52 protein-coding genes and 1 pseudogene (1 of these 53 only partly in view) are annotated in these 57,671 nt (G+C 49.1%); 15 read left to right on the forward strand and 38 right to left on the reverse strand.

Annotated elements, in window-relative coordinates:
• From HUN05_00310 to HUN05_00325, 4 genes are all read left to right on the forward strand, one after another.
• Positions 1–677 carry the 3' portion of a helix-turn-helix transcriptional regulator gene (locus tag HUN05_00310; GenBank protein WDP83800.1) on the forward strand. 121 nt of this gene lie to the left of the window's left edge, so 677 of the gene's 798 nt are visible here — the last part of the coding sequence; its start codon lies off the left edge, out of view; its stop codon occupies positions 675–677.
• A gap of 174 nt (positions 678–851) precedes the next feature.
• Positions 852–1,253: a DUF2000 domain-containing protein gene (locus tag HUN05_00315; GenBank protein WDP83801.1), complete on the forward strand. Its 402-nt coding sequence runs from the start codon at positions 852–854 to the stop codon at positions 1,251–1,253.
• A gap of 523 nt (positions 1,254–1,776) precedes the next feature.
• Positions 1,777–2,190, forward strand: coding sequence for a proline dehydrogenase family protein (locus tag HUN05_00320; protein WDP83802.1), 414 nt, complete (start codon positions 1,777–1,779; stop codon positions 2,188–2,190).
• A 189-nt stretch (positions 2,191–2,379) separates the two neighbouring features.
• Positions 2,380–2,706 carry a hypothetical protein gene (locus HUN05_00325; GenBank protein WDP83803.1) on the forward strand — a complete coding sequence of 109 codons (327 nt, stop codon included), beginning with the start codon at positions 2,380–2,382 and terminating at the stop codon, positions 2,704–2,706.
• Between the two features lie 56 nt (positions 2,707–2,762).
• Here HUN05_00325 and HUN05_00330 read toward each other — a convergent pair whose 3' ends face one another.
• Together HUN05_00330 and HUN05_00335 are read right to left on the reverse strand one after the other, a co-directional pair.
• A complete protein-coding gene (locus tag HUN05_00330) occupies positions 2,763–3,281 on the reverse strand; it encodes a peptidylprolyl isomerase (protein WDP83804.1) in 519 nt (172 codons plus the stop codon).
• A gap of 168 nt (positions 3,282–3,449) precedes the next feature.
• Entirely contained in the window at positions 3,450–4,079 is a 630-nt protein-coding gene (locus HUN05_00335) for a GGDEF domain-containing protein (GenBank protein WDP83805.1), read from the reverse strand.
• Between the two features lie 214 nt (positions 4,080–4,293).
• Here HUN05_00335 and HUN05_00340 point away from each other — a divergent pair, with 214 nt between their 5' ends.
• The gene (locus tag HUN05_00340) at positions 4,294–5,508 is read left to right on the forward strand and encodes an ISL3 family transposase (protein ID WDP83806.1); all 1,215 of its coding nucleotides are present in this window, start codon (positions 4,294–4,296) and stop codon (positions 5,506–5,508) included.
• On the opposite strand, the gene HUN05_00345 is transcribed toward HUN05_00340, so the two are convergent.
• The 3 genes from HUN05_00345 to HUN05_00355 form a co-directional block, all read right to left on the reverse strand.
• Positions 5,478–5,933, reverse strand: coding sequence for a hypothetical protein (locus HUN05_00345; protein ID WDP83807.1), 456 nt, complete (start codon positions 5,931–5,933; stop codon positions 5,478–5,480). The genes HUN05_00340 and HUN05_00345 overlap by 31 nt on opposite strands.
• 126 nt (positions 5,934–6,059) lie before the next feature.
• Entirely contained in the window at positions 6,060–7,697 is a 1,638-nt protein-coding gene (gene pruA / locus HUN05_00350; protein WDP83808.1) for an L-glutamate gamma-semialdehyde dehydrogenase, read from the reverse strand.
• 3 nt (positions 7,698–7,700) lie between these two features.
• Positions 7,701–9,281, reverse strand: a complete 1,581-nt coding sequence (locus tag HUN05_00355) for an aldehyde dehydrogenase family protein (GenBank protein WDP83809.1) — start codon at positions 9,279–9,281, stop codon at positions 7,701–7,703.
• Between the two features lie 113 nt (positions 9,282–9,394).
• On the opposite strand from HUN05_00355, the gene HUN05_00360 reads away from it, so the two are divergent.
• From HUN05_00360 to HUN05_00375, 4 genes are all read left to right on the forward strand, one after another.
• Entirely contained in the window at positions 9,395–10,291 is an 897-nt protein-coding gene (locus HUN05_00360; protein ID WDP83810.1) for a LysR family transcriptional regulator, read from the forward strand.
• Between the two features lie 184 nt (positions 10,292–10,475).
• On the forward strand, positions 10,476–11,030 hold the full coding sequence (locus tag HUN05_00365; GenBank protein ID WDP83811.1) for a DUF4402 domain-containing protein: 555 nt from the start codon (positions 10,476–10,478) through the stop codon (positions 11,028–11,030).
• A gap of 4 nt (positions 11,031–11,034) precedes the next feature.
• Positions 11,035–11,520: a DUF4402 domain-containing protein gene (locus HUN05_00370; GenBank protein WDP83812.1), complete on the forward strand. Its 486-nt coding sequence runs from the start codon at positions 11,035–11,037 to the stop codon at positions 11,518–11,520.
• Positions 11,521–11,706: 186 nt separating this feature from the next.
• Positions 11,707–12,132: a hypothetical protein gene (locus HUN05_00375; GenBank protein ID WDP83813.1), complete on the forward strand. Its 426-nt coding sequence runs from the start codon at positions 11,707–11,709 to the stop codon at positions 12,130–12,132.
• Here the strand turns inward: HUN05_00375 and HUN05_00380 are convergent.
• The 5 genes from HUN05_00380 to HUN05_00400 all read right to left on the reverse strand — a co-directional run bounded on the left by HUN05_00380 (position 12,124) and on the right by HUN05_00400 (position 20,051).
• Entirely contained in the window at positions 12,124–12,375 is a 252-nt protein-coding gene (locus HUN05_00380; protein ID WDP83814.1) for a hypothetical protein, read from the reverse strand. The two genes, HUN05_00375 and HUN05_00380, sit on opposite strands and share 9 nt — an antisense overlap.
• Positions 12,376–12,597: 222 nt before the next feature.
• Positions 12,598–16,032: a hypothetical protein gene (locus HUN05_00385; GenBank protein WDP83815.1), complete on the reverse strand. Its 3,435-nt coding sequence runs from the start codon at positions 16,030–16,032 to the stop codon at positions 12,598–12,600.
• Positions 16,033–16,066: 34 nt separating this feature from the next.
• The gene (locus HUN05_00390; GenBank protein WDP87850.1) at positions 16,067–17,236 is read right to left on the reverse strand and encodes an IS4 family transposase; all 1,170 of its coding nucleotides are present in this window, start codon (positions 17,234–17,236) and stop codon (positions 16,067–16,069) included.
• 380 nt (positions 17,237–17,616) lie between these two features.
• The gene (locus HUN05_00395) at positions 17,617–18,201 is read right to left on the reverse strand and encodes a 2-oxoacid:acceptor oxidoreductase family protein (protein WDP83816.1); all 585 of its coding nucleotides are present in this window, start codon (positions 18,199–18,201) and stop codon (positions 17,617–17,619) included.
• On the reverse strand, positions 18,198–20,051 hold the full coding sequence (locus HUN05_00400) for a 4Fe-4S binding protein (protein ID WDP83817.1): 1,854 nt from the start codon (positions 20,049–20,051) through the stop codon (positions 18,198–18,200). Before HUN05_00400 ends, HUN05_00395 begins: the two co-directional genes overlap by 4 nt.
• Positions 20,052–20,252: 201 nt before the next feature.
• On the opposite strand from HUN05_00400, the gene HUN05_00405 reads away from it, so the two are divergent.
• The gene (locus HUN05_00405; GenBank protein WDP83818.1) at positions 20,253–20,693 is read left to right on the forward strand and encodes a hypothetical protein; all 441 of its coding nucleotides are present in this window, start codon (positions 20,253–20,255) and stop codon (positions 20,691–20,693) included.
• Between the two features lie 2 nt (positions 20,694–20,695).
• Here the strand turns inward: HUN05_00405 and HUN05_00410 are convergent, their stop codons facing one another.
• The 4 genes from HUN05_00410 to tpx form a co-directional block, all read right to left on the reverse strand.
• Positions 20,696–22,267: an MBL fold metallo-hydrolase gene (locus tag HUN05_00410; GenBank protein WDP83819.1), complete on the reverse strand. Its 1,572-nt coding sequence runs from the start codon at positions 22,265–22,267 to the stop codon at positions 20,696–20,698.
• Positions 22,268–22,297: 30 nt separating this feature from the next.
• A complete protein-coding gene (locus HUN05_00415) occupies positions 22,298–23,038 on the reverse strand; it encodes a DUF4197 domain-containing protein (protein ID WDP83820.1) in 741 nt (246 codons plus the stop codon).
• An 82-nt stretch (positions 23,039–23,120) separates the two neighbouring features.
• On the reverse strand, positions 23,121–25,121 hold the full coding sequence (locus HUN05_00420; GenBank protein ID WDP83821.1) for an AsmA family protein: 2,001 nt from the start codon (positions 25,119–25,121) through the stop codon (positions 23,121–23,123).
• Positions 25,122–25,163: 42 nt separating this feature from the next.
• Positions 25,164–25,664 carry a thiol peroxidase gene (gene tpx / locus HUN05_00425; GenBank protein WDP83822.1) on the reverse strand — a complete coding sequence of 167 codons (501 nt, stop codon included), beginning with the start codon at positions 25,662–25,664 and terminating at the stop codon, positions 25,164–25,166.
• A 278-nt stretch (positions 25,665–25,942) separates the two neighbouring features.
• Between tpx and HUN05_00430 the strand changes: the two genes are divergently transcribed.
• Positions 25,943–27,829, forward strand: a complete 1,887-nt coding sequence (locus tag HUN05_00430; GenBank protein WDP83823.1) for a Na/Pi cotransporter family protein — start codon at positions 25,943–25,945, stop codon at positions 27,827–27,829.
• 40 nt (positions 27,830–27,869) lie between these two features.
• Here HUN05_00430 and HUN05_00435 read toward each other — a convergent pair whose 3' ends face one another.
• The 4 genes and pseudogenes from HUN05_00435 to HUN05_00450 all read right to left on the reverse strand — a co-directional run bounded on the left by HUN05_00435 (position 27,870) and on the right by HUN05_00450 (position 32,707).
• Entirely contained in the window at positions 27,870–30,008 is a 2,139-nt protein-coding gene (locus HUN05_00435; protein ID WDP83824.1) for an RNA-binding transcriptional accessory protein, read from the reverse strand.
• Positions 30,009–30,026: 18 nt separating this feature from the next.
• A complete protein-coding gene (locus HUN05_00440; GenBank protein WDP83825.1) occupies positions 30,027–31,097 on the reverse strand; it encodes a site-specific DNA-methyltransferase in 1,071 nt (356 codons plus the stop codon).
• Positions 31,098–31,196: 99 nt separating this feature from the next.
• Positions 31,197–32,082 (reverse strand): annotated as a pseudogene (locus HUN05_00445) (amidohydrolase).
• A 61-nt stretch (positions 32,083–32,143) separates the two neighbouring features.
• Positions 32,144–32,707, reverse strand: a complete 564-nt coding sequence (locus HUN05_00450; GenBank protein WDP83826.1) for a manganese efflux pump — start codon at positions 32,705–32,707, stop codon at positions 32,144–32,146.
• Between the two features lie 118 nt (positions 32,708–32,825).
• On the opposite strand from HUN05_00450, the gene HUN05_00455 reads away from it, so the two are divergent.
• Entirely contained in the window at positions 32,826–33,374 is a 549-nt protein-coding gene (locus HUN05_00455) for a ferritin family protein (GenBank protein WDP83827.1), read from the forward strand.
• Here the strand turns inward: HUN05_00455 and HUN05_00460 are convergent.
• The 5 genes from HUN05_00460 to fumC all read right to left on the reverse strand — a co-directional run bounded on the left by HUN05_00460 (position 33,371) and on the right by fumC (position 37,633).
• A complete protein-coding gene (locus HUN05_00460; GenBank protein WDP83828.1) occupies positions 33,371–34,717 on the reverse strand; it encodes a cytochrome c554 family protein in 1,347 nt (448 codons plus the stop codon). The genes HUN05_00455 and HUN05_00460 overlap by 4 nt on opposite strands.
• Positions 34,718–34,763: 46 nt before the next feature.
• Positions 34,764–35,192, reverse strand: a complete 429-nt coding sequence (locus HUN05_00465; GenBank protein WDP87851.1) for a hypothetical protein — start codon at positions 35,190–35,192, stop codon at positions 34,764–34,766.
• A gap of 253 nt (positions 35,193–35,445) precedes the next feature.
• Positions 35,446–35,949: a dihydrofolate reductase gene (locus tag HUN05_00470; protein WDP83829.1), complete on the reverse strand. Its 504-nt coding sequence runs from the start codon at positions 35,947–35,949 to the stop codon at positions 35,446–35,448.
• A gap of 48 nt (positions 35,950–35,997) precedes the next feature.
• A complete protein-coding gene (locus HUN05_00475; protein ID WDP87852.1) occupies positions 35,998–36,210 on the reverse strand; it encodes a hypothetical protein in 213 nt (70 codons plus the stop codon).
• 19 nt (positions 36,211–36,229) lie between these two features.
• A complete protein-coding gene (gene fumC / locus HUN05_00480) occupies positions 36,230–37,633 on the reverse strand; it encodes a class II fumarate hydratase (protein ID WDP83830.1) in 1,404 nt (467 codons plus the stop codon).
• 200 nt (positions 37,634–37,833) lie between these two features.
• On the opposite strand from fumC, the gene HUN05_00485 reads away from it, so the two are divergent.
• Both HUN05_00485 and HUN05_00490 read left to right on the forward strand, forming a co-directional pair.
• Positions 37,834–38,949, forward strand: a complete 1,116-nt coding sequence (locus HUN05_00485) for an SPFH domain-containing protein (GenBank protein WDP83831.1) — start codon at positions 37,834–37,836, stop codon at positions 38,947–38,949.
• A complete protein-coding gene (locus tag HUN05_00490) occupies positions 38,912–40,162 on the forward strand; it encodes a hypothetical protein (GenBank protein WDP83832.1) in 1,251 nt (416 codons plus the stop codon). Before HUN05_00485 ends, HUN05_00490 begins: the two co-directional genes overlap by 38 nt.
• Positions 40,163–40,249: 87 nt before the next feature.
• On the opposite strand, the gene HUN05_00495 is transcribed toward HUN05_00490, so the two are convergent.
• The 6 genes from HUN05_00495 to HUN05_00520 all read right to left on the reverse strand — a co-directional run bounded on the left by HUN05_00495 (position 40,250) and on the right by HUN05_00520 (position 45,028).
• Entirely contained in the window at positions 40,250–40,939 is a 690-nt protein-coding gene (locus tag HUN05_00495; protein ID WDP83833.1) for a transporter substrate-binding domain-containing protein, read from the reverse strand.
• Positions 40,923–41,216: a hypothetical protein gene (locus tag HUN05_00500; protein WDP83834.1), complete on the reverse strand. Its 294-nt coding sequence runs from the start codon at positions 41,214–41,216 to the stop codon at positions 40,923–40,925. Before HUN05_00500 ends, HUN05_00495 begins: the two co-directional genes overlap by 17 nt.
• Before the next feature lie 366 nt (positions 41,217–41,582).
• On the reverse strand, positions 41,583–42,035 hold the full coding sequence (locus HUN05_00505) for a hypothetical protein (GenBank protein WDP83835.1): 453 nt from the start codon (positions 42,033–42,035) through the stop codon (positions 41,583–41,585).
• A 4-nt stretch (positions 42,036–42,039) separates the two neighbouring features.
• Complete coding sequence (locus tag HUN05_00510) at positions 42,040–42,594, reverse strand: helix-turn-helix domain-containing protein (protein ID WDP83836.1); 555 nt, start codon at positions 42,592–42,594, stop codon at positions 42,040–42,042.
• A 15-nt stretch (positions 42,595–42,609) separates the two neighbouring features.
• The gene (locus HUN05_00515; protein WDP83837.1) at positions 42,610–42,942 is read right to left on the reverse strand and encodes a type II toxin-antitoxin system MqsR family toxin; all 333 of its coding nucleotides are present in this window, start codon (positions 42,940–42,942) and stop codon (positions 42,610–42,612) included.
• Between the two features lie 916 nt (positions 42,943–43,858).
• The gene (locus HUN05_00520) at positions 43,859–45,028 is read right to left on the reverse strand and encodes an IS4 family transposase (protein ID WDP87853.1); all 1,170 of its coding nucleotides are present in this window, start codon (positions 45,026–45,028) and stop codon (positions 43,859–43,861) included.
• 170 nt (positions 45,029–45,198) lie between these two features.
• Here HUN05_00520 and HUN05_00525 point away from each other — a divergent pair, with 170 nt between their 5' ends.
• Positions 45,199–46,188, forward strand: coding sequence for an HD-GYP domain-containing protein (locus HUN05_00525; protein WDP83838.1), 990 nt, complete (start codon positions 45,199–45,201; stop codon positions 46,186–46,188).
• Positions 46,189–46,478: 290 nt separating this feature from the next.
• Here HUN05_00525 and HUN05_00530 read toward each other — a convergent pair whose 3' ends face one another.
• The 9 genes from HUN05_00530 to mce all read right to left on the reverse strand — a co-directional run bounded on the left by HUN05_00530 (position 46,479) and on the right by mce (position 57,590).
• Complete coding sequence (locus HUN05_00530; protein ID WDP83839.1) at positions 46,479–48,089, reverse strand: fumarate hydratase; 1,611 nt, start codon at positions 48,087–48,089, stop codon at positions 46,479–46,481.
• A 90-nt stretch (positions 48,090–48,179) separates the two neighbouring features.
• The gene (locus tag HUN05_00535; GenBank protein ID WDP83840.1) at positions 48,180–48,914 is read right to left on the reverse strand and encodes a fumarate reductase iron-sulfur subunit; all 735 of its coding nucleotides are present in this window, start codon (positions 48,912–48,914) and stop codon (positions 48,180–48,182) included.
• Entirely contained in the window at positions 48,914–50,884 is a 1,971-nt protein-coding gene (locus HUN05_00540) for a fumarate reductase flavoprotein subunit (protein WDP83841.1), read from the reverse strand. The genes HUN05_00535 and HUN05_00540 overlap by 1 nt, the downstream gene beginning before the upstream one ends.
• A gap of 16 nt (positions 50,885–50,900) precedes the next feature.
• Positions 50,901–51,896 (reverse strand): fumarate reductase cytochrome b subunit, encoded by a 996-nt coding sequence (locus HUN05_00545; GenBank protein WDP83842.1) that lies wholly within the window; start codon positions 51,894–51,896, stop codon positions 50,901–50,903.
• Positions 51,897–51,953: 57 nt separating this feature from the next.
• Positions 51,954–52,820, reverse strand: a complete 867-nt coding sequence (gene sucD, locus HUN05_00550) for a succinate--CoA ligase subunit alpha (GenBank protein WDP83843.1) — start codon at positions 52,818–52,820, stop codon at positions 51,954–51,956.
• A gap of 12 nt (positions 52,821–52,832) precedes the next feature.
• A complete protein-coding gene (sucC, locus tag HUN05_00555) occupies positions 52,833–53,993 on the reverse strand; it encodes an ADP-forming succinate--CoA ligase subunit beta (GenBank protein ID WDP83844.1) in 1,161 nt (386 codons plus the stop codon).
• A 20-nt stretch (positions 53,994–54,013) separates the two neighbouring features.
• Positions 54,014–54,988 (reverse strand): methylmalonyl Co-A mutase-associated GTPase MeaB, encoded by a 975-nt coding sequence (meaB, locus tag HUN05_00560; protein WDP83845.1) that lies wholly within the window; start codon positions 54,986–54,988, stop codon positions 54,014–54,016.
• Positions 54,989–54,992: 4 nt separating this feature from the next.
• On the reverse strand, positions 54,993–57,113 hold the full coding sequence (gene scpA / locus HUN05_00565; GenBank protein WDP83846.1) for a methylmalonyl-CoA mutase: 2,121 nt from the start codon (positions 57,111–57,113) through the stop codon (positions 54,993–54,995).
• Positions 57,114–57,188: 75 nt separating this feature from the next.
• Positions 57,189–57,590, reverse strand: a complete 402-nt coding sequence (gene mce / locus HUN05_00570; protein WDP83847.1) for a methylmalonyl-CoA epimerase — start codon at positions 57,588–57,590, stop codon at positions 57,189–57,191.
• Positions 57,591–57,671 lie beyond the last annotated feature (81 nt).

The following is a 57,671-nucleotide window of genomic DNA, read 5'->3' on the forward strand; positions in this document are numbered from 1 at the left end:
GGTTTGTGGAAAAAGGGTCCTCAAAAATTATCTGCCAGCCCTTGGAATTTAATATAATGGAAAACCAGGTGATTCTCATCCCGCCAGGAACCATCCACCTTTGCCAGCCTAAAAATGCGGATCAGTTTATTTTTAAAATGCTCTATATTTCTCCTGAATGGCTCCAAACAACATTTAACCTGGACATGAATTCAATCAAAGCCGGCACAGCATCTTTAACGCCTGAAATGCGCGATGAAAAAAACCTGTTTTTTGACCTGTTTGAAAAATCAAAAGATCGGATGCTTGAAGAGACCCATGCCATATTTTTTCTGGCCCAAATTTTATTCTCCGTATTCGGCCTGACACCCGGACCCGAGCCGAACAGTCCTGAACAAAAAGACTTGGACCCGGTCAAAGCCTTTTTGGACAATCACTTTACCCGGGATATCCAATTGGAAGATCTTGAAACCCTGACAGGGATGAATAAATTTTCCATCTTACGAAGGTTTAAAAAACGCTGGCACCTGCCCCCGCATGCGTATGTGATCAACAAACGAATTCTTCTGGCCAAAACAATGCTCAAACAATCCCATACCGTTGCAGATACCGCTGCTGCCTGCGGATTTTTCGACCAGAGCCATTTTGTAAAAACCTTTAAAAACGTCGTGGGCATCCGACCTTCAGCCTATAAATAAATCATCTGCAATTTTTTACAATCTTAAAAATTTTTCCTTGGATAATATGTCCTGAATAACGGCCATGGCCGACCTGGCATCTCCCCTGGTTTTGCCCACAGCAAATCATGAAAGACCTCAAGAGATTGGCCTGATTTTTTTTTCATATAACCCAATAAACATTCAGGAGGAAAAATGAAAATCGTCATTCTGGTGAACCCGTCCCTTGGACCTGGCCTGGCAGCCAATACCGCTGCCGTTCTGGGCATCAGTCTGGGACATCGGCACCCCGCCATTATCGGACCGGACCTGTTGGATCATTCAGGCACTCTCCATCCGGGCATCACCCAAAAAAACATCCCCATCCTGGGCTTGGACAGCCAAGGGTTAAAAACCATTTATGATAAAGCCCGCAAGATAAAGGGCATTGAAATCCTCGGGTTTAACACCATTGCCCAGAAAAGCCGCCATTATGAGGAATACGGCAAAAAACTGGCAGCCCTGGCCACCCGGGATATTGATTTTTCAGGGATCTGCCTGAAAGGCCCGAAACTGTCCATAGAAAAACTCACCGGGGCCTTGCCCCTGTTAAAATAAAGGAGAATGGCCGTGAATCTATGGCAAAAGGCAATGATATATCTGGCCACCCATCCTAAAATCAAACAGGCCGTGGAAAACAAATCCCTGGTCCGGAAACTGGGCCAACGGTATATCGGGGGAAAGGATGAATCTGATTTGATTGGAAAATCCCTGGACCTTAAATCCTCGGGCATGGGTACGTCCTTTTTCTGTCTTGGTGAATATATCAGGGATGCCCGGGTGATTGACCAGACAATTACATCGCTTAAAACAACTATATTGCTTGCCCGCAGGGTCGGGCTGAATCTTCACACCTCCATTGCCCCCACCCAGGCAGGACTCATGATTTCAAAAAGATGCTGTCAGAATAACCTTGAAGATCTTGCCTATTGGATCAAACAAGGGGCAAGGGCGGGATCCAGGGACCTGCTGATGATGGATATGGAAGATGCAGCGGTGACCCGGGATACCCTGAACATTTTCCACAACCTGAGATCCCAGGGTCTGCCTGATCAGAACTCCCGGGGACCTCGGCCCTGTCATGGAAAAAAGCACTGCGGTCCGGCTGGTCAAAGGAGCGTTTGCAGAGAAACCAAAGATCGCCCTTCAGCCGGGCAATGCCGTGGACCGGGCCTATCTGTCCCTGGCAGACCGGCTTTTGGATCCCCAAGCCATTGAACAAGGCGTATTTCCCGTTTTTGCCACCCATGACCCAATCCTCATAAAAAAAATCATCGCCAAGGCCCAGGCGCGAAAAATTTCTGCTGATCAATTTGAATTTGAAATGCTTTTAGGTGTCAGGCCCGAACTTCAGAAAAACCTGACAAACCGAAATTTCCAGGTCCGGATCTACCTTCCCTATGGAAAGGATATCTGGCCCTATGCCATCCGCCGGGTGGGAGAAAACCCAAAAAATTTTAAATTTTTAATTAAATCCATACTCACCGCAAAATGAGACAGATTTGATACAAAATCCGAGGAATCTGTCTCTTCTTCTTGTGCCTTGAGACAAATACATTTTTGCAAAAAATCGCAACTCTTTGAAATAAATAAGTTTTTATTTTTTGGCACTATGATTGCGGATCCAATCTTAAGACAAACGGCCAGACCCTTTTAACCCAACCATAGAAAACGGAGCGATTCAATGAAACGTTTAAGTGTTTATTTTAGCCTGGCGATCCTTGTTTTTGGATTCGGCCTGGCCCATGCCGAGTGCAAAAAAGGCCATACCGATCAAAATCCCCATAAAATGGGCAGAATTCAAAATACAAGTTTTGAGGATATGGACCTGGATAAAAGCCAGGGGGTAAGTTTTGAAGAATTCAAGGCCCTCTTTCCACAAACCAGTCAAAGGGGATTCAACACCCTGGACACGGATAAGGACGGTCAGTTGAACAAGGCGGAATGGAAGGTGTTTAAAGATGCTCACAAAGGCATGGGAAATGATAAAAAAGCCCCTGAAACCACCTGACCCAAAGAAAAAAGGTCCGGAGCCCCAAAGGGCTCCGGACCGATAAAAACAAAGGCTTAATGAGTGCAGGACCCTTCACAGCCTGAACCGCAGTCTTTGGCGTCTGTGCCGCAACCGCAGCCGCAGTCATGACTCGGCGGGGTCAGTCCTGTTGCTGCGACGGTGATGTCAAAAACCAGGGTCTCACCGGCCAAAAAATGATTGATATCCATCTTGACCATATCATCGGTAATTTCTGCCACCCGGGCCGGGACAGGGCGTCCTTCGGGATCCTGAAGCTCGAGTTCAAGCCCTTCAACCAGGGGAATTTCATCCGGGATATGTTGTTTGGGCACATCCACAAAGGCCTCCTCGTTTCTAAGGCCGTATCCCATTTCAGGGGGAATGGTTACGGTTTTTGATTCCCCTTTTTTCATGCCCACAACCGCCTGGTCAAACCCTTTGATCAGCATGCCCGCTCCCACGGTAAATGCCAGGGGGTCTTTGCCTTCGGATGTATCAAACACCTCGCCGTTTTTAAGTTTTCCCGTATAATCTACGGCAATGGTGTCCCCTGATTTAATTGCGTTGCTCATAAAACCTTTCCTTTGAGATTCCAGAATGGATTGGATGGAATCTGATGCCCGGGGGTCAACTCTTTCCCCGGTGATTTTTAAAAATACCCCGTCAAGATATGCATAACCAAACTTTGAACAAAGTAAGGGCAAACTAGGACCTTGTCCAATTTATTTTCTTATTAAATTTTATTCTTGATAGATTTCAACCCGGTTCCGGCCTTTTTCCTTGGCCTTGTAAAGCATGGTATCGGCCCGGGAAATCAGGGTCTGCATTTGCTGCCCCTTGCAGGGTAAGACCTGGGCCACCCCCATACTGACCGTTGTTTGGACGGTCTTAGATTCAAAGGTCAACTCAGAGCGTTCAATTTTCTGCCTGAAATCCTCTGCCAGCCCATGGGCTGCACCCGGGGGCAAATCCGACATCAATACCACAAACTCCTCTCCTCCAAACCGTGCAATGATATCGGTCTTGCGCCTGAACACCTGGCCAAGGATGTGAGAAATCATTTTTAAATACTCGTCCCCGCAAAGATGACCAAATCTGTCGTTAACCTGTTTGAAAGAATCAATATCCGCAATCATCAATGACAACCGTGATTTATTGCGCATGGCCTCCTGCCACTGAATCTCCAATGCCGTATCAAAATATCTGCGGTTGTAAAGCCCTGTGAGCCCGTCTGAATTGGAAATCTTTTCAAGGCCTTTTGTTTCCTGTTCAAGCAGGGCCTCGTTCTTAAGGGCCGTATGGTACTCTGTATTGCCCCGGATGGACATGAACGCCATATAGGCTGAAAACATGCAAAGCAGGACAAGCAAGGGCAGATTAACCTCCCAAAAAGCTGCAACAAAAGCACCGGGCCAGAGGGTAAACATATTAAAAAAGGTTCATCAGAAAATCGCGTACCTGGACTGAGAAACATCACTGGGAAGGCAATAACACAGTAAGGATTTTTATGCTTGAAATGATGGTGTGAACATGATCATGTTCTAATTTTTTTGTGTTATTCGCACAAAATCGGAGAATGAATTAATGTCCACAAGCTTCATATACCATGCCTTTGGCCTTCGTGACTACTTTTATAAAACAACACGTTTCATCGGTGGAATAATCACTTTTGAACTCATACCAAAACCGGAGGCGGTAAAATGCCCGGAATGTAATTCCAGGTCCGTCACCAGGAAAGGGATTGTGACAAGAGATCTCAGAACAATACCGGTAGGTTCAAAACCCGTGATTCTCAGGACGGCTATCCAGAGAATTTGGTGTTCGTTCTGTCAATTTGTCCGGCAAATCAAACTATCCTTTGCCCAGGAGGGGAAAAGCTATACCCGGGCTTTTGAACGGTATGTCTTGGAGTTGTCTCAGTTCATGACAATCAAAGATATTGCCATCCATTTAAGGATCAGCTGGGATACGATAAAGCAGATCCAGAAAGAAGACCTGCTGAGGCGTTATCGAAATATCCCCCTTGAGAAAGTCCGGCAGATTGCCATAGATGAAATTTCCATAGGGAAAGGGCATAAATACTTGACCATCGTGATGGATCTGGAATCCGGTAGAATTCTGCACGTGGGAGAAGGAAAAGGTGGTGAAGCTTTGAAATCTTTTTGGACAAAAGTGAAAATATCGAAAGCAAAAATCAAAGCCGTCAGCATCGATATGTCCCCGGCATACTTGAGTGCTGTTATTGAAAATCTTTCTGGTTCAGCAATTGTCTTTGACAGATTTCATGTTGTTAAATTGTTCAATGAGAAACTGTCGGATTTCAGGCGAAAGCTCTACAACCTTCTTGCCAATACCGGGCAACAAAAACTTCTGAAGGGAGTCCGGTGGCTTTTGTTAAAAAATCCCGAAAACCTCAGTGATGACAAGAAGGAGGCCCAACGGTTAGAAGAAGCATTGAAAATAAATCAGCCGCTATTGGTAGTCTACTACATGAAAGAGGAACTCAGGCAAATATGGAATCAAAAGAAAAAAGAAACAGCTGAAAAGATAGTCAGCAATTGGATCAATCTGGCCAATATTTCCAAAATTCCAATGTTGATGAAATTTGCCAAGACCTTGGCTGTGCACAGGCAAAGAATCCTTTCATACTATGATTACAGGATATCTACAGGTCCTTTAGAAGGGACAAATAACAAGATAAAAACCATGAAACGGAAAGCTTATGGATACAGGGATTCGGAGTTTTTCAGGTTGAAACTTTTGGACCTTCACAATAAAAGGTACGCATTAATCGGATGAACCTTAAAAAAAATAGCCGCCCATAAATTGGGGCTGAAAGACATGCAGCCGCCGGCACATATGCCGATGGTGCAGACCACCATGAGCATCTGGATATGCATCTCTTGAAGCTGGGTCATAACCTTTGCAAATCCGACCCCCCAAATCAGGGCCGTGAATCCCACCCCGGCAAAAAAAAGGGCCTGGTTGGTTTTGCCCATCCAGGTTCGCAGCCAGGGCTCCATCAGGACATAGACAAAGCGAAGCAGGCAGATGCCGGTAATGGAGAAAAAAAACAAACTTGAGAACCCTGGATGACGGAAAAAATATCCATCGGAGAAAACCACCACCCCCAATGCAATCGTATATATAAAAATCCCCACAAAAGACCTTTTCTTAAGGTCCGGCATCATTCGCGGGGTCATCTCCTGAATACAATCGTCCACAACCGCCCCTTTTTATAACCTGTTTTTTTTGCAACGAACCATAACAGAAAAGCTGAAAATTAACTATTACTAATTTTCAGCTTTTCTTCTTTCCTTTACAAAGGGGCAATTAATTATATTTCAGCATTATTCTTTGGCATCCGCCATAAAGGGATAGGGATAGTCTTCAGGCGGAACAAAAGTCTCTTTGATGGTTCTCGGAGAGGTCCATCGGATCAGGTTAAGATAGCTTCCTGCCTTATCATTGGTCCCGCTTTTACGCCCGCCGCCGAATGGCTGCTGGCCCACCACAGCCCCGGTGGGCTTGTCATTGATATAAAAATTGCCGGCCGTGTGGGTCAGCCTTGCCATGAGGCGGTTGACCACGGCCCTGTTCTCTGCAAAAATGGCCCCGGTCAAAGCATAGGGACTGGTATTGTCCAGAAGATCCAAGGTCGCATCCTCATCCTTATCCGCATAAACATAAACGGTCAGGACCGGTCCGAAAATTTCCTGGGCCAGGGTCTCGTAGGAGGGATCTTGGGCCAAAATCACCGTGGGTTCGATAAAATATCCCTGAGACTTGTCCGTTTTTCCCCCGATGATGACCTGGGCCTTGTCTGAGGCCTGGGCCCGTGAAATATACCCGTCAATGGTATCAAAGGCATGCTCGTCAATCACGGCATTGACAAAATTTTTAAATTCCGTAACCGGACCCGTCTTGATGGTGGCAATCTTTTGTTCCAGTTTTGCCTGGATTTCCGGCCACAGGGACTGGGGCAGATAAATCCGTGAACAGGCAGAACATTTCTGACCCTGGAATTCAAAAGCACCCCGGACCGCTGCCGTCACCACCTCATCCACAGGGGCTGACGCATGGACAAAAATATAATCCTTGCCCCCGGTTTCCCCCACAATCCTGGGGTAGGATTTATAGGTATCGATATTTTCCCCGGTTTTCTGCCACAGGGCCTGGAAGACCTTGGTGGATCCTGTAAAATGGATCCCGGCAAAATCTTTATGGCCGAGGAGAATCTCTCCGATCTGGGAGCCTTTTGAGGGAACAAAATTGATCACCCCGTCGGGCAGGCCGGCCTCCTTGAAAATCTCCATGAGGAAAAACCCTGACAATACTGCCGTTGTGGCAGGCTTCCACACAATGGTATTGCCCATCATGGCCGGGGCCGTGCACAGGTTCCCTGCAATGGCCGTAAAATTAAACGGGCTCAAGGCAAAGACAAAGCCTTCCAAAGGGCGATATTCAAGCCGGTTCCACACCCCTTTTTCACTCCTGGGCTGGCGGGTATAAATCTCTTCCATATACTTGACGTTGAACCGTAAAAAATCCACAAGCTCGCAGGTGGCGTCTATTTCTGCCTGGAATGCATTTTTGGACTGGCCCAGCATGGTGGCGGCATTGATCTTGTGGGTATATTTTTGTGAGATCAGGTCTGCGGCCTTGAGAAAAATGGCGGCCCGCTCCTCCCAGTCCATGGCCTCCCAGGCCGGCTTGGCAGCCATGGCCGCATCAACGGCCGCCCGGATCTGCCCTTCGTCTGCCATGTGAACATGACCCAGGATATGGCCATGGTCATGGGGACAGACAATCTCCCTGACATCTTTGGTCTCAAGGCACTCTCCATTGATAATGACCGGGACGTCAACTCGTTCTCCCAGTTGACGGTCAAGCTCCGCCTTGAGCCGGGCACGTTCAGGACTGCCTGGAGCAAAAGTTTTTACCGGCTCATTATAAGGGTTGGGCAATGTAAATACACTATTGGTCATTTTTTAATCCTCACTGATATTAAATTCAATTCCCTGAGCCAAAGGAAGATCCTGGCCCCAGTTGATGGTATTGGTCTGTCGTCTCATGTAAATTCTCCAGGCATCAGACCCGGATTCCCTGCCCCCGCCGGTCTCTTTTTCCCCGCCAAATGCCCCGCCGATCTCAGCACCCGAGGTGCCGATGTTCACATTGGCAATGCCGCAGTCAGATCCTTTGTGGGATAAAAACCCTTCCTGGTATTGCATGGAACCTGTAAACACGGCAGAGGAAAGCCCCTGGGGCACATTGTTGTGGATGGCCAGGGCCTCATCAAACGTTTCATACTCAATAATGTAAAGAATAGGGGCAAAGGTCTCTTCCTGGACAATGGGAAATTCATTTTCAGCCAGAACCAGGGCCGGAATCACATAACTGCCCTTTTCACACCCCTCAACTTTTGTCCTGCCCCCGCCGTAAAGGACCGTTCCGCCCTGGGAGACTGCCGCCTCAAGGGCCTGGTCCATGGCCAGGGCAGCACCTTCATCAATGAGCGGCCCCATGAGGGTCTCTTCATCCAAAGGATTGCCGATCTTCACCTGTTTATAGGCAGAGACCAGGCCGGAGATAAACGTCTCCCGCACAGAGGCCTGAACAATAATCCTTCGGGTGGAGGTGCAGCGCTGACCGGCCGTGCCCACAGCCCCGAACAGGGTGGCCCGGATGGCCATGTCCATGTCTGCATCCTCGGTGACAATAATGGCGTTGTTCCCCCCAAGCTCCAGAAGGGAACGGCCCAGCCGTCCGCCCACCACTTTGCCCACATGCTTGCCCATGGCGGTCGAACCTGTGGCTGAAATCAGAGGGATCCTGGCGTCATGAAGCAAGGGCTCTCCCACCTCGTCCCTGGGGCCGATGACCAGATTAAAAATCCCGTCAATATCATATTTGTCCACCACCGGGGCAATGATGTTCTGAATGGCAATGGCCGTCAGCGGGGTTTTGGAACTGGGTTTGAACAGAGAGGCATCCCCGCACACCCCGGCAAGGAGGGCATTCCAGGACCAGACCGCCACAGGAAAATTAAAGGCGGTAATAATGCCCACGATCCCCAGGGGATGCCATTGTTCGTACATCCTGTGCATGGGCCGCTCCGAATGCATGGTCAACCCGTACAACTGGCGGCTCAACCCAACGGCAAAATCGGCAATATCAATCATCTCCTGGACTTCACCCAAGCCTTCTGCCCTGATTTTTCCGGTCTCAAGAGAGACCAGGGCGCCCAGGGCCTCTTTTTTTTCTCTCAGGGCATTGCCGATATCCCGGACGATTTCCCCCCGCTTGGGGGCCGGCCTCATGCGGAACGTCTCAAAGGCTTTGCCGGCACGGGCCATAATGGTTTCATAGTCGTCTCTGCCCGCCTGGATCACCCGGGCAATGGGCGAGCCATTGATGGGTGAAAAGCTGGTCAGTTCAGGCCCGCAGGTCTTGATCCATCCCCGGGTTGCACCGGATGTGGCCCCGAAATTGACCTGGCCAAGGCCTAAAGTGTCTAAAATCTGCTTGATCTCTTTTGGATCAATCGTGCGCTTGGATGATTCAGTCATGACAATATCTCCTGAAATTAAAATGATTATTCTTGTAATATAACCCCGGAACAGTTAAAGTAAAATTCATAATATTTATCGTTGATATGAATTTTAATCATAGTTATTGAGCCATGGACCTTTATCATCTTAAAACCTTTTTTACCCTGGCCAAGGTGAAAAATTTCACCCGGGCGGCAGCCCTTCTTTTTGTGACCCAGTCGGCAGTCAGCCATGCCATTAAAAAACTTGAAATCTCAATTGACACCCCTTTGATCAAACGCCAAGGCAAAAGTCTGGATCTCACCCCGGCCGGCCATGCCCTGTACAGGTCCTGCGAAAAAATTTTCTATGAAATTGAAAAGGCAGACCAGAAAATTTCCAGGTACAAAAAAGAGGCCCAGATCACCATTCGCATCGGCAGCACGGTTGAGTTCGGCACAGCCATCCTGGTCAACCATATATGGGCCTTTTTAGATGCCCACCCGGACATTCATCTGGACTTTTTTTTCTCCCATTCTTTAGAGCCCCCCCTGGTCAGGGATGAGGTGGATCTTATCATTGACTGCTTTGCCCACACCCTGCCCAACCTGGAAAGAATCTATCTGTTCCAGGAGCAGTATGTGACCATTGCCTCCCCGAATTTTTTACGCACCCACGGCATCTCCACCCTGGACGACCTTGAACGGGTCAATATCCTGTCCAGCGACAAACAGCTGGCCTGGTGGCGCAACTTCATCACGGCCATCCCCGAGGCCAAACGCTCCTGCCTCAAACATGTGGTTCAGATCAACCATATCAGGGGGATCATCAACGGAGCGATTTCAGGCTTAGGCATCGGATTTGTTCCCAAGTACACCGTGATCCAGGAACTTGAACAAAAAATCCTTGTGGATCCTTTTCCCGGCATCAAGCCCGGGGCAGATCATTTCAATATTTTCATTAAAAAAGAAAAACTCGAATTTGAAAAAAACAAAGCCCTGATCAACTATCTCACCCGGCTAAAGCCCGAGGAATTCGGGGTGGGATAATCCTCCCCGCCATGTTCAAAAAAAGAAAAAATTGGGCAGATAAAGTTCAATTTTTTCAAAGAAGAGGTAAAGTTTAGGCTTTTCAATGTCGAAAAGAATAGTCACCTGTCTGGATTTAAGGTGGACCCGGACAGCTGAATCAGGGTATAAAAAGATATTCATCGGAAATGAGAAAGGAAAAAAAATGAGCTATAGACTGAAACCTTACCTTTTTGCAGTAATTGCCTTTTTGTGTATGACAATGACAGGAAGCGCCATTGCCGCCACCACTACGATTACGGCTAACGCAACCATTCAGACGGCCTCTTTAACCCTTACCCCGGTGACCAACTTAAATTTTGGAACCATTGTGGTCACAGGCGGTGCCAATATTCTCATTGATGCCACAGGAGGGGCTGCAGCCTCTGCCGTGGACTCCGGTCTTGCATCCATAACCGTTCCGGGAACCAGCGGTCTCGTGCAGGTGGACAGCCCTGTGGATGCCACAGTCAATATCACCTATACCGTTGCAGACAGCACATCTGCAGCAGATAAGCTTGACGATGGTGCCACCCACACCATGGACTTTACGGCAGCAAGCATGCACACTTACTCCACCGGCGGGGGAACCAACCCCGGCACCCTGGCTCTGACAGCCGGCACAACAGGAGATCTTCATATTGGCGGCCTTCTCCAGATCGGTGCTGCTCAGACTCCGGGCGCCTATTCAGGAACCATTACCGTTAATGTAAACTACTAGGGCAATGGCCCCCCCCAAAAAAATCCGACACATACTCGGCCTGGCCTCAGCCTGGTTTTTCACATGGCCGGCATTTCTCTATGCCGGCCATATATTATCTGTCCAGCCCCTATACTTTGGCAATATCGTCAATGCCCCGTCAGGAGATCAAATTGAAATTGATGCCTCAACAGGCCCTGCCCTGCCCAATGTCTACGGCGGGGGAAATTCATTTATAAACGGCGGGCACAGCGGATTGATACGGGTATTTTCAGATACTCCGGGAGAAACCATCACCCTGATATTTCCGGCCAGTGTGGGGGTGAGGGGAGCTCCCGCCTCCCACACAATCGACCAGTTCACCTTAAGATCTACAGCCAGCCCTGTGGTCAGCTCAGGTGTGGGCATATTGGACTTCCACATCGGGGCATTGCTTCATATCAACAGCGGACAGCCGGACAACAACTATAATTTTGACATTAACATCACGGTCCAATTTGATAATCCATGAACACAAGGAACAACTCTCTGCCATGAAATCATACGCTCTAAACCTTTGTCTTGTCCTATTAACTGCCTTTATCCTTGGGACAACGATTCTGGCATTCCCTGTTCATGCATTTAACCGGGGGGTGGTGCTCAGCCCGACCCGGGAGAATACCGGGCACACCTCAGGGTCGTACCCATTCCGGACCAATTGTCCAAACCGGCGGAAACCGGTAACACCGAGGGAGTTAGCGTCAGCCTGGATGTGGTCTTCAGTGTCACCATCCCCATCATTATCCGCCACGGCCAGGGGGATGTGAGCATTACCCCCGCAACTCCGGTAGTGAAAAAATGGGACTCACCCAACACCTATTCCCTGGAAACCCGGTTAACCCGAAAAGGACTTTACTCCTCCCATTTTAATATTCAGGCCTTTCACACAACATCCGGATCTAAGGCTGTAAAAATCGGTGAACTCAAGGGGCTTTCTTTTTATACGCCCAACCATTTCCAGATCGTGAACATCCCCTTAAAATCCCTGGAAACACTTCCCAAGGGTGTCATTCAGTTGAAAATCCAGGATCTTGAAAAAAAAGAAACCCCTGAAATGGGTTCATGGTCATTTAACTTAAAATAATAGACCAGCAGAGGCAAAATCCATGGGTCTGGCGTAAAGTCCTTTTTGTTCCAGGGCTGACGCCATATTCTTTGCATCAAACAGATCATCAAACTGTCCCATGATCACCCGGTACCAAATGCCCTTGTCTCCTAAATCGCTTCTCCTGATGGACAGGCGATCGTCAAGGCACCCCACGATTTCACTGATTGATTTAAGCCCCTGAACCGCATCGCCCACACTCCGGTAAGATGCCGTGTGCACACCGAACTGCCGCCCCTTTTCAACGGGCGGCAGTATGCTGATTTTTGTTTCATCTTTCCGGCCAGGGCCCTGGCCTGGAAAGAGAAGGCCATGTTTCCGGCAATCACCCGGTGCCAGATCCCTTTTCCAGCCCCAAGATCTGTTTTCTGGATGGTAAACTCTGCCTGTTCCAACAAGGCCTTATGCTTATTTTGCAGGTACCCGATACCGGCAACGGCCTTGTCAAGGGATCGGTATGAGGCCAAATGAAGTCCGTAGTGCTGTTTGACAGCCGCCTTGGCAGCCGTTTGACTGATCTCTTTTACCCATTTTAATTTTGGAACGGCCGCAATATTGGGGGGGGGGTTGGGTTTTGGATGGCAATGGAATGGATTCAAGGCCAGGTCGTGTTTGAACCTGGGCTTGTTTCCCCGGCCCGGCAGGGATTTCACCCCTTTCAGACGCCTGGGAAACTGGCGTTGGAGACAATACACCTGGTTTTTCCAGTTTGTCGCCGGGCAATGATCCAACCGGTCCAATTTCCCGGGATTGGGCAGCCAAACCATTGTCCCGGACCCGGGCAGGGTCTTCTTGGGCCAGAACAGGTGTTGCCGCCATGGCCCCAGGATCTGGCCTTTCATAGGTGAATACCAGGTCATGACCGTTGACCACAGTCCCGTCATCCCCTATGGTGACGGGCAGCAAAGCCATTGCCCGGGTTCCCAGATCTTTTTCAAAATCAGGCGCCAGCCTCACTGAATACCTTCCCGGGGGAACTTTCATAAACAGGTAAAACCCGTCATATTCTGACTTGATCTCCTGAATCACTTTTCCGGAATTGTCCAAAAGCTGAAGCGGGGCATGATTCAGACTCTTTTTCTCCCCTTTAAGATTTTCCAAAAACAGGGTACCGTCAACCTCCCCTGTTGTGATCACCGGGATATCAACAATTTGTACATGGCCCGGCCTGGGCAATATGGATTTTCCCTGTTGCCCGGGTTCCCAGAACGGATCCTCCAGCGTCTCTGTTTTCAGGGTGATGTCTGTGGGTATATTTTTTCTTAACCCTGTGATAAACCCGATGCCGTCAGCATCGGTTTTAGCGGTTTTATATGCCTGATCTGCCTGGACCTCGGCGCCTTCCAGGGGCTCATCCCCCTGGTCAAAAACCGTGTTGCTGTTTTTATCCAGAAAAACCCGGGCAGAAACAGCGCCCTGGTCAGCCTGGCGGATGGACGAAAATTTTACTTTTTTGGACCTGGGTTCCATGCCCATTGAGGTGGAAAAAGATAAGAACCCAGTGAATTCATCATTGGAATTATAGGAAACACGGGGAGAGAGGATAAATTTCCCGTTATTCCAGTTGACCCCCAAAGAGCCTGTTGTCAGATCATCGTTCTCCATATCATGGGTAAAACTGAGTTCAGAGTTGAGTTCCCGGGTCAGGTCGTAAAGTCCTGAGACCCCGGCCTGATCCAGCCCAAATTCCGGATACATATTATAGTTCAAATGGGTCCGCAGCCTTAATTTCCCAAGCTGGGACGTGGTCTGAACCGATCCTTCCACATTGGAATTTCCTTCAGGCGCGTTGGTATCATCCTTGTACTGAAGATAATTATTCACATAGGTATTGTTCAGATTGGCTGAAAACCGTGCACCCAGGATCCGCTCCTCCGAGGTCTCCCGCCGGGTATTTTTAAAACTCAGGGAAAACGGAATCTGAGTGATATCCTCAAAGGCGTTCAGGGTACCAAAGGTGGAAATATCGGTTCTATACTTAATCTTGTTGGATTGATCGGTTTCTCCCTCTTTGATAAAATTGTGATACACCTGTTGTTTGAGCCTGAAATCCAAGTTTCCAAACCTTTTCTGGCCCGTGACTTCAATGGCGTCTCCCCCGTTCAGATCATGGATATAATCGCCGCTGACATAGGCCTCTTCAATCTGGCCCTGGGCACCGATATTCACATAATGATGGGTCTCATCATTGATATCCTGGGAGAGCAGCCCCCCCTGGAAGGCCAGATCCCGGCTAAGCCCATAACGGTATCTGGCCTGAAGCCTTAAAGATTCCTTGTCTGCCGTTTCAGGTATATACTGCCTTGCATCAAACAGCCTTTCATCTTTCTGGGATACTGAAAACTGGTATTGATGCTCACCCGGCTTGATCATGCCGGCCCCCACGTTGATGCGCTTGATCTCTTCTTTTTCCTGGCCCTGGGGACCGTAGAATTTCAAAAGAAATTCATTGTTTCCATAGTAAAGAGGAACATCATCAAAATCATACCGGCCCTTGGTTCCCACCCGCTGGCTGCTGAGAAGCATTCCGTTTCTGTACAATTCAAAATCCCAGCCCGGTGCCATATTACCGGAAAAAAAAGTGGTATCATATTCACCGGGCATATCAAGGGGCAGGTTCTCCAGGGTGGCGCCCCGTTCATATTTTCCGCCGTCTATAACGGGAAACCCGGGGATACGGACATCCCCGATGCCGATGCGGGTGGCATTTAAGGGACCGAGAAGTCCCCCGTCAGGATCCTCCCGGGCCAATGTCAGCCGGGTGGTGCTAAAGGGTTCGTTTTCATCCCCTGTCATATAGAGTTCCGAATTCATGAAACCAAGATCCCCTCTACCCAGAAGGTAATAGTTCCCCCTTCCCCCCCCATGGATGGATTCTGTATCCTTATAGTCTCCTGAAAAGCCGAAATCCACAAACATGGGATCAATAAAATTGTATTCCGGCGGTTTTAAGGGAAGTTTCGCTGCATTGGGTTTACGGCCCCTTTCCCTCCTCTGGAGCTGTTCTCTATCCAGACGGGCCTGAAAGGGCAACGTCTCTTGGGGATCTAAAACCAGGGATTGATCACTAAAATCATAGGTAAACCCGACAGGAAACCAGTCTTCCAATGCCCGGGTATCCACAAAGACCTCATCTTCCCCGGTCATAAACTGATCCGGTCCAAGCTGAACACTTTGGCCGTCAACCTTTCCCTGTCCGGACGCAATATCCAGGTAAACCCTTCGATCCTCGGTTAAAAACCACCCCTTGACCTCTTTTTGCGCCATATGGGTGTGAATATTAAAGTCAAGAATCCTGGCCAACTCTCCCAGGGGAACCAGCAGGGCATCAGACCTGTGGTATCCCATGAGCGACGGGCTCAAGATATGGTTCCCGGCCCTGACATTTAAAATCACTTCCTGAAGGCGGTTCTCCGGATCATTGGCGGGCAAGGCTTGGGCAACGGAACTGCCGGCCGCAAGATCCTGACCCCAAAGCTTTGGCCTGGCCCCAGCCGGATTCAAGGAATGAATTTCCGGCAGATCAGGTGCTTGTTTTTTTGGGGCAGACAGGCCCATGCGATTTGAATCAAAAAGATGAATTCCCTGACGGCTGATCTTCCGGGTTAACTCGTCAAACCGGGTTAAATCGATTTGTCTTCCCTGGCGGGCATTCCCCAACAATTTATGACGGGCCACGATCATCTCCGCCACCTCAAAGGCCGGGCCGTCAGTTTGTTGACGAAGTGCCATCCATTTGCCGTACTGGGTCGTGGGCCTGAGCAAAGCTGTTGCCGCCTCAATGGTATAAGCGCTGGAAAATGTATCTATGCCTTTCCCAACAGGAGATTTGGGGACCGGCCCCTCCCTGATGGGAAACCCATGAGAAATCGATGTCATCCCTGGTATTCCAAAATATTTCAGTGATGTCCGGTTAGGTTTTTGCTTGCTCAATAATTTTTTGATCTTTGACAATATTATCCCTGTTTGAACTATGAGAGCCCTGCTCCTCGCAGCCAAACAGGTCATTTAGAATGGCGGTTCGCAGCTGCCGAACTCTTTTGATCGTGACCTTTTCATTAAACTGTTTTTGGCAATGGATTGCCAGTAACAGGTAAGTGATAAGGCCGCCAAGAATCTGAACCATAAGGCCGTATTCACTGCGGGCAATGAGATGATATACCTTCAGATGTTCTTTCCACCATTTGAAAAAATCCTCAATGGTCCACCGGAGTTTATAAATTGTTGCTATTTGTTCCGCTGTTAAATCATGCCTGTCAGTTGCCACATAGTATTTGACGCCAGCAATTTTATAGCCAACAACCCGAACAGGCCTTTTCGTCTGGTTTTGATTCGGAGTACCAAGTTTAACCAGTGCATCATAAAAAATGTAGCTGTCGGAAGGGGTCTCGTGGTTATCAATAATTGTTCTTGTTGTCCTGGTTTTTATACGGCAGACAAAATGTTTGCCTTGCTCCTGAAGCAGGTCAAATTCTTTATGGGATTGATATCCACGATCCATAACACCTGTTTGCCCCTTGGAAAGTATTTTGGGAACAAAAGTGCGTTCAGCGCCGTTGCCTTCAGTCAAAAAGATTTTGTTTGGGATTCCGTGATTAATGTCAAATCCGCAATGTACTTTGGCTTTTTTACTTCCTTTTCTGTAGTTCGCCCAGTGCATTGAAAGGACTGCATTTATGAGACTACCGTCAATGGAAACCAACTCTCCTAACTCGGCGTGTTCACCCGGATGACACTCAAGAGCCTGTTTATAAAGATCCTCAAAGATAAATTGCAGTTGTTCGAGTCCCCTGTGATTGATGGCTTCACAGAAACTACTACGGCTGATACCACCGTCTGGCGCAATATTTTCTTTAGCAAAAACATTCTCCTTGAGATCCTGAATTAAATGTCGGGCAGACTTGTGCTCCTGAAGATGGAAATAAACCAAAGCATTTATCTGGTCTTCGAATGTCATTTTTAAAGGGCGGTCTCCTCGAGATTGTAATTCCGGTGCTTTTGAAAGTGACTTTATCAGAGGGCACCTGAAATTGTCAAAGTTCAGGGACCGTAGTTGTTTTTTAGGGACTGAGATGTGCGTCATTTGAGCTCCTTGAGTTAAATTTTCAAGGCGCACAAAAATTTTTACGCACATTTGTCAACACAAAACAGACTGTTTTTTCAATGATTTTAGATGCTTTTTATATGCAACAACCTAACCGGACACTACTGAAAATATTTAGTTCATGGCCCTGATTTTTCAGGCGCCAGACTATACTGAGCAAATCTTGTGCCATTCCTAAAAAAACACGATTCAAACCAGGCAGGCAAACCACTTGCCCGAAAAAAAATAAAAAATAGGGATAATTCAAGGCAGGAAAAAAGGGAATTTAAGCAAATATCTGCAGCCAACACAGGTGTCAGCCACACTCCCTTTTCAGGCTTTTAAATGATGGCGGATCTATCAGCAAGATGCTCTCAAATCTATTCTTCCCCCCTGGCAAAGGTCTTGAACAAAGCCAGATTGCTGTCCAGCAAATGGTCTGGAAGAAGGTCTTTCAAGGCTTGGACATAGTGGGATTCATCCACATCTGCCACCAGGGTGTAACGGGCCACCGTGCCCAGCAGGGCCATATTCTGCATCCGGGGATCCCCCATGCCAGAAAAATCCACCCCCAGGCGTTTGATACCAACGGCGTCACAGGCAATCTTGATCTGGTCGGCCGTGATTTCAGCACTCTGCCCCAGGCGGACCGGCAAAGGCTGCCAGGAAACATTCATATAGACCAGGGTCCCACCTTTTTTAATGGCAAGGCATAATCCCCGCATGGCCTCATGGACCTCCATGCCCAGAACAAGATCGGCCGAGTGCTTCATGGTCATGGGAGAATGAACCCGCACCCCGCACCGGATTCTGGAAACCACCACCCCGCCGCGCTGGGCAAGGCCGTGGGTATCCACGGCAATGACTGGAATGCCGGCATGGTCAATGCCCCTGAGCAACGCCTGGCTGAGCAGCCCTATGCCCTGGCCGCCCACACCTGTGATATGAATATTAAATTGATTCATTTGTTCCTCCTGTGAAATCCAATGGCCTGCTCAGGACATGAGGTGCGGCAGGACCCGTCCCCGATGCAAAGATCCGGGTTGATATCGATCTTGCCTTCTGGCTTGCGGACAAAGGCTGGACAGCCAAACCCTTCAACGCATTCGTGGGTATGGCTACAAAGGGTCTGGTCAATCTCTATGCAATGTTGGACAAAGCCTGGTTTTTTTCTCTGGATCCGGTTGAACTTGAGCATGCAAGGATGCCTGGCAATGACCACGCTCAACCCTTTCACGGCCATGGCCTGCTTGACCATGTCCCCAAGCCTGTCCTGGTTGTATGTATCGCAGGAAAAAATGGATTCTATGCCCAGCCCCTTGAGCAGGGATTCAACAGCAACTTTTCCTCCGGCATGATCCTGATGACCGGTCATGGCCGTGGTCCCGTTTTCCATAAGAATGAGGGTAATATCGTGATCGTTAAATATGGCATTGATCAACCCGGGCAGACCGGCATGAAAAAAAGTGGAATCCCCGAGAAAGGCCACCACCCGTTTTTCAGCGTTGTTCAGGGCAAGGCCCGATGCCATGCCGCAGGATGCCCCCATGCACATTAAAATTTCACCCACCTCGTAGGGGGGCATGTATCCCAGGGTGTGGCAGCCGATGTCGGCCACGGTCACATCTTGTTTTTCCAACACTTTTTTGATGGCAAAAAAGGCACTGCGATGGCCGCATCCCGGACACATCTGGGCGGGCCTCGGCGGCACATCTGTCAGGAGAACCGGATTTGCCTCCCGTTCAGGCAAAAACCCGGGCCATTCAGATCTGATCTTGTCCCAGACCTTGTCCGGGACATATTCCCCCACAAAATCTTCGGGAGAGGTTTTGCCGACAATTTGGGTGGTCAGCCCGTTGTCATAGGCCATGGACTTGATCTGCAGTTCCAGAATCTCATCCAGTTCTTCCAGGATCAATACCTGATCATGGGACCTGAGAAAGGAAAGAATGATGGATTCATCCAAAGGATTTACCGCCCCGAGTTTGAGAATGCCGGGGGTTACCGCTGCAAATTCCAGTACATCCAAAAGGGAAAGATAGGTCAGGCCCGAGGTAATGATGCCTTTTTTCACTCCGGCAGAGCCCTTATCAATGGTGTTCAAGCCTGCCTGCCGAACAAAGGCTTTGCTCCGGGATAATTTTTGGATGGCCCCGCGTTTCATGTCCAGAGCCATGGTGGTCAAAGCGATATAAGGGCCGTTTTCCCGTTTAAATTCGGTTTTGTAAGGCAACGGCGGCCTGGTCCGTCCAAATTTAATCTTTTGGCGGGCATGGCAGACGTGGGTGGTCAGCCGCAGTACCACCACGGTCTGTTCTTTTGCAGCAAGGGCAGCGGCATGGATATAGTATAGATACGCCTCTTGGGGGTCGGCCGGTTCAAGCACGGTTACCCGGGATATTTTATAAATATTCCGGTTGTCCTGTTCGTTCTGGGAGGAATTGGCGCCCGGGTCATCCCCCAAGATGACCACCAGACCGACAGTAATGTTCATCAGACTCAGCTGGACAAAGCTGTCCAGGGCCACGTTAAGTCCCACACTCTTGTAAAAAACAGACGAAAGATTGCCGTTGACCGCAGCACCAAAGGCCACTTCCGTGGCCACTTTCTCATTAACGGAAAATTCAAAATAAAACGGGCGATCCTCTATGGGGATACTCTCAATGGCGGTGGCGATTTCCGGGGTGGGAGATCCGGGATAAGAGGTGACCACTCGGGTCCCGGTCTCTATCATGGCCCGGACAATTGCTTGGTTCCCCATGAGTATTTCCTGGAAATTCGTCCTGTTCATCAGGATATCACCGAGTCTCTTCATTTATCCCCCTCCTGAAAAATTAGGCTCTCTTCACGTTTTTATTTTACCCTGAAAACTAAAGTTTTAAGTTTTATCGGGTCTTGTGATCTGATATCCTTGCCTTGAAACAAATAAACTTTACTAAAAAAGGCATGGCCAAGGCCATGAATCACCATGTGGATATTTGAAAATATCAGAGCATCTGTAACAGGCGGCAAGCCTTTGTACCTCTTAATTAAAGAGTATATTCAAAATAAAAATTTAAACTTCATCATTGCAGGGGGAGACTGTCTGAACAAACCCCAGAGCAGGCTGGAAAAAGGAAAACTGGATATCTACCTGGACGAATTTTCAAAATCTAATTTTTCAATGATCTCCTGCGCTGAACAGCGTCTGTCACCCCCATTTCTGGCAGCAGATATAAATCCTGTGACAGGGACAGCCCGGATAACCTTTCTCATTGATCTCACCCAAGAAGCCCTGGACCAAAAAGCCTCCCCTTTTTATTCAAAAATAATGGGTGCCCTTTCCACCCAGATTTTTGCAGCCAGGCCAGATGCAAAAAAGATCTATTTCCCCTTTGTGCTGGAAGATACCGTGGGCCGAGGGCTCAAACGGCTGCCCATGGACGAGGGCACAGCCCTCATCCAAAACAGAATATAGGGCTATACTTGAAACCGATCCCCCGGCTTTGGAATAAAGGCATTATACCCTTTTTGGGCAAGCCTTCCTGCAAAGGCCTCACTCTGGGAGGACTCCCCGTGAACAATGGCGATATTTTTTACATTAAGGTTGGACTGGTCAACGATTCGCATGAGTTCATGACGGTCCCCATGGGCAGAAAATCCGCCTATTTTTTCCACCCGGGCTTTTAAGGGATAGGATTTACCTAAAATTTTCACCTCAGGCGGCTCTTCCATATTGTCATTGGGCAGGCCCAGTTCTTCAATACGCCGTCCCAGGGTATGCTGGGCCATATACCCCACCAGAAGAACGGTATTTTTAGGATCATGAATCTTATACCTTAAATGATGAAGAATCCTGCCGGCCTCACACATGCCCGATGCGGAAATCACCACATGGGGGGAGGTATCCCGGGTCAGGTTCATGGATTCGGCCACAGTGCCCACAAACTTGATCTTGTCAAAATAAAAGGGATTGAGCCCCTTTTCCAAAAAGGCCGCGTGGGTCTCCTTGTCATAAGCTTCAGGATGCTCCCCAAATACCGTGGTAATATTTGATGCAAGGGGGCTGTCCACATAAATGGGCACCTTGGGCACGGCCCCGGACTCGTAAAGTTCATGGAGGATATAAATGATCTCCTGGGTCCTGCCATAGGCAAAGGAGGGGATGATCAAAGAACCGCCCCGCTCGACCGTCCTTTTCAGCACATCCTTCATCCGCGCCCCAAGATCTTCCACGGGTTCGTGTTCCCGGTCTCCATAGGTGCTTTCCGTAATCATCAGATCAATATCCCGGTCCTCTTCATCAAAGATCAGGGTGGGATCCTTGAGTATGGGCTTGTCAAACCGCCCCACATCCCCGGTATACAGAATCCGCACAGGTTTTTCCCCCTGGTTGATGGTGATCAGGGAAAAGGCAGATCCCAGGATATGGCCGGCCACATAAAATTTTACCGTGATATTTTTACCAATGGTCACTGGAATACCAAAGGGATAACCGTCAATAAAAGAAAGGGATTCTCTGGCCTCGTCCATGGTGTACAAGGGGGTCACCACCTCTAATCCGTGATCCTTTTGAAGGCGGGCAATGGCATCGACATCCAGGTCATAGGGATTTTTTTTGAGCAGGCTCTTGATCTTGTTCTTTTCCTTGGAAGAAATCGTCTTACGGGTCTTAGACTGCTCTGCCTGGTATAAAAATCCCCTCAACGACTTGTAGTTAAGATACTGGGAATCAGATTCCTGGATATGGCCCGAATCCATGAGCATGTAGTTTAAGGCATCCTTGGTGGGCCGGGTTGTGATAATCCGTCCGCTAAACCCGTTCCGGGTAAGCATGGGAATTCTGCCGGAATGGTCAATATGGGCATGGGAAAGCACCATTGAGGTAATGTCAGAACGTTTCAGGGGGAATGTTTGATTTTTCTCCCGGCTTTCCTTTCTCCGCCCCTGGAACATCCCGCAATCCAATAAAATTTTATCAACCCCGGTATCCAACACATGCATGGAGCCGGTCACCTCGCCTGCGGCCCCTAAAAATCCGATTTCCACCATCAGCAATTTCCTTTATAAATCAATTTGAAATCAGTTAAATACTTTTTGAAGCAATTCTGTGGTCCGTTTGGCTGGATTCTCACGAATGGCTTTTTCCTCCTGGGCCAGATAGTAAAAAATCCCGTCCATGGCCTTTGTCACGGCATGGGAGGTCAGATTCCCTTTGACATCCGGCACAAAGGGCAGGCTCTTGTACTCTCCCATCATCCGATCATAGGCCTGGACCGCGCCCACCTGGTCCAGGGTCTGCTCCACCACAGGGGTCATGGCCCGGGTAAGGCCCGGGGTCATCTTCTCCTGAAAATACTGGGTGGCAGCATCGTCTGCCCCGTCCAGAATGGCCTTGGCATCTTCAAACTCCATCTGGGCAATGGCATCCAGAAACAATGCCTTTGCCTCGGCTGCCCGGTTGAGTTTTAACTCCACATCATCGGTATATGACCCCAAGCCTGCTTTGTCCAGCAAAGATTTGACCATGGAAAGGTTTTCCGGCAACGGAATATGGATATTTTGATCCGTGTTGAACCCGTCCTGAAGGCTGAGCTGGGAAACCACGGCAGACGAGCCCTTTTCCAGGGCCTGCTTCAGGCCGGCAATAATCTCATCCATGGACAGGACCTGGTCAATGGCGGTTTCATCCGTTGAAAAAGATTTAAACAACCCCTTTCCCTTGTCCAGCCAGGAATTGCCGGCCAGAACAGGGCTGATGCCTGAACAGACCAGAACAAAAGCCACCAGGACCATGCCGTATATATAATTATTTTTTCTCATTTAATTCCTTTTCCCGGATATCTCATTAAAATTTTGCCTGCCACGAAAAAATTGAACCAAAAACAATGATCAAAACAGGTCGTTATTTAATAAACCCCTTGAGAAGGCTTTTGGCTTTGTCTTCCGGTGATGCAGTCTCCCCGGCCTTGCCCTCTTGTTCCGTCTTGCCCTCTATCAATCCTTTAATGCCTTGGGCATCAGGGATCTGACCGCCCACAACAGCGGCAAGATCCGGCCTTACCTTGGGGGAGGCATAGGTGCCGGTGACCACCAGGGGTATCAAAAGGCCTGAACGCTCCTTGGTGTCTCCCTGCCCCTTTAAGGTAGCAACAACCTTGGGCTCCACCCTGAAATCCAGGCTTTCTTTAACCAAAAAGGTTTCCCCTTTGACCCCCAGCCTGAGCAAGGGAGAGACCAGGCTGGCATCTGAAATCTTGACCAGACCCTTGTCCGCGGTAAACGGAATTTTAAGTTCGGCAAAATCTGTTCTCGGCTTTTGCTCCTGTTTTTCTCCCAGGCCCAGGCCAGATGCGGCATTTCGTATGGAGCCTGCGATATCCATGCCCACAATGGCCCCGTCCAAAAAGGTTAAATTGCCCTTGCCGCCCAGGCTTGATTTAATCTGTTCAGGGGAATCCCCGTTCATGGCCAGCATAATATCTGCGGCCAATGTCCCTTCAATGATCTCTTTTTGAACGGCATCCCTGATCATGGGGCCTGCCTGAATGGACTGGGCATTCACACTGACCTGGGTTGCGGGAATGTCTGTCCGGACATCGACCCGGGCCTTGACCCCGGCCTTGCCCTGGTAAAAATCCATGGAAAAGGGATTCAGGTTAAATACCCCGTTTTTCCCGGTGACCTGAACCAGAATATTATCCATTTTCAGGTTGGCTGCCTTTAACTGGCCGATCTTGGCCTTTCCGTCCAGCACCATCTTTCGCAAAGGGGCGTAATCGGTTTTTGCCCGGGGGCCTGAATCTTTTTTGGCCGGTGTTTTTTGGGCGGCCGTCTCCTCTTTGGGGGGCAGGTACCGGTCAACGTCAATCTTGTCCAGGGACAGGTCAAACTTAAGATCCGGCCGGTCAAAAGCCTTGGCCTGGGCTGTAAAGGTCAGGGTAGAATTATCCAGCCCGGCCATGCCTTGGGAGAGGGAAACAGCCCTTGCATTTCCGCTGATCCGGGCCTTGAAAGAGACCTTGTCCAGCACCTTGGGATCACTGGTTTTCACGGGAAAGGGCTGACCCAGACGGTCAAACAATTTCCTGGGCGAGAAAGGCAGGACTTCCAGATCCAGATCCAGCGTCTGGGCTGTCATGGGCTTGATCAGCCGTCCTTTCAGCTTAAGTTCCAGTTCATCCAGGGCCTTGACCAGAAGGTCCAGACCAATATCTTCTTTACCCGGATCTTTTCCCAAAGGGCCTGCCATGCCGGAAACAGACAGGGGATGCCCGTCCAGAATCGCACTGAAATCAATTTTCACAGGCTTGTCCAGACTGATATCAACAAGATCCAGGTTTAAATCACTGATCTTTTTGGTCATTCCAGATGAGAGATCTGAATAAACCAGGCCGCCGTTGACAATGGAGAACTTGCCCACCATCAGGGACTCAATGGGCAGAGGTTTATCTGAACCGCTTTCTGAGGGTTGATCTGTCTTGGGTTTTTCTTTTGTCCCTTTTTTACCCAAGTCCTCCCAATTGCCTTTTCCGGCCTTGTTTTTCTTGAGCATAATCTGGGGAGAATCCATGATAAAGGTATCCACCTGGATTTGCCGGGACAACAGGGGCATGACCTTGAGCCTGACTTCAAAGCCCTTGACCGAAATCATCTCATTTGTCCCAAAACCCGGGGCATTGCCCAGCTTCAGGTCAGACAGGCTCACCCCCACCCAGGGAAAAACAGAGAGTTTGATATCATCGCCCATGGAAAAGGAACGCCCGGTCTGCTCGGCCACAATGGCCTCGATCCGGGGCTTATACTTCTGGACATCCACAAACATGGGCACAAGGACAATGGCGGCCACAATCAATACCAGGACCAGCCCCACAAGTATAGAGCCCCACTTTATCATCTTCTTCATTGTATTCTCCCTAATTTTAAAAAAGTCAAAAAAAAACCGGATTTATGACAGAACTGAAAAGGCTGCCTCATAATCAGGTTCTTCTTTGATTTCATCCACCAGCTGGGCATGGACCACAATACCCGATTCGTCCACCACGATAACCGCCCGGGCAGTCAGTCCTGCCAGGGGGCCGTCCTGGATGGCCACCCCATAATCTTTTTTGAATTCAGGATTGCGGAATACCGATGCTGTGACCACATTTTCAATGCCCTCGGCCCCGCAGAACCTCTGAAAGGCAAAGGGCAAATCCTCTGAAATGCATACCACAGTAGTATTGTCCAGAGATGCCGCCTGTTCGTTGAATTTCCGGACAGAGGTCGCGCATACCGGGGTGTCGATGCTGGGGAAAATATTAAGCACCACTTGTTTTCCTTTCAGGTCATCAAGGGTGATGGGAGAAAGATCCTGCTGAACCCCGGTAAATGCCTTTGCCAAACTGCCTTTGACCGGGAAATCTCCGGCCAGTGCCACTGGGTTGCCGCCTAATTGAGTAGAAGCCATGAATCGTCTCCTTTGTATAAAAATATATCATTTAAATGCAGGTTATAAAATTTGTCCGGTATTGATGATTTTTCCGGACGCATCTTTTAATAGTAAGGACTTGACCACGTTTTTCAAGACAAGTATTGATAATTCTACTCTACCACGACCCATATTTTTTTCAATGGATTTTTCAAATGTCCTGCCGGGCAGCCTGCAATATAAATTATTCTGGCGCGCACCGTCAATTCCGGTTATAGTAAACATCGATCCCAATCTTTTGACCAGGATAAATTAAGATGAGATTAGAGTCCCAAAACAGAATAATATCCAATTTAACCCGCTTCAAACCCTTTTTCATCCTATGCCTTTTGCTGTATACAGGTATCACTCCGGCCAAAGCAGCAGGGGCGGCTTCCATGGAAATCAACTGGGTGGACATCGGTGTCGGTCTTGCCGGCGGACTGGCCCTGTTTCTTTACGGCATGGACAAGATGAGCACGGGCATGAAAAGCACGGCCGGAAACAAGATGCGCTCCATCTTAAGCTCTCTGACCCAGAACCAGGTGGTGGCCATGATGGTAGGCGCCTTTGTCACCATGATCATCCAGTCCTCATCTGCCACCACAGTCATGCTGGTCAGCTTTGTCCAGGCAGGTCTGCTGAACCTGACACAGTCTTTAGGAGTGATTCTGGGAGCCGATATCGGCACCACCGTGACCGCCCAGATGATCGCCTTTAAACTCACGGATTATGCCCTGCTCATGCTGGCCATGGGATTTTTGGTTAAAACCGTTGGCAAAACGGAAAAAATCCGGTCCATCGGCGATATTATTCTGGGATTCGGCATTTTATTTTTCGGGATGAAGCTCATGAGCGATGTGATGACCCCCTTGCGAACCTATCCCCCCTTTATCGCCCTGATGCAGAACATGGAACTTCCTTTGACCGGGATTGCCGCAGGCGCCCTGTTCACGGCCCTTGTCCAGAGCAGCTCTGCCACCACCGGGGTGCTCATTGTCCTGGCCCAGGAAAATCTGATCACCCTGGAAGCTGGGATCCCGGTTATCTTCGGGGCCAATATCGGCACCTGCGTCACCGCGGTGCTGGCCGGTATCGGGGCATCCCGGGAGGCAAAGCGGGTGGCCCTGGCCCATGTATTGTTCAAACTTGCCGGCGTGGCCCTGTTTGTCTTCTGGATTCCCAAATTTGCCCAGATGGTCCAGGCCCTTGGCCAGGGGTTCGGGTCGGGCACGGCAAGGGACCTTGCCAATGCCCACACCTTATTCAACGTGAGCATAGGCCTTTTTTTCCTCCCCTTTACCCCCCTGTTTGCCAAACTCATCTATCGGCTGTATCCGGATCACAAAACAGACCCGGACAGAACAATCAGCACCCTGTATATTGAAGATGCCGTACTTGAAACCCCCTCTTTGGCCATTGATCTGGCCCGGGCGGAAATGTCCAGAATGGCCAAACTTTTAGGCAGAATGCTCAATGCCGTGATTGTGCCTTTTTTATCCGATGAAAAACATATGGCCGCCCCTGAAATGAGTCCCCAAGAACGGCAGATGCTCATCAGGGAAATTCCCAGAAAAGATGCATTCATCCCCAGTCTGACCCTGATGCAGGGGTTGGATTTAAGGGAGGATAAGATTGATTTCCTCCAGAAAAAAATCAGCCTTTATCTGGCCCGGATTGCCCAGGGCAATATCACCAAGGACCAGGCAAAAGAGGTCTTTGGTATGGTTTCCATTGTCAAGGACATCGAAAGCATGGGCGACATCATTCACAGGAATATGATCCCTTTGATTGCCAAAAAAAAACGGATCAAATATGATTTTTCAACAGAGGGTAAAGAAGAGCTGCTCATCTACCACGGCAAAGTCATCAAGCAGGTCCGGCTGCTCGAGGCCGGGTTAAAGGAGTCCAACACCCGCATGGCCTTAAAAATCATGAAAAAAGAACGAAAATATCTGGACCTTGAATCCCAATACCGGGCCATGCATCTGGAACGGATCATTTTAAAAAATGAAAATGCCATTGAAACCAATGAGGTGCATTTAGAACTCATGGACCTGATGAAACAGATTGTCCTTTATTCGGCCAATATCGCCCAGACCTATGTGAATACGACTGCCCAGGATTCTGAAGACCATCTGACCCCGGAAGCCAAACAAGAATAACCCCATGGTCCCCCTTAAAACCAGGCCAGCCCGGATGGAATCACCCTTTTTTCATGGACAGGGAAATCCGTTTCCTTTGAGGATCCACTGAAATCACCCGGACCTTCACCTGCTGGCGGACCCTGACAATCTGACCGGGATCCTTGACAAACCGGTCTGACAGCTGGCTGATGTGGACCAGGCCGTCCTGGTGAACCCCCACATCCACAAAGGCGCCAAAAGCCGTAACATTGGTGACAATTCCGGGCAGGGTCATTCCGGGCACAAGGTCTGTTATCTTCTGCACCCGCTCATCAAAGGCAAAGGATTGAAACGCCTGTCTTGGATCCCGGCCCGGGGCAGACAATTCCTTAATAATATCCTTTAGGGTGGGCAGTCCGGTTTCAACGGTCACATAGGGGGTCAGATCCATATTTTCAAACAAAACCGGCCGGCCCATGACCTCGTTGATTTTCCATCCTTTATCTTTGGCAATCATGTTGACGATATTGTAGGATTCCGGATGAATGCCCGAGTTGTCCAAAGGATTTTTTGCATTCTTGATCCTCAAAAACCCGGCCGCCTGTTCAAAGGCTTTGGGTCCGAGTCTCGGCACCTTGAGCAATTGGCGGCGGCTGGTAAAGGCACCATTTTCATTCCGATGGGTCACCAGATTGGCTACAATGGTCTGGTTCAGCCCTGAGACCTGGGCCAAAAGCTCCTTGGAAGCCGTATTCACCTCCACTCCTACCCGGTTGACACAGCTTTTAACCACATCATCCAGGCTGGTTCTCAAAAGGGTCTGGTCCACATCATGCTGGTATTGGCCCACCCCAATGGATTTGGGATCAATTTTGACAAGCTCGGCCAAAGGATCCATGAGGCGCCGGCCAATGGATATGGCCCCTCTCACCGTGATATCCTGGTCAGAAAATTCCTCCCTGGCACAGGCAGAGGCGGAATAAACAGAGGCCCCGCTCTCATCGGTCATGATGACCTCAATCCCCTTATCCATTTGATTTTCTTTGAGAACTTCCATGACAAGCGTCTGGGTTTCACGGCCGGCCGTGCCGTTGCCAATGGCAATGGCCTGGATATCATATTTAACCGCCAGGCCAAGAATGGTCTCTTTGGCCTGGCTGGGTTTGTGAATATAGATAAGATCATGATGAACCAGGTTGCCCTGGGGGGTGAGGCAAACAATTTTGCACCCGGTCCTGAATCCCGGATCAACGGCCATGACCCGTTTTTCGCCCAAAGGCGGGGCCAGGAGCAGCTCCCTTAAATTCTTGGCAAACACCTCAACGCTGAGCCGGTCTGCAATGGATTTAAGACGGGCCATGGTCTCTTTTTCAATGGATTTGGACAAGAGCCTTTTATACCCGTCTTTTATGGCAAGCGCCATCTGCTCCCGGAGCATGGGATCTGTCCGGGATGAGCTGTCAAGACTGAATTTGCCCATTAATGCCAGTCCCTCGTCTTCCCCAGGCAGTACATGGACGGTGAGCAGGGCTTCATCCTGGCCCCGGAACATGGCCAGCACCCTGTGGGAAGGGGCTTTTACCGCAGGTTCGCTCCAGTCAAAATAATCTTTGAACTTGGCAGCCTCCTCCTGTTTTCCCTTTTTAACTTTGGCAGAAATCATGGCCCCGGACCAGAACAACTCTCTCATGGCTTTGCGGATGCAAGGATCCTGGCTCAGTTCTTCTGCAATGATATCCCTGGCCCCGGCAAGGGCGGCCTGTTCATCCATAACTTTTTTTTCAGGATCAATGAATTTAACGACCTGCCCCTGAAGACTCTTCTGGCCCTGGGCCCGGATAATTCCGGCCAGGGGAGCCAGCCCCTGATCCCTGGCTTTGGTGGCCCGGGTCTCTTTTTTGGGTTTATACCCCTGGTAAAGATCTTCAAGCTCGGCCAGGCTCTTTGGTTTCTCAAAGGCTGCGGCCAGTTCAGACGTGAGCAGGTCCCGGGCTGTCAAAGACTTTAAAATGGCGGTTTTCCGGTCTAAAAAGGCCTTGAATGATTCCATTTTATCCCGGATAGCGGCAATGGCCACCTCATCCATGGATCCTGTTTTTTCTTTTCTGTACCGGGCAATAAACCAGATGGTGGCCCCTTGATCCAGAAGAGAGATAACCGCCTCAACCTCTTTTTTTCCAAGCCCTGTTTCAAGGCTGACTTGCCTGGCAATATTCATCCTAAACTTTTAATTTCCTCATTTAATTGGGTGGGATCCGTCAAGATAACGGACCTGGATGGTATGCTCATCTATGGTATCAATCTTTTGGGGCAGGTTGAGCAATAAAAATCTTTCCTGGTTGGTCATCACGGGAACCCCATAGTGGCAATTGTCATACTTGAGCGGGCCTTTGGTTATTACCCGATCCGCCACAAAGGCGTCATGGGCGTTGAGGCGCTTTTCAACCATCTGCCCTGCCCGGTCCAAAAACGCCTGGTCAAGACCCTCATCCCCCCTTCCAAGCGGATTACCAAGGGTGTTGTCAATCTCATACCCCACAGAGTTCCGGCCCGCGGCCATGGCGGCCAAAGCCGTGGTACCCAGCCCCAGAAAAGGATCCACCACCAAATCTTCTTTGACCGAATACATGTTGATGAGCCGATAGGCCAGTTCAAGGGGAAAGGCCGCGCTTCTTTTCCGGGTCTCTTTGTCTGCCAGCGCCTGGCGGGACCCTTTAATGTCAAACCAGATATCTGAAAACCAGAGGTTTCGCTCCTCCCAGAACAGCGCGCTCGCCCGTCTTTTTTCCTTGTCTTTTTCACTTGCAAACACCCGTTTGCCCCCCTTGCGAAGAATGAGTATATACTCATGCTCCAGGGTCACATAGGCACCGGCCGGGAGCATGCCCGAGCCCATGAATTTGTTGGGGGCATTGGTCTGCTTGCGCCAGAGGATACAGGGCAAAGGGGTAAATCCAATCTCCTGAACCGATTTTAAAATTCTGGCATGGTTGGTGTACAATGCAAAATTCCCATCAAGGGTCCGGGTAGCATCCCCGATATTGATACAGGCAAACCCGCCGGGTTTTAGCACACGGTAGGCCTCTTTCCAGGTCCAGTCCAAAACCTGATGCATGAGTTCAAAGGCCTGGTATCCCTTGCCCTTGTCAATCAATCTTTGAATACCCGGGTCCTGGCGGACAAACCCTGCATCCCACATTTTGATCATGGGGTAGGGAGGAGAGGTCACCACTAGGTCCGCGCTCTGGTCCAAAAGGGCTGACATCTGTTTTGAATCGGAAAATATGGTCTTGTGCTCTGTTTTCATACCCTGCCTTAAATTTTTATATCCAGGCCGTAACTACCATTTTTTCAGGTCCGGGTAAATCATGAAACCCTTTTTGGCCGGGTGGCCATTTTCCCGGCATTACCTGTCAAGGTTGTAAAAGGCCGCGGCATTTTCATAGAGAATAAGGTCAAGGTCTTCCAGATCCATGCCTGATCGGGCAAGCCAGATCAATTCCCTGTCCCAGGCGTAGGGGATATTGGGAAAATCAGACCCGTACATGATTCTATCCGTCCTCAACCGGTTCAGATTCTCCGAACGGCCCTGGGGAAAATAATCGGTGAGCACCATGGCCGTATCCAGCCAAAGGGTGTCATAATCCTCTATTAAACGGGCATACGCACTTGTTTCGTCAAATCCCAGATGGGGAACACAGATCTTGAGGCCGGGATAGGCCTTGAGCACCCGTTCAAGTTTGTCCGCCCGGCAGATTTCATAGGGATCACAAAGATAATGCTCGCTTTTGGGCTCCCTGCCCACATGCATGACCAAAGGTTTATTTTGCTCCCGGCAAAGCCCGTATATCCTGTCAAGCTCAGGAGCGTTCATGTCAAAACACTGGACATGGGCGTGAAATTTCACCCCGGCCAATCCCAGATCAAAGGCCTGGTTTAAAATATCTTCCGCCCCTTCCTCCCCGGGAAACAGGGTGGCAAGGCCGATCACCCGGCCCGGAAAGGCGTTGCAAAGATCTGCCATATATGCCCATAAACCCGGCCATACCGGGTTTATGGGCATATTGAAGGGCCGTGACCCGGCGGATTCCGCGATCCAGCAAAAACTGGATCAAAGCCTTTGTTCGCATCCGGTACCGGATCTACCAGGCATAATCGTCAAACCAATGTCTCACCGCCGTAAATATCTTGTCCGGAAACACATGGACATGGGTGTCCATCACCCGGCGGATCCCCGGGGGAAGTCCATCACCCTCGGGTTCATCATAAAAGGGCAGTTCAGGTGTCAGCATGGTCGCCTTCCTTTTTCCGTAAGTGGGAAACCTCTTGAATACCATGGGGGATAAGCGCCCATCACCCGGCTGCAAATTCCAAAACCAGAATTCTGATTCCGATACAGACCAGAAGCAGCCCCCCGAAAATTTCCATTTTTTTGCCGAACCATAGGCCCAGTCGCTGTCCAAAGGCAATGGCCCCAAGCGACATCGCCGCGGTTACCCCGCCGATGATCATGGACGGATACCAGATATTAATTTCCAGCATGGCAAGACTCAACCCCACGGCCAGGGCGTCAATGCTTGTGGCAAAACTGAGCATGACCATGGTCAGGCCCTTTGAAGGATCTTTTTGAACCAAAGTACCGGTCTGATCCAGGCCGGAGCGAATCATTCGTCCCCCGACAAAGGCCAAAAGGACAAAGGCGATCCAATGGTCAATCCCCCTGACATGATCGGCAAAACCCTGGCCGAAAAACCAGCCCACCACCGGCATCATGAACTGGAACAGCCCAAAATGAAATGCCAGCCTGAAAACAGCCCGATAATCCCGGGCAAATCCCGCAGCCGCCGCAGCCATGGATACGGCTGCCGCATCCATTCCCAGGCCTACTGCCACAAGGATGATATCCAAAAAACCCATTATTTTTTTCTCCCTAAAATTCAGATTAGGAGAATATTAAAAATTGACAGGATTTGCAAATTTTATTGGTTTGGTGTATATTTTTTCGATCTGCCACCCCAGCCAAGAGGAGACGGCCATGAATCAATTAAATCAGGACCAATCAAATCAGGAAACTGCGAACCAAGATCAATTCAAGCAATTGAATATTCTGAAAAATGCCTTTTTCATGGAACAACAGGGCAAAACCCTATACGAAACCGCCCGGGACAAGGCCCAGGACAAGGCAGTCAAAGAATTTTTCCAAGATCTTGCAAATGAAGAGCAGGCCCACATGGAAATACTTGAAAAACAATTTAAGGCCTGTAAAAATAGTGACAAATTTTTACCCGGAAACTATCTTGATCCCAAGGCCGAAAATTCAGAACCCAATGCGATCACTGATGAGGTCAAAAAAAATATCAATGGCGCAGGATTTGAGGCCACAGCCGTTACCGCAGCCATCGGGTTTGAACAACAATCTGTGGAGTTGTACTCCCTCAGGGCCCTAGAGGCAAAAGACCCCGAAGAAATCGCCCTGTATCAATGGCTTGCCGCCTGGGAAAAAACCCATTTAAAAAAATTGATTTCCCTTCAGGAATATCTCATGGACCAGATCTGGGAAGACCGCAGTTTCTGGCCCTTTTAAAAGGTCTGGCTTATTTTTTCCATTTCCACCACAGGCAAGGCGGGTATGGGAGTTCCGGGCAAAAGATTTAAAATTTTCTGGTCCATACCCCGGTAAAGCAGACGGGCTTTAACCCGCCATCCCTTTTGGGGCAACACCCCTGTCTCAAAGGTATGGGTCAGGCTCTGGCCGGCAGGAATCCGTGTGTCTGAAAGGATCTGTCTTGCCTTGGCAATGTTGACCACCGGATTGCCCTGACCATCTCCAAATACTGTTTTAAACACAACGGCCAAAGGATCCAGTTCTTTTTTCTCATCCAAGCCCCCTGTGGAAAAACAAAGATTTCCCTTGTCATCAAAGAGGTTCAGCTCAATCCATACCTGACGAAGATCGCCGACACCGGTCGGCAGGCTGTGACCTGCTCCTGAATTGGTCACAATCACATTGATTTTTCCTTGTGAAGCCAAGCTTAAATCCAAATCCAGGCTAGCTGCATTTTGAAGACGCTCCACAGCCATGGCCGCTTTTTCGCCGCCGTCAAAGCCGGCAGTATTGCCCCCCACAAAATAATGGGTAAAAATATGGGGCCGTTCATCAGAGTAATCCGTGGCCGCCCCTGGATTTTCCGGTCTTTTTGTAGAACCTGTGGCAGGGACGCCCGGGCGCTGGTACATATGACAGCCCTGGCAGGTCACTCTTTTTTCAGGATCAGAACTGTTATAGGGACTGTTTTCCCATTCCGTATAGGTGGTCTCAAGATCTGTTCCAAAGGCCAGATGTTTTACATTATGACAGGTGCCGCATATCTTTGAATCCCCATGGAGCTTTGAAAAGGCGGCCTCGTGGAAATCCGGTTCACAGTCGTCAAAGGGGCCGTATTTGATTCCAGGATCATCTTCTCCCTGCCCCGGGGAGAGGACCAGACCGTTATTGTACATTTTTTCAACATCAACGGCAGAATGGCAATAATCACATTGAATCCCCTGGACGGCGATTTCAGGGGTTTTGGAAAGATCATCGGAGAGTTGTCTGGGAAACCCTGAAACATAGCCCACAGGGGTATGGCATTTTACGCAGGATTCTGCCTCTTTGATCTCGCCTTCATGGACAAGCCCCTCTCTTAAAAATTTGGCCACCCGGTTATACACCTCATCCTGATGGGAAAGATTGTGCATGGAATACTGCCATTGGCCAAATATTTGAGAGTGACATCCGGCACAGGTTTCAGGATCAATGAACTGGTCAGACGTAAATTGTTTTACCGGTTGGGTATCTCTCGTTGCATTCCTGCCTTTTGCAGATGCCTGGCCTGCCTGTACCATTAAAAACAAGCTGACCGCCACCCTTAAAACCCTACCTCCCATGGTATTCTCCTGTTTTGATTGTTTTGCAGATAAAAATTGGCTGTGTTTACTCCTGGATCAGCCCGCCCGGATATTCTTGTGCCTTTCCATCAAGGGTCAGGACGGTCCAATTGCCGGTGTCATCCTTTGCCGCCACCAGACAATCAATCCTTGTGCCGTCATTGAGGGTGACAAAACACTGGCCCTGTTCGTTGAGGGTGTTGACCACAATAAATTTTTTTTCACTGGCAAGGCGCTTAAATGTTTCACTGGCCTCTTCCAAACAGATGATCCTGTCATATTCTTCAGGATCAATCTCTTTGATCTTTTCCCTCAGATCTAAAATCTGCTGTTTTTGGGAGGCAAGCTGATCCATCACCTTTTTCATCTCATCTTTCTGGTCCGAAGGAATGGAAAACAAAATCTGTTTTTGCAATTCCATGTCTGTTTCAATAAAATTGATCTTCTGCAGCAATCCTTTTACACGCTCTTTCATCATATCAATCCCCAGGCAGAGTCCTTTGTTTATCATTCATGTTCAGGCGAGTATAACTGCTTTCCAGGAAGTTTCAAGATAATTTTATTCCTCTTTGTTTACCGGACCGGTCATTTGCCCCGGGCTCAGGATTTACATGGGCCCTGCCCCTTTTTCCGGGCCCTGGCAGTCCCTTGGGCAATCCAGTCCAAAAGCCTTAATAAAGCCGGTTTTTTCTTTTTTTTTATCCCAGGCCCCTGATTTTCTTTTAAACTCATGTTATCACCTTATAAATCATCAAAACATGCCCCTTGTCAATTTCCCGGGTTTGATCAAGCAAAAGTCGCATATCCATCTCTTGGCTGAACAAAGAAAGCCCGGTACCAAACACCCTGGGCACCATGGTCAGATGAACTTCGGTGATCAGGTTTTCAGTGGCAAAAAGGGTATTCACCAAAGAGCCGCCGATGAGGGCGACCCTTTCATACCCCCTGGCCTCAAGGTCCTTGAGGATCTGAGCCGGGGCCTGATCCGTAAACACCAGATTATCCTCCTGGCTCGTTCTGGTTTTGTCCCGGGTCATGACGATATTCAAACGATTCGGCAAGGGTCTGCCGATGGTGTCATAGGTTTTGGATCCCATGATCATCACCCCGGTGGCCCGGGTAATTTCAACAAAATAAGATTTATCGGCCTTGCCGGTCCAGTCCACCAGCTGATTTGAATCCCTGGCAATTTTCCCGTCCAGGGTGGTGGCCATGAGCAAAATCACATCCATGATTTTTTTCCTTTTTAATCAAATAAGTTAACGTCCCAAAACATGGGATCAGTCCTTGGCAGGCCAGCCTCTTTCTTCTTCGGCCGCAAGATAACAAAATCGGCTCCAGGCAAACTCTTTTTTGGATATGGGGCAGCGCAGGGTGATTTTATGATCTGTCACCTTGACCACCTCCCAGTCCCCGGACCTTACTGAATCTTGAATACAAATCTTTTGACCGAGCTTAAAGGGATAGGGTTTAAACAGGGCAACACGGGTCATGGGCACCTCCTTAAGGGGTTTATTCATTTATATCCCGGGGCTGGGTCATGGACAGGGGATCGACCAGATCGTCAAACTCGTCCGCCCGGACTAAATCCAGAGTCAGAGCTGCCTGTTTCAAGGTCACCCCTTTTTCATGGGCATGTTTGGCAATCTGGGCAGCCTTGTCATAGCCCAAATGGGGATTTAAGGCCGTTACCAGCATCAGGGAATTTTCAAGATGGGTCTGGATCACCTCCAGGTTCGGCTCAAGACCCTGAACACATTTGCGGGCAAAACACAGGGCGCTTTCTCCCAAAAGCCGTGCAGACTGGATATAGTTGGCAATGATCAAAGGCTTGAACACGTTGAGTTCAAAATGACCGGATGCCCCTGCAATGGTGATGGCCGTATCATTGCCCATAACCTGGGCACAGGCCATGGTCAGGGCTTCGGCCTGGGTGGGATTGACCTTGCCCGGCATGATGGATGATCCCGGTTCATTGGCTGGCAGGCGAAGTTCTGCTATCCCGCACCGGGGGCCTGAGCCCAGCATCCTGATATCATTGGCAATTTTCATCAGGCTGACGGCAGATGCCTTTAAACTGCCGTGGGAGGCCACGAGCGCGTCGTGTGCAGCCAGGGCCTCAAACTTGTTTGGGGCTGTGACAAAGGGATGGCCGGTGAGTTTTGCCAGCGTTTCGGCCACTGCCCTGTCAAATCCCGGAGGGCAGTTGAGCCCGGTGCCCACGGCAGTGCCGCCCATGGCCAGTTGATACAGCCTTTCAAGGTCTGATTCAATCCGGGATATGGCCCCAAAGACCATGCTGGCATAGCCTGAAAATTCCTGGCCCAGGGTCAGGGGTACGGCATCCATAAAATGGGTCCGCCCGGTTTTGACAATATCTGCCCAATCCCTGGATTTTTGATCCAAAGCCCGGGCCAGCACGGTCAGTCCGGGCAGGGTGGTGGTTTTAAGCAAAATCACCCCTGCCAAATGCATGGCTGTAGGAAAGGTGTCATTGGAGGACTGGGAGCAATTCACATGGTCATTGGGATGAATCTCAGGGATTGTCTCTCCCAGAACATGACCTGCCAGAACATGGGCCCTGTTGGAGATGACTTCATTCATATTCATATTGGTCTGGGTGCCGGATCCGGTCTGCCAGACTTTTAAAGGAAAATACCCGTCCAACTCCCCTGAAATAATTTCATCACAGACCTGGACAATGGATTCTTTTTTTTGACAAGATAATCGGCCAAAAGAGGCATTTACCAAGGCAGCGGCTTTTTTAACATATCCAAAGGCCTGGATGATTTCTTTTGGCATGGGCTCTTCTCCCATGGAAAAATTTTCCAGAGCCCGCTGGGTCTGGGCCCCCCAATAGGCCTGGGCCGGCACCTCGATCTGCCCCATGGTATCTTTTTCCACCCGTGTGTCCATTGTTTTCCCCCTGGCAAAAATTATCCCGGCATAGTCGCTTCGAACAATACACTACAGTTAAATTAAAGATAAAACCGAAAAGAATAAAATGCAAGCCTGATAGGACACGGCCCATGTTTGACACATAAACCACTTATCTTTACAATGGGCCCATGATCATAAAATGTTAACCTGCTGTCCACCCCCAAAGGAGGCATTCAATGGGAACCGATAATCTTGTTTTTCTCGAAATTCTGGAGTGGCTTGACGATACAGAAGAAACCATGGTCTTTCGGCTGCCTGAAAAAGGATCCGGAGAAATCAAATACGGGGCCCAGCTCACGGTAAGGGAAAGCCAGGCGGCCGTATTTTTCTATAAGGGCAAGGCCGTTGGTGCCTTCGGACCCGGGCGGCACACCTTAAAGACCATGAATATCCCGGTGCTGACTAAAATCGCCAGCCTGCCCTGGGGATTTAAAAGTCCCTTGAGGGCGGAAGTCTATTTTACCAACCTTAAAACCTTTACCAACCTCAAGTGGGGGACAAGGGATCCTGTGGCGTTCAAGGATAAGGCTTTAGGACTTGTCAGACTCAGAGCATTCGGCATTTTTAACATGAAAATCGTCCAGCCGGTACTCTTTATCAACCGGCTGGCCGGCACCCAGGGACTTTTTACCACCCAGGATGTCAGCCAATACCTGAACCGGGTGGTGGTCTCCAGGTTCAACGATTATATCGGAGAAGAAATATCCTCTATATTTGATTTGCCCGCCCTTTACGATGAGCTGGCAAAAGGGCTTGCCAAAAGGGTGGAAGAAGATTTTTCCCAGTTCGGTCTGGCCTTAACCCAGCTTTATATCAATGCCATTACCCCGCCCCCTGAGGTGCAGCAGGCCATTGACGATAAAAGCCGAATGGAGATATTTGACGACATGAACCGCCTCATGCAGATGAAAACAGCCATGGCCATGGAAAAAATCGCCCAGGGCAATGGGGGTAAAGCCTCGGACGGAGCCGGGGCAGGCATGGGCATGATGCTGCCCGGGATGTTTGCCAATACACTGCACCAGGAACAAAAAAAAGAGCCCCAGACCCTGTGCCAGGAATGCAAAAACCAGATCCCGACCAATGCCAGTTTCTGTCCCTGGTGCGGCCACCAGCAGGTCATCTTTGAAAAATGCACCCATTGTCAAAAAAATATCACCCCGGGCACCCAGTTTTGCCCCAGGTGCGGGACCAAAACCCAAGAACAGGCTCAGACCAAATTCTGTAAAGCATGCGGGGCTGAAAATCTAAACAATGCCGTATTCTGCAACCAATGCGGAGAAAAGCATTAATTATTCAATTGAACATCATTGCCCCCAATGCGGGGCCCCCCTGTTCCTGGATGAGGCAGATTGTTTTTTTATCTGCGCCTATTGCCGGGTAAGGGCCTGTATCTCTCAAAAGGGATTTGGCCGGTATTACCTGGCCCCCCACAGAGATATCCCCAAAGAGACCCAATTGATCTTTCTTCCCTATTGGCGGTTTAAGGGAATTCAATATGAATGTACCTTAAATGGGGTTGACCATTGGTTTACCGACACCTCATGGCTGGCAGTTAAGGTCGGACCAGGACCTCTGCCCTTTTCCCTGGGAACCAGGTCCCAGGCCCTGACCCTGAAACGGGTTTCAGCCCGGACCCCGGGAAAATTCATCCGTCCCCTGCCCTTTGAAGACGGTTTAAAACCAGGCAAGGGCCGAGCCAGATATCAGGGCCCGGTCATCAAGGAAGATATCGGGGAAACCACAAGCCTGATCTATGCCCCGTTTTTCATGGACAGGGAAACAATTTTTGACGGAATTCTCAACACCCCCTTAGGCCGTCTGAACCAGAATCTTAAAACCATGGCACTTTGCCGGCCTGAAAAAGAGACCCGAATTTTATCCGGGATATGCCCTGAATGCGGCTGGGATCTTGAGGGACGCTCCGACTCATTGATATTGACCTGCAAAAACTGCCATACCCTATGGCAGCCAAAGCAGGACCGCCTTGGCAAAATCCGGTACAAAGTTGCCGGACCCCGCAGTACTAAAGATCAGCTCATTCCCTTCTGGAAAATCTCAGCCAGGGTTCAGGGCTTGTCTTTGAACGGATTCCAAGATTTAATCTCCCTGGGAAACCTCGCCAAAGGAGAGGCAAGTTCAAAATCAGACCCCAATGATTTTCATTTCTGGATACCGGCATTTAAAATCCGTCCCAAGGTCTTTTTAAGGATAGGGCGTCACCTCACCATTGCCCAGCCGGCACCGGATTTTGAAACAAAAATAGGGCCCCATTTGCCTGTGACCCTGAATTTTACGGAAGCCGTCCAGAGCATTAAAATTGTTCTGGCATCCCTGGCAAGGCCCCTGAAAGATCATCTGCCCCTGCTGGCAGCGGCCAAGGTAAAGCCGGAGTCTGCCGCTTTAATTTTCCTGCCCTTTGAATCCCATGCCCATGAATTCATCCACCCAAAATTAAATCTGCCCCTTAATAAAAATATGCTGAAACAATCCGGCAATCTCTAAAAACAGAATGAAATGCAGCTACACCCAATTTGGCTCTTAAGAGATCCAGGTTAACCAGATAAAAAAAGGGGTTAATTCTGCCAATGCTCAGGAAAAAAGGGCCGCCAGGCGGGCAGATCTGGGGGTGTTTGCAAATGCCACATAGGCCTTTTGGGACCAAAGCCTTTGTTTTTCGTACAACCCCATGTCCATGTTTTCATCCCGAATATAAAGATCAATATCAATACCTGCATCCATATAAAAATCGACCCGGTCATGGTTGAGCAGCTGCCAGGCATCTTCGTGGGAGTCAACCTCCTCCCACAGGCCAAGCTGAATCCCGGACATGGCCTTGACCGTGTGATAATTATACCCCCGAAGCCAGGCCACCCGATGATAATCCAGGGTATGGATGCCCTGCCAGGAAAACAGGGAACCTTTCTTGAACACCACCGCAGTATCCTCAACATAGAGGGGAAACCTGGGGGTCAGCTGATTCTGGCTCAAGGCATGGGATTTCCAAACGCAGAGCATGGCATCTGCCTTGTTGACATTCACCGTGGCCTGACAGCGTTTCCACGGGGCAAACCGGAAAACCATCTTGATATGGGCCGGCTGGTATACGGCCCTGACAATATCAAAAAACAGGCCGGTTCCGTCCCGATTGGTCTGATCCTTCCATTCAGGGGTGATAATACTCACGGTTTTCAACGACTGATCAGCAAAAGCCCCCCCTGCCCATCCGAACAGGATCCCCAGCCCAAGGATAATAAGGCCAATCTTATTTCGTGTTTTCATCTTTGTCCGCACCGGGTTTAACATCAGGAGATGCGACTGCCAGCCCAGGGTATCCATGGGCTGAAAAAGGGCTTTGGGCCCCCAGAAACACCGCTTCAATCTCAGCACGATTAATTTCAAGCGTCTTGTCTTTAACCAGGATGGACACCGTATTTTCCTCAAGTGCCAAAATGTTTCCCGACAAAATTTTTCCTGTTTCCAGGACAATCTCATCCGCCTGTAAAAGCGAAACAAACAGCCCCAGAATACAAACAAAGGTCAATATAATTTTTTTCATTTTTTTCTCCCAAATAAAGTTGGAGGATACCATTTATTGATTTATTTTTCCATTGTTTCCCCACAGGTAAAACAAAATCGATTCATAAAATATCAGGCATAAAACACGTTATCACTGCCGAAGAGAATTGTGTTGATCATGTTAAAATAGTTTTTTTAATCATCTATCCAAAGCAGCGTTTATATTATACTTCTGATTCTTGGTGGTCCGCGGAAAAAATAGGATTATAGTATTTTGTTGACTTGCCTGATATCAACTTTATCCGGTATATTCTTGATCTTTCCAGTCCTTCGAATGGGAATGAAAATGAGGGATTATAATACTAAAAAGCTCAGGCTATCTGATAGCCTGGGCTTTTCTTGGAATTTAATTTGTTTTGTCTGTAATTGCTTCTTTTTTGAAGTCTAATAATGAAAGTTTTTTTTGTAATAAATAATGGCCGTTACCGGTTGCAGTATAGGATAACGCAATCAGGTCTTGTAAAGATTTAAGCCTTTTTTCTCTGTTAAAGAAGCTATCCCTTACATTTTTTGTTTTCTTAATTAGCTCGGGGCCAAAGTCATCCTCAAATGCGACGGCTGCTTGTCCGGATTTTATTAGGTTCATCCGCCCCATGATATCACCGTAAGCTCTATCCATTATGACATAAGCAAACACGAGTTCTTCGCAGTATTCTATATTGAATATTCTTTGTATCATGTTATAAAATCCAGTAAAATAGTACAGTACTTCATCTGGATTTTTACTTGATTCCATTTTATCTATGGCAAAGTTAAATTCGTCTGTTAATATTTTTTTATTGGTTGTTGAAATATTCATTTGCTTATCCCTCTTTTACGCCGGCTGTTTCTTGAGGACTTTTTATTGACTGCTTTTCGTTTGAAAATGGATTATTCGCTGCTGTATCATAATTCTCATTTTTGATATCAGATGCTTTCTTCAAATCTGAGAATTTTATAACGTTTGCTTGCTTTTCTTTAATTTCTGCTAATGGAAATCTTCCATCGCCATTTTTAAGAAAAAGTTTAACGGATTTTTTATGATACCAGATTTGGTTGTTATGCCTCACAAAATGAATAAATCCTCTTCTGATGCGTTTGTGTTTGTGTACGGCCTGTTTTGAGCAACCTAAAATCTCCGCCACTTCTGTGGCTTTGATAAAATCTTCTAAAGCGCATTTCATTAAGAGCTCGTATTTGCGATTTTTTTCTGTTTCTTCTATATCCCTTAATGTTTTGGGGAGGTATAATTTCTCTCCGCATCCTTCACATTGTTCATATACGGTATCTTTTACTGTGAATGTGCCAAGGATTTTATCATGGAGCTGAAGTGCCCCTTTGACAAGTGTAAACTCGTTGTGACAAATTACACACTGCATTTTGATTCCTCCTTTTTATTGTTCGTGCACGCTGTCAATTATAAGCGTATCTTCGTTGAAGTAGAAATGGGTATAAACATTTTCACCCATGATATTATCTGATTTGTAAACATCATATATTGCCGGTATTTCACCGTAATAGTCATATGGAGGTTTGCTTTTCATGGGCATGGGTTTGTCAAAATGTTTTGTTTTGAGGGCTAAAAAATATTTCTCTAAATGCTTTGATTGCCAGCCAAAATCATTTTTGATTTCATTCCATACACGGAGGTGAACTCTGTAATTCCCATTCTTTATGGCTTCATGTACTTTTTTTAAGTCGTATTTAGGTTTAATTTTTAACCTCACATATGTAAGAAATATCACTCAGGGTTGACGATTGTCAACCCCAATTAGAATACCTCAGGTACATCATAGTCCTGAAAAATGCAATTATAGCTTCTTTTTTACAACATATTGTGTTGAAAAAAAACATAACACCTTATGATGTATGATGTTTTTTATGTTTCGTTTTATTTGAATTTTCCGCTGCGTGTTGTCCCCGCTGGATGTTTTTAGATGATTGCCTTGGCTATAAGTCTTTTGGAGACTATCCTTTTGAATATATTTTTTGCAAGTAATTTTTCCAATTCAGGATAGTGGATCATTGACCTTCGAGTAATGAATTTAAAATAATCAATATTATGCCCTGTTAAATTCACTATGGGGAAAAAATTAGGATAATCATGAGTCGTCAATCATCTTTATCCGGTATGACCCTTTCCCTGGTACACGGTTTAAAAAAGATCGCACCCTAACCCGGCGGGAGCACGGGTGGGGGCTTCACCTAAAGCATTCCCGGTCGTCCTGACCGGAAATGCAGCGGACGCTCTGATGATTTGCGGTCCTGCAATCATTCAGAGCTCACGCCGGTTCAGCATCCCACCCGTCCCCCCGCCTGATTCCCCTGGTAAATTTTCACGGCTGTAAATTCTCCAAAAAAAGTTTAGGACCTCAGGCAACACAAGGGGGGAATGGCCATCAGCAGATTTACATTTTGATAAACCGTGTTCGTAAACCGGGGTCTCCAGACTGTGGCGGGGAGGGCTTGCCAGCGGCGTGAGTACAAGCCGGATGTCAGGACGACAAATCCGGTTGTACGTCCGCTCTGTAGCGGATCTGGACGATCCGCGGAAGTTTAGCTGGAAGTCCTCTTCGTTACGGCCGGGTTCATTGTGGGGTTTCATTTCCTTTCAATATTTCACTAAAAATCAGTGATGTCCGGTTAGGTTTTTGCTTGCTCAATAATTTTTTGATCTTTGACAATATTGTCCCTGTTTGAACTATGAGAGCCCTGCTCCTCGCAGCCAAACAGGTCATTTAGAATGGCGGTTCGCAGCTGCCGAACTCTTTTGATCGTGACCTTTTCATTAAACTGTTTTTGGCAATGGATTGCCAGTAACAGGTAAGTGATAAGGCCGCCAAGAATCTGAACCATAAGGCCGTATTCACTGCGGGCAATGAGATGATATACCTTCAGATGTTCTTTCCACCATTTGAAAAAATCCTCAATGGTCCACCGGAGTTTATAAATTGTTGCTATTTGTTCCGCTGTTAAATCATGCCTGTCAGTTGCCACATAGTATTTGACGCCAGCAATTTTATAGCCAACAACCCGAACAGGCCTTTTCGTCTGGTTTTGATTCGGAGTACCAAGTTTAACCAGTGCATCATAAAAAATGTAGCTGTCGGAAGGGGTCTCGTGGTTATCAATAATTGTTCTTGTTGTCCTGGTTTTTATACGGCAGACAAAATGTTTGCCTTGCTCCTGAAGCAGGTCAAATTCTTTATGGGATTGATATCCACGATCCATAACACCTGTTTGCCCCTTGGAAAGTATTTTGGGAACAAAAGTGCGTTCAGCGCCGTTGCCTTCAGTCAAAAAGATTTTGTTTGGGATTCCGTGATTAATGTCAAATCCGCAATGTACTTTGGCTTTTTTACTTCCTTTTCTGTAGTTCGCCCAGTGCATTGAAAGGACTGCATTTATGAGACTACCGTCAATGGAAACCAACTCTCCTAACTCGGCGTGTTCACCCGGATGACACTCAAGAGCCTGTTTATAAAGATCCTCAAAGATAAATTGCAGTTGTTCGAGTCCCCTGTGATTGATGGCTTCACAGAAACTACTACGGCTGATACCACCGTCTGGCGCAATATTTTCTTTAGCAAAAACATTCTCCTTGAGATCCTGAATTAAATGTCGGGCAGACTTGTGCTCCTGAAGATGGAAATAAACCAAAGCATTTATCTGGTCTTCGAATGTCATTTTTAAAGGGCGGTCTCCTCGAGATTGTAATTCCGGTGATTTTGAAAGTGACTTTATCAGAGGGCACCTGAAATTGTCAAAGTTCAGGGACCGTAGTTGTTTTTTAGGGACTGAGATGTGCGTCATTTGAGCTCCTTGAGTTAAATTTTCAAGGCGCACAAAAATTTTTACGCACATTTGTCAACACAAAACAGACTGTTTTTTCAATGATTTTAGATGCTTTTTATATGCAACAACCTAACCGGACACTACTGATATTGCTTAAAAGATGACAGATATTTCCAAAGGAATTTTCTATGCTTTACACCATTTCAACAAAAGCGTTAAAGATTGGCATGTTTATTATCCTGCCAAAATGGCATTTTGATTATCCGGAAACAGGTAACAAATTCCTTATCACCTCTGAAAAGCAGTTAAATTTTATTGTAAACACAGGCATCAAAAAAGTACAAATAGACTCTGCAATGTCCCAGGCAAATATTGATTTTCAAAGAATTACCCACCCGATACCGGAAAAAGGAACTGCAATACCGGCCTGGGATCCTGAAAAAGGCTTTACCATGGAGTTACGCTCCATTATCAGTGATCCTGATGCTGCCCTCGAGGTTAAAGCCAGAGCGGTTTACGGAAAATCTTTGGAGATTATGAAAATTCTTTTTTTGAATCCAACGGCTGACGTTCTGGGGGAAACCAAAAAAGCCGTTGCCAAAATAGCAGATCTTATCCTCAATGACGAAGAAACAAGCTTGAATCTGCTACAGCTTACCTCCCACGATTTTTATACTTATACCCATTCGGTCAACGTGGGCATCCTCGGTATCAGCCTTACAAAAAGGTTGTATAAACGGAACACTGGCCATGATATCCATGAACTCGGCGCTGGTTTTTTCCTCCATGACCTCGGCAAGATAAAGGTAGATCAAGCCATCCTCAACAAACCCGGAAGACTTGATGACAATGAGATGAAACGAATCAGAATACACCCGTTCCAAAGCTATAAAATCCTGGAGAAAACCAACCAGTTGACTGATGAATGCCGGGTGATTTGCATGCAGCACCATGAACGAGAGGATGGTGGCGGCTATCCCAGACGTCTTGTCGGTGATCAAATCCATGATTATGCGAGGGTCTGCTGCATTACCGATGTCTATGATGCCCTGACGGCTGAGCGTTCCTATAAAAAAGCGCTCTCTCCCTTTGAGGCCTTAAGAGTTATGAAAGAAGAGATGATAGGCTTCTTTCACAAGGAGATCTTTGAAAACTTTGTCAGGCTGTTTAATGCATAAAAATTAGGGATTGCGATAAGAAAAATAATGAATCAATGCGGATAAAATTGATCGTTCCTGAATGACCAATCCGTCCATAAAAGATGAGAATTTTAATACCCAGCCAGATGCGATATTTTTTATCTGATCCTTTTTGCCGAAGAAAAAAGAGGTTACATTAAAATCTTTGCCGGTCAAAAGTCAGGAAGAATTATAAAAAGGCCCCGGGCATTTATCCCGGGGCCTTGTCAATCTTAATCCAGCAAGTTCCCCCTCCATTTTTTATTCAATGATGGGGTCACGGCTGAAAATTAAAGCAAATCTGCGTAAAAATCATTGCCCTTGTCATCCACGATGATAAAGGCAGGGAAATTTTCCACGGTGATCATATAGACGGCTTCCATGCCAAGCTCCTCATACTCCACCAGCTCGACTTTTTTGATAAAATCTTTGCCCAGCCGGGCCGCAGGCCCTCCGGGAGATCCCAAATAAAATCCGCCAAATTCTTTACAGGCATCGGTGACCTGCTGGCTTCTGTTTCCCTTGGCCAGCATGATCATGGAGCCCCCTTGTTTCTGGAACACAGGCACATAGGGATCCATACGGCCGGCCGTTGTCGGGCCGAATGCGCCTGAAGCTTCCCCTTCAGGGGTTTTGGCAGGGCCTGCATAATAAATGATATGGTTTTTAATATAATCGGGCAGGCCTTTTCCCGCCTCAAATCTTTCCATGAACTTGGCATGGGCAATATCCCGGGCCACAATAATTTTCCCGGTAAGAGAAAGCCTTGTGGAAACAGAATACTTAGACAATTCCGCCCGGATCTCGTCCATAGGCCGGTTAAGATCCACCTCAACGGCCGGGGCCATTTCAGGTTCGGACTTGGGCAGATAACCTCCGGGATCGGTTTCCATCTGCTCTAAAAATACCCCCTCCCTTGTGATCTTGCCCTTGATCTGGCGGTCGGCAGAACAGGAGACCCCGATACCCACAGGGCATGAGGCACCGTGCCTGGGCATGCGGATGACCCGGATATCCAGGGCAAAATATTTGCCTCCGAACTGGGCGCCCAGTCCCAATTCCTGGGATTTTTTCAATACTTTTTCTTCAAGGTCTGTATCCCTGAACGCATGGCCGGTCTCAGAGCCTTGGACGGGCAGAGAATCAAGATACCGGGCAGAGGCCAATTTTACCGCCTTAAGGTTGAGTTCGGCAGTGGTGCCGCCGATGACAAAGGCGATATGGTAGGGCGGACAGGCGGCCGTCCCCAGCCCCTTCATCTTTTCAATCATAAAATCGATCAGGATCTCTTCTGAGTTGAGCACGGCCTTGGTCATCTGAAAAAGGGCTGTTTTATTGGCAGATCCCCCGCCCTTGGCCATGAACAAAAACTTGTACTCATCGCCTTGCACGGCTGCGATATCCACCTGGGCAGGCATATTGTTCTTGGTATTGGCCTCTTTATACATGGTCAAAGGCGCATTCTGGGAATACCTCAAATAATTTTGGGTATAGGCATTAAATGCCCCTTTAGAAAGTTCTTTTTCATCATCCGACCAGGTCCAGACCTGCTGGCCTTTTTTACCCATCACAATGGCCGTGCCCGTATCCTGGCACATGGGATAGACCATCTGGGCTGAGATCACAGCATTCTTCAAAAGTTCCAAGGCCACATACCGGTCATTGTCAGAACTTTCAGGATCATCGATCACCGCCTTTAATTGTGCCAGATGATCGGCCCTGTAAAGATGAGCCACATCCTTGAATGCCGTTTCGGACAAAAGAGTCAAGGCCTGGGGCTCAACCATGAGCATCTCTTGTCCCTCAAACTCCCTGACCCGGACATGCTCTTTGGAGAGCAAACGATACTCGGTGGTATCCTTTCCCAAAGGAAACATTGTTTCAAATTTAAATTCAGTCATTTTATCTCCTCAAACATAACAGGCAGCGGACCTTAAAACGCCCCACTGCCTGTTGATGCGGTTAAATTTTTCCCGTAAACGCCTGGAACCCTATTTGACCAGGGCCATCTTCCGCCTTAAAAATGCAATCTGGGTCTGGTGGGGCAGATCCTTGGGGCAATAATCTTCACACCCAAGCAGGGTCATGCAGCCGAACACCCCGTCATCATCCCCGATGATCTCATAGAATTCCTCATCGGTCCGCTTGTCCCGGGGATCCAGGTAAAACCGCGCCAGGCGCATAAAGCCGACGGCAGACAGAAAATCCGGACGCATCCGCTTGGTGGCGCAGGCAGAGATGCAGCATCCGCATTCCACGCACCGCTCCAGCTCATAAACCTCGTCCATAACATCGGGATCCATCCGTTCTTCCAATTTATTGTAGTCCACCTCGTCTGCATTGATGTCATGAATCCAGGATTCCACCCGCTCGCTCATGGCCCGCATGAATTTGCCTGTGTTCACGGACAGATCACCGATAAGCTCAAACCCGGGCAGGGGCAAGAGGGTGATCTCGCCCTCTTCAAATTTGGAGGTGAGTGTTCTACAGGCCAGGTCAGGCGCACCATTGATGACCATACCGCAGGAACCGCAGATGCCTGCCCTGCAGATAAAATCAAACTGGAGGGAGGGATCCTGGTTTTCCCTGATATCGTTCAATGCAATGAAAATGGTCATCCCAGGGGCTTCTGTGACCTCGTATGTCACCATGCGGGGTTTATCACCCTTTTTCTGGGGGTTATACCTAAATATCTGAAATCTTAAAATTCTGCCTTCGTCACTCATTATTTATACCCCCTGCCGATACGCTCGTTTTTACCTTTGAATTTTTCCGGAATGTCCAAGGGATTGAGAAGCTCCTGCATCTCATGCCGGTCTGCCGTGGGATTGGCTGTTTTGATCTCTTCAATCTCGGCGATCCGTTTTTCAGTATCCGGATGATGAACCGTATTGTCCACCCCGTATCCCCTTGAACCTGGCGGCATTTCCATTTTCATGATATCCAGATCTTCATAGGTGACTTCCGGCAGATCCGAATCCTCGTCTTTCCAGGTGGTCAGGGTTCTTTTCAGCCAGTCACGGTCGTTTCTTTCCGGAAAATCCTCCCGGGCATGGGCCCCCCGGCTCTCGGTCCTAAGCTGGGCACCATAGGCCACACACTGGGCCAGTTTGATCATCTTGGGCACGCGGATGGCTTCGACCAGTTCCGGGTTGGAAGAAGAAATCCGGTTGCGCAGGGCAATTTTTTTGGCCCTCTGGTTGAGCAGTTTAAGCTCTTCCACAGCCTGGGCAAGGTCTTCGCCGTTTCTGAAAATGCCCACCTTGTCCATCATAATTTTCTGCATCTCAGCTTTCAGCTGAAAGGGGTTTTCCCCGTAATCCCGGGTCAGCAGATCTGCAATCTTCCCCTCTTCTCTTTTAACAAAATGCTCAATGGTAGAGGTGGAAACCTTCAGGCTGTTGGCAGCACAATAGTCTGCCACATATTCACCCACAAGCATGCCGGCCACCACGGTCTCGGCAACGGAGTTGCCGCCTAACCGGTTGAACCCGTGCATATCCCAGCAGGCAGCCTCGCCGGCTGAAAAAAGACCTTTTAGGGTGAGACTTTCTCCGGTGGCATTGGTTCTCACCCCGCCCATGGAGTAATGCTGGGTAGGACGAACCGGAATATACTCTTTGACCGGGTCTATGCCCAGAAAGTACTCACAGATTTCCTTGACTTCCCGGAGATTTTTTTCAATATGATCACGGCCCAAAAGAGTGATGTCCAGCCAGAGATGATCTCCGTACCTTGAAGAGACACCTTTTCCTTTTCTCATGTGCTCAGTCATGCGGCGGGAAACCACGTCCCTTGAGGCCAGTTCTTTTTTGTCGGGCTCATAATCGGGCATAAACCTGTACCCGTCCTTATCCAGGAGCAGTCCCCCGTCCCCCCGGCAGCCTTCGGTGGTCAGAATGCCCACGGGCACAATGGCTGTGGGATGAAACTGTACCGCCTCCATGTTCCCAAGGGTTGCCACCCCGGTTTCCAGGGCAATGGCCGTGCCGATTCCTTCTGAAATCACCGCATTGGTTGAAACCGCGTAAAGTCTGCCGTAACCGCCCGTGGCAATGGTGGTGGTCTTGACCACATAGGCGATAAGTTCGCCTGTGATCAAATCTCTGACAACGGCCCCGTGGCAGACCCCGTCCTCATGAATCAGGGCAATGGCCTCTTTTCGTTCATGGACCGGGATATCCATCTGGATGGCCTTGTTGTCCATGGTATAGAGCATGGTGTGTCCGGTGCCGTCAGAGGTGTAACAGGTCCGCCATTTTTTGGTGCCCCCGAAATCCCTGGCCGTGATCAGGCCGTGGGACTCGTTATGCTCCGTGATGGTTACTTTTTCGCCATTAATGACCACGTCATGGTCTCCGCCCCTGACCCTGGACCAGGGAACTCCCCAGGCCGAAAGCTGGCGGATGGCTTTGGGTGCCGTGTTCACAAACATCCGGGCCACATCCTGGTCACATCCCCAGTCAGAGCCTTTTACCGTGTCAGCAAAATGGACATCTTCATCATCCCCCTCGCCTTTGATGCAGGCGCCCAGAGATGCCTGCATCCCGCCCTGGGCTGCGGCTGAATGTGACCGTTTGGCAGGCATGAGGGACAGAATAATGGATTCATACCCCCTCTGCTTGGCTGCAATGGCAACGCGGAGCCCTGCCAGTCCGCCTCCGATAATTAAATTATCCGTATATATGATATTCATTTAAGGTATCCCTTTCTTAATGTATTTCTTCTGCGGAATGGACATCTGCCGGAGCAGGATGGGCCTGGGGTTCAACAGCCTCGTCATGGGCCGGAGCAGGAACGGTCTCAATCTCTTCTTGAACCTCTTTTGCCCCTGGCACGACCGCGTCATGGGCTTTGGCCGGAAGTTCTTCCTGCTCAGGTTCAACCGCCTCTTCAACCATGACCTCGGGGAGGGCCTTGTCCACTGCCGGCGAATCTGGTTCAACCGCCGGGGCATGAACGGCTTCGGCCTTGGCGTAAGGCTGGCCCGCCTTGTCCCTGTGTCCGATGCCGATGACAATAAATACCAGCAGGGCCAAAATGCCCAGGGAAAGAAAGAAAATGGTCAGCCGGTTTTTCAATAGTTTAAGTTTTGCCCGGGATGCTTTGGCCGTTTTATTGTCCTTGCCCTGAAACCATCCCCATTTCATGGCCAGGCGGTAAAGGCCGATGGTGCCGTGGAGTTCCACACAGACCAGTAAAATCATATAGACAAACCACATATTACCCGAGACCACACGGTCTGCAGAAAGATAGGGGTCAATACTGCCCGGATGGGTAAGCATGGTGTACAGATGGACAGAACCTGCAAAAAACATGATAAATCCGGTCAGGGCCTGGATGTACCAGAGGTTGGTATCCTGATGTTTCATCATGACCATCTGATCCCGCATGATCCTGTGCTGTTTCCAGGAAATGGGGAACTTTCGTGCACCCAGAAGCGCATGGATGATGAACAGGGTAAACACCCCTGCCACGGCAAAGAAAACCGCAATGGGATAACCATGTCCCGTGTCTGACAAAAAGGCCAGCTCCATGGTTTTGGCCACCCAGTTAAAGGCGCCTTTGCCCAAAATAATACTGGCCACCAAAAGCATGTGCACCCACATAAACAGCCCAAGGATCAGACCTGTGCCGCTCTGGACTAAATCCAGCCGCGCCGGGAGCCTGCTCTTTTTCTTGTTTGACTCAATGGTATAACTTTCCAATGTAAAACCTCCTTAAGGTTACGTCTTGCCCTTACAAACCATCGTTTTTATTCGGTTTTAAAATACATCTTTACAAATTTGGCCGATCTGCCCTAAATTTTCGCAGACATGGACCCCGTTATCCTTGAATGCCTGTATTTTGGCTGACCCGGTACCGCTTGCGCCGGAAATAATGGCGCCAGCATGGCCCATCCTCCGGCCCGGAGGCGCTGTCAGCCCTGCGATAAAACCGACCACGGGTTTGGTCAGATTTGCCTGTATATAGCTTGCCGCCTCTTCTTCGGCGTTCCCGCCGATCTCGCCGACCATGACAACAGCGCTGGTCTCTTCATCCGCCTCAAAGGCAGACAAAACATCTATGAAATTGGTGCCGTTAACAGGGTCCCCGCCAATACCGATACAGGTGGACTGGCCCATGCCAAGCTTGGTCAGCTGGTCCACCACCTCATAGGTGAGGGTGCCGGATCTGGAGACCACGCCAATGCTGCCTCTTTTATGAATCTTGCCGGGCATGATCCCAATTTTGCACTCATCCGGGACAATGATCCCCGGACAATTGGGTCCGATGAGCCGGCAATTTTTAGTGGCCAGAAAATGTTTCACACGGACCATGTCAAGAATGGGAATGCCCTCGGTAATGCAGACAATGAGCTCGACACCGGCATCGGCCGCTTCCATGATGGCATCGGCGCCAAAGGGCGGGGGCACAAAAATCAAAGAGGCATTGGCCCCTGTTGCCTGAACAGCCTGGGCCACGGTATTGAATACCGGGACATCATCCATTTTCTGTCCCCCCTTACCCGGGGTAACACCGGCCACAATACGGGTGCCGTATTCAATGCATTGCCGGGCATGGAAACTGCCTTCATTTCCGGTAATGCCCTGGACCAGAAGCTTGGTGTCCTTGTTTACAAATATACTCACTTTTGGTCTCCTTTAATTGACGGCAGCCGCGATTTTCTGGGCTGCATCTGAAAGATCGGTTGCACTGGTCAGGTTCAAGCCGGCATCGGCCAGGATCTGCTTGCCCTGGGTCACATTGGTGCCTTCCATCCGGACCACCACGGGAATATTGATCCCGGTTTTTTTGGCCGCATCCACCACCCCCTGGGCAAAAATATCACACCGCAAAATCCCACCGAAAATATTAATGAGCACGGCTTTTACTTTTTCATCGGCCAGGATGATCCTAAAGGCGTTTTCCACCTGTTCAGACGAGGCTCCGCCCCCGACATCCATGAAGTTGGCAGGGGTGGCACCGGCATTTTTAATAATATCCATGGTGGACATGGCAAGACCGGCACCGTTGACGATATTACCCACGTTACCGTCCAAATTGATGTAGTTGAGATTAAACTTGGAGGCTTCCACCTCCAGGGGATCTTCCTCAGTCAGATCCCGAAGTTCCAGCAGGTCTTTGTGACGGTAGAGGGCGTTGGAATCAAAGTCCACCTTGGCATCCAGGGCAAGGACCTGATCATCGGAGGTTAAAATCAAGGGATTGATTTCCAGCATGGAGCAGTCTGTGGCCGCAAACATTTTATAGAGATTGGCCAAAAGTCCTGAAAAGGATTTCATGGCCGCCTTGGGCAATGCCAGTCCAAATGCCACCTCCCGGATCTGATACCCCTGGATACCCAAAAGGGGGTCCACCCCTACTTTGATAATTCTTTCAGGGGTCTTGTCCGCCACAGTCTCAATATCCATGCCCCCGTCCTGGCTGGCCATGATGATGATGGAGGCGGTGGCCCGGTCCACTAAAAGGGAAAGATATAGCTCTTTTTTAATATCCTGGCCGGACTCGATCAAAAGTTTTTGAACCTGTTTCCCCTCGGGTCCTGTCTGGTGGGTCACCAGGGTCATGCCCAGGATCTGGCTGGAAATAGTTTCCACCTCTTCCATGGAATGGGCCAGTTTGACCCCGCCGCCCTTGCCCCTGCCGCCGGCATGGATCTGGGCCTTGACAACCACGGGAAATTTTCCCAGTTTTGACGCGGCCTCCTTGGCCTCATCAACGGAAAATGCAGGCTGCCCTTCAGGTACGGGAACATTGTACTGACGAAACAAGTCCTTTGCCTGATACTCATGTATTTTCATCTAATCTTCCTTAAAAAATATTATAAATATGCTAACAACGCCTTGGCTGCCGCCGAAGGCGAGATCTTCTGGTACTCCACTTCCCGGGAAATCTCAGGAATACACATTTTGATCTGCTCATTTTCCTGGAATCGTCTTTTGAGCCCCTCATCCACCAGGGTCCACATCCACTCCAAAGACTGGCTTTTTCTTCTCTGGTCAAACTCGCCTGTGTCCCTGAACTTTTTTCTGTGATCCAGAACGGTCTTCCAGATCTCTTCTGTGCCGCCATGGGTCACGGACGAGCAGGTCAGCACGGGGGTGTGCCAGGTTAAAGAGTCCGGTGCAACCAAATGCATGGCCATTTCAAGGTCCTGGCGGGTTTTTTTCACCCGGTCCAGGTTATCCCCGTCCGCCTTGTTGATGGCAATGGCATCGGCCAGCTCCAACACCCCCTTTTTTATCCCCTGGAGCTCGTCCCCGGCCCCGGCAATGGCCAGGACCAGAAAAAAATCCACCATGGAAGCCACGGCAGTCTCAGACTGCCCCACGCCCACGGTTTCCACCAGGATCACATCAAAGCCTGCTGCCTCACAGACCAGCAGGGTCTCCCTTGTCCGGGCCGCCACCCCTCCCAGGGTGGAACCGGCAGGAGACGGTCTTATAAAGGCATTTTCATGGGCAGACAATTTTTCCATCCGGGTCTTGTCCCCGAGAATGGATCCCCGGCTGCGTCGGCTTGTGGGATCCACAGCCAGCACCGCCACTTGATGGCCCTTGTCTGCCAGGCTGACCCCGAGATTTTCAATAAAGGTGGATTTACCCACCCCGGGTACCCCGGTAATCCCTAAACGCACGGAATTGCCGGTCTTTGGCAAAAGCATCTCCATCACCTTGTGCGCCAGGGCCTGATGTTCAGGCAGGCGGCTTTCCATCAAGGTCATGGTCTTGGCAATCATACGCCGGTTGCGGGCCTCTATTCCCTGAACCAGCAGATCCGGATCAACAGGGGACATGAATTCAGGCCCCGATAATTTTCAAAGTTCTGTTGGCGGAATCGGTCACCACCGTGCCCGGGCCGAAAATTTCAGAGGCACCGGCCTGGGTTAAAAAGTCATAATCACCCGGCGGGATAATACCGCCGACCACCACCTTGATATCCGAGGCGCCCTCTTTTTTCAAGGCGGCAATCACCTGGGGCACAAGGGTTTTATGCCCGGCGGCCAGGCTGGAGACCCCCACCACATGGACATCATTTTCAACCGCCATTTTAGCGGCCTCTTCAGGTGTCTGGAACATGGGGCCTAAATCCACATCAAAGCCAAAATCCGCATAGGCCGTGGCAATGACTTTGACGCCCCTGTCATGGCCGTCCTGGCCCATTTTGGATAAAAGAATCCTGGGCCTGCGCCCTGTTTTTTCCTCAAACTCATCGGTCCGCTTTCTCAGGGAGGCTAAAATTTGAGGGTCGGCATTTTCCGCATACACGCCTGAAATACACTGGGTAGTGGCCACAAAACGTGAAAAGACCTTTTCCATGGCATCGGAAATCTCCCCCACCGTGGCCCTTGCACGCACGGCCGGCAGACAGGCGGCCAAAAGATTATTCCCGTTTTCACAGGCCGCAGTAATATCATCCAATGCCTTTTGACAGGCTTTATTATCCCGGGTCTTTTTAATCTGTTCAAGCCGTGCCACCTGCTCTTCTCTGACCTCTTCGGAGACTTCACGAACCGGAATGGGCGTTTCACCTTCAACCTGGTATTTATTCACCCCGACGATCACATCTTCACCCTTGTCGATCCTTGCCTGACGGCGGGCAGCCGCCTCTTCGATGCGCATCTTGGGCATGCCCGATTCAATGGCCTTTGCCATGCCGCCCAGCCCCTCTATCTCCGTGAGGATCTTGCGGACCTCGTCCACGATGTTCTGGGTAATGGATTCCACATAATAGGACCCGCCCAAAGGATCAATCACATCACAGATCTTGGATTCTTCCTGAACCAGAATCTGGGTGTTTCTGGAAATCCGGGCGGACAATTCCGTGGGCAGGCCCACGGCCTCGTCAAAGGAGTTGGTGTGCAGGCTCTGGGTGCCGCCCAGAACGGCGGAAAGACACTCAAGGGCCGTTCTGACAACGTTATTGTAAGGATCCTGCTGGGTCAGGCTCCAGCCCGAAGTCTGGCAATGGGTCCTGAGCATGGAGGATTTGGGATTTTCAGGATTAAACTGGGACATGAGTTCAGCCCATAAAAACCGGGCCGCCCTGAGCATGGCAATGTACATGAAAAAATCCATGCCGATCCCAAAGAAAAAAGAAAGTCGCGGGGCAAACTGGTCAATATCCATACCCGTTGCAAGGGCGGCTCGGACATACTCCAGTCCGTCGGCCAGGGTAAAGGCGCATTGAAGCACAGGATCAGCTCCTGCCTCCATGATATGGTAACCGGAAATGGAAATGGTATTGAATTTGGGCATATTCTGGGAGCAGAATCCCATGATATCCGAAATAATCCGCATGGACGGACCCGGCGGATAGATATAGGTGTTCCGGGTCAGGTATTCTTTGAGGATATCGTTCTGAATGGTGCCCATGAGCTGGTCATGGGAGACGCCCTGCTCTTCGGCCGCCACAATATAGCCTGCCAGAATGGGCAGCACGGCCCCGTTCATGGTCATGGAAACCGACATCTTGTCCAAAGGGATCTGGTCAAACAAAATTTTCATGTCTTCCACGGAATCAATGGCAACCCCGGCCTTGCCCACATCTCCTGCCACCCGGGGATGATCCGAGTCATACCCCCTGTGGGTGGCCAGGTCAAAGGCCACGGAAAGACCCTTTTGACCTGCGGCCAAATTTTTGCGGTAAAAGGCGTTGGATTCCTTGGCCGTGGAAAAGCCTGCATATTGGCGGATGGTCCAGGGACGGCCCGCATACATGGTGGCCATGGGCCCCCGGACATAGGGATTGAACCCGGGCAGATTATCTTTAAACTCAACAGATTCAAGGTCTTGGGCCGTGTACAAGGGTTTTACCTTAATGCCTTCAGGCGTTTTCTGGGTCAGCCCGTCAAGGGGTTTTCCCCGAAGCTGTTTTGCGGCAAGTTCTTCCCATTTTTGAATATCAGACATTTGAGACATGGTTATCCTCCGGTCATAGATGGTTGGGGTATCAATCCTGAGCCGCTGCCAGGGCAAAAGGATGATGAAACAATTTTATCTTTCACATAATTCCACAAGGACACCGGATGTTGCTTTGGGGTGAAGAAAGGCGATTTTTGCGCCGCCGGCGCCTTTTCTCGGTTCCTGGTCTATGAGCTTGATGCCCTTTTCCTTGAGTTCTGCCAGGGCCTGTTCAATATTCTCGACCCGGAAGGCGACATGCTGGATCCCCTCCCCTTTTTTCTGGATATACTTTGCCACAGGGCCGTCATCAGAAGTAGACTCCAAAAGTTCCACCTCACTTTCTCCCACAGGTAAAAATGCCGTGATCACTTTCTGGGCCTCGACGGTCTCTGTGCCCTCCAAGGAAAGTCCAAGCACATCTGTCCAGAAATTCTTTTTTTCATCAATACTGGAAACGGCTATGCCAAGGTGATCAATTTTCAAAATCTTCATCCTGAATCTCCACTTTTAGTTAATCGTTCTGGTTAATAAAAGTTAAATATCTATAGTTGTTTCAAGCGAAGAAAGTCAACT

The organism is Desulfobacter sp. (genome assembly GCA_028768545.1).
GTDB lineage: Bacteria > Desulfobacterota > Desulfobacteria > Desulfobacterales > Desulfobacteraceae > Desulfobacter.

Bases quoted from the DNA above. Each gene is read 5' to 3' on its own strand.
- HUN05_00460 (WDP83828.1), bottom strand. From the start codon at position 34,717: ATGGGAGGTAGGGTTTTAAGGGTGGCGGTCAGCTTGTTTTTAATGGTA.
- HUN05_00315 (WDP83801.1), top strand. From the start codon at position 852: ATGAAAATCGTCATTCTGGTGAACCCGTCCCTTGGACCTGGCCTGGCA.
- HUN05_00440 (WDP83825.1), bottom strand. From the start codon at position 31,097: ATGAAAACAGAGCACAAGACCATATTTTCCGATTCAAAACAGATGTCA.
- HUN05_00340 (WDP83806.1), top strand. From the start codon at position 4,294: ATGTCCACAAGCTTCATATACCATGCCTTTGGCCTTCGTGACTACTTT.
- HUN05_00430 (WDP83823.1), top strand. From the start codon at position 25,943: ATGAGATTAGAGTCCCAAAACAGAATAATATCCAATTTAACCCGCTTC.
- HUN05_00500 (WDP83834.1), bottom strand. From the start codon at position 41,216: ATGAAAAAAATTATATTGACCTTTGTTTGTATTCTGGGGCTGTTTGTT.
- tpx (WDP83822.1), bottom strand. From the start codon at position 25,664: ATGGCTTCTACTCAATTAGGCGGCAACCCAGTGGCACTGGCCGGAGAT.
- sucC (WDP83844.1), bottom strand. From the start codon at position 53,993: ATGAAAATACATGAGTATCAGGCAAAGGACTTGTTTCGTCAGTACAAT.
- HUN05_00535 (WDP83840.1), bottom strand. From the start codon at position 48,914: ATGAGTGACGAAGGCAGAATTTTAAGATTTCAGATATTTAGGTATAAC.
- scpA (WDP83846.1), bottom strand. From the start codon at position 57,113: ATGTCTCAAATGTCTGATATTCAAAAATGGGAAGAACTTGCCGCAAAA.
- HUN05_00530 (WDP83839.1), bottom strand. From the start codon at position 48,089: ATGACTGAATTTAAATTTGAAACAATGTTTCCTTTGGGAAAGGATACC.
- HUN05_00495 (WDP83833.1), bottom strand. From the start codon at position 40,939: ATGAAAACACGAAATAAGATTGGCCTTATTATCCTTGGGCTGGGGATC.
- HUN05_00455 (WDP83827.1), top strand. From the start codon at position 32,826: ATGAATCAATTAAATCAGGACCAATCAAATCAGGAAACTGCGAACCAA.
- HUN05_00475 (WDP87852.1), bottom strand. From the start codon at position 36,210: ATGACCCGTGTTGCCCTGTTTAAACCCTATCCCTTTAAGCTCGGTCAA.
- HUN05_00410 (WDP83819.1), bottom strand. From the start codon at position 22,267: ATGGTGGAAATCGGATTTTTAGGGGCCGCAGGCGAGGTGACCGGCTCC.
- fumC (WDP83830.1), bottom strand. From the start codon at position 37,633: ATGGACACACGGGTGGAAAAAGATACCATGGGGCAGATCGAGGTGCCG.
- HUN05_00365 (WDP83811.1), top strand. From the start codon at position 10,476: ATGAGCTATAGACTGAAACCTTACCTTTTTGCAGTAATTGCCTTTTTG.
- HUN05_00485 (WDP83831.1), top strand. From the start codon at position 37,834: ATGGGAACCGATAATCTTGTTTTTCTCGAAATTCTGGAGTGGCTTGAC.
- mce (WDP83847.1), bottom strand. From the start codon at position 57,590: ATGAAGATTTTGAAAATTGATCACCTTGGCATAGCCGTTTCCAGTATT.
- HUN05_00395 (WDP83816.1), bottom strand. From the start codon at position 18,201: ATGAATCAATTTAATATTCATATCACAGGTGTGGGCGGCCAGGGCATA.
- HUN05_00330 (WDP83804.1), bottom strand. From the start codon at position 3,281: ATGAGCAACGCAATTAAATCAGGGGACACCATTGCCGTAGATTATACG.
- HUN05_00465 (WDP87851.1), bottom strand. From the start codon at position 35,192: ATGAAAGAGCGTGTAAAAGGATTGCTGCAGAAGATCAATTTTATTGAA.
- HUN05_00390 (WDP87850.1), bottom strand. From the start codon at position 17,236: ATGACGCACATCTCAGTCCCTAAAAAACAACTACGGTCCCTGAACTTT.
- HUN05_00385 (WDP83815.1), bottom strand. From the start codon at position 16,032: ATGACATCGATTTCTCATGGGTTTCCCATCAGGGAGGGGCCGGTCCCC.
- HUN05_00505 (WDP83835.1), bottom strand. From the start codon at position 42,035: ATGAATATTTCAACAACCAATAAAAAAATATTAACAGACGAATTTAAC.
- HUN05_00435 (WDP83824.1), bottom strand. From the start codon at position 30,008: ATGAATATTGCCAGGCAAGTCAGCCTTGAAACAGGGCTTGGAAAAAAA.
- HUN05_00320 (WDP83802.1), top strand. From the start codon at position 1,777: ATGGAAAAAAGCACTGCGGTCCGGCTGGTCAAAGGAGCGTTTGCAGAG.
- HUN05_00420 (WDP83821.1), bottom strand. From the start codon at position 25,121: ATGAAGAAGATGATAAAGTGGGGCTCTATACTTGTGGGGCTGGTCCTG.
- meaB (WDP83845.1), bottom strand. From the start codon at position 54,988: ATGTCCCCTGTTGATCCGGATCTGCTGGTTCAGGGAATAGAGGCCCGC.
- HUN05_00370 (WDP83812.1), top strand. From the start codon at position 11,035: ATGGCCCCCCCCAAAAAAATCCGACACATACTCGGCCTGGCCTCAGCC.
- HUN05_00470 (WDP83829.1), bottom strand. From the start codon at position 35,949: ATGGATGTGATTTTGCTCATGGCCACCACCCTGGACGGGAAAATTGCC.
- HUN05_00400 (WDP83817.1), bottom strand. From the start codon at position 20,051: ATGAAGAGACTCGGTGATATCCTGATGAACAGGACGAATTTCCAGGAA.
- HUN05_00325 (WDP83803.1), top strand. From the start codon at position 2,380: ATGAAACGTTTAAGTGTTTATTTTAGCCTGGCGATCCTTGTTTTTGGA.
- HUN05_00415 (WDP83820.1), bottom strand. From the start codon at position 23,038: ATGAGAAAAAATAATTATATATACGGCATGGTCCTGGTGGCTTTTGTT.
- pruA (WDP83808.1), bottom strand. From the start codon at position 7,697: ATGACCAATAGTGTATTTACATTGCCCAACCCTTATAATGAGCCGGTA.
- HUN05_00355 (WDP83809.1), bottom strand. From the start codon at position 9,281: ATGACTGAATCATCCAAGCGCACGATTGATCCAAAAGAGATCAAGCAG.
- HUN05_00510 (WDP83836.1), bottom strand. From the start codon at position 42,594: ATGCAGTGTGTAATTTGTCACAACGAGTTTACACTTGTCAAAGGGGCA.
- HUN05_00360 (WDP83810.1), top strand. From the start codon at position 9,395: ATGGACCTTTATCATCTTAAAACCTTTTTTACCCTGGCCAAGGTGAAA.
- HUN05_00450 (WDP83826.1), bottom strand. From the start codon at position 32,707: ATGGGTTTTTTGGATATCATCCTTGTGGCAGTAGGCCTGGGAATGGAT.
- HUN05_00490 (WDP83832.1), top strand. From the start codon at position 38,912: ATGCCGTATTCTGCAACCAATGCGGAGAAAAGCATTAATTATTCAATT.
- HUN05_00520 (WDP87853.1), bottom strand. From the start codon at position 45,028: ATGACGCACATCTCAGTCCCTAAAAAACAACTACGGTCCCTGAACTTT.
- HUN05_00540 (WDP83841.1), bottom strand. From the start codon at position 50,884: ATGAATATCATATATACGGATAATTTAATTATCGGAGGCGGACTGGCA.
- HUN05_00525 (WDP83838.1), top strand. From the start codon at position 45,199: ATGCTTTACACCATTTCAACAAAAGCGTTAAAGATTGGCATGTTTATT.